Source organism: Glycomyces sp. L485 (assembly GCF_022548875.1).
Classification (GTDB): Bacteria; Actinomycetota; Actinomycetes; order Mycobacteriales; family Micromonosporaceae; genus Glycomyces.
In genome coordinates, this window is sequence record NZ_JAKZEW010000010.1 from 57,672 (window position 1) to 106,807 (window position 49,136).

The 49,136-nt window shown below is 68.1% G+C and carries 40 protein-coding genes, 1 tRNA gene and 1 pseudogene (1 of these 42 only partly in view); 29 read left to right on the forward strand and 13 right to left on the reverse strand.

Features of this window, described 5'->3' with window-relative positions; genetic code table 11:
* The 3 genes from L0U85_RS07835 to L0U85_RS07845 form a co-directional block, all read left to right on the forward strand.
* On the forward strand, window positions 1–1,529 hold the 3' portion of the coding sequence (locus tag L0U85_RS07835; protein WP_241377199.1) for an NAD+ synthase. Its footprint begins 250 nt before the window's first position; the window shows 1,529 of its 1,779 coding nt (coding positions 251–1,779); the start codon falls outside the window, past its left edge; it ends in the stop codon at window positions 1,527–1,529.
* 86 nt (window positions 1,530–1,615) lie between these two features.
* Window positions 1,616–2,467, forward strand: a complete 852-nt coding sequence (panB, locus tag L0U85_RS07840; RefSeq protein ID WP_241377200.1) for a 3-methyl-2-oxobutanoate hydroxymethyltransferase — start codon at window positions 1,616–1,618, stop codon at window positions 2,465–2,467.
* A gap of 63 nt (window positions 2,468–2,530) precedes the next feature.
* Entirely contained in the window at window positions 2,531–3,220 is a 690-nt protein-coding gene (locus L0U85_RS07845; RefSeq protein WP_241377201.1) for a haloacid dehalogenase-like hydrolase, read from the forward strand.
* A 126-nt stretch (window positions 3,221–3,346) separates the two neighbouring features.
* On the opposite strand, the gene L0U85_RS07850 is transcribed toward L0U85_RS07845, so the two are convergent.
* A complete protein-coding gene (locus L0U85_RS07850) occupies window positions 3,347–4,051 on the reverse strand; it encodes an MOSC domain-containing protein (protein ID WP_241377202.1) in 705 nt (234 codons plus the stop codon).
* A 102-nt stretch (window positions 4,052–4,153) separates the two neighbouring features.
* Between L0U85_RS07850 and L0U85_RS07855 the strand changes: the two genes are divergently transcribed.
* The 4 genes from L0U85_RS07855 (at window position 4,154) to L0U85_RS07870 (ending at window position 9,819) form a co-directional block, all read left to right on the forward strand.
* A complete protein-coding gene (locus tag L0U85_RS07855; RefSeq protein WP_241377203.1) occupies window positions 4,154–5,494 on the forward strand; it encodes a glutamine synthetase family protein in 1,341 nt (446 codons plus the stop codon).
* A gap of 17 nt (window positions 5,495–5,511) precedes the next feature.
* Window positions 5,512–6,195, forward strand: coding sequence for a hypothetical protein (locus L0U85_RS07860; protein WP_241377204.1), 684 nt, complete (start codon window positions 5,512–5,514; stop codon window positions 6,193–6,195).
* Entirely contained in the window at window positions 6,188–8,788 is a 2,601-nt protein-coding gene (locus L0U85_RS07865; protein ID WP_241377205.1) for a bifunctional [glutamine synthetase] adenylyltransferase/[glutamine synthetase]-adenylyl-L-tyrosine phosphorylase, read from the forward strand. Before L0U85_RS07860 ends, L0U85_RS07865 begins: the two co-directional genes overlap by 8 nt.
* A 62-nt stretch (window positions 8,789–8,850) precedes the next feature.
* Window positions 8,851–9,819: a magnesium and cobalt transport protein CorA gene (locus L0U85_RS07870; protein ID WP_241377206.1), complete on the forward strand. Its 969-nt coding sequence runs from the start codon at window positions 8,851–8,853 to the stop codon at window positions 9,817–9,819.
* A gap of 257 nt (window positions 9,820–10,076) precedes the next feature.
* On the opposite strand, the gene L0U85_RS07875 is transcribed toward L0U85_RS07870, so the two are convergent.
* Window positions 10,077–10,496, reverse strand: a complete 420-nt coding sequence (locus tag L0U85_RS07875) for a PRC-barrel domain-containing protein (protein WP_241377207.1) — start codon at window positions 10,494–10,496, stop codon at window positions 10,077–10,079.
* Window positions 10,497–10,877: 381 nt separating this feature from the next.
* On the opposite strand from L0U85_RS07875, the gene L0U85_RS07880 reads away from it, so the two are divergent.
* Window positions 10,878–11,282 (forward strand): hypothetical protein, encoded by a 405-nt coding sequence (locus L0U85_RS07880; RefSeq protein ID WP_241377208.1) that lies wholly within the window; start codon window positions 10,878–10,880, stop codon window positions 11,280–11,282.
* Between the two features lie 140 nt (window positions 11,283–11,422).
* Here L0U85_RS07880 and L0U85_RS07885 read toward each other — a convergent pair whose 3' ends face one another.
* Entirely contained in the window at window positions 11,423–11,833 is a 411-nt protein-coding gene (locus L0U85_RS07885) for a hypothetical protein (RefSeq protein ID WP_241377209.1), read from the reverse strand.
* 46 nt (window positions 11,834–11,879) lie between these two features.
* Between L0U85_RS07885 and L0U85_RS07890 the strand changes: the two genes are divergently transcribed.
* The 16 genes and pseudogenes from L0U85_RS07890 to L0U85_RS21215 all read left to right on the forward strand — a co-directional run bounded on the left by L0U85_RS07890 (window position 11,880) and on the right by L0U85_RS21215 (window position 30,660).
* On the forward strand, window positions 11,880–13,037 hold the full coding sequence (locus L0U85_RS07890; RefSeq protein ID WP_241377210.1) for a right-handed parallel beta-helix repeat-containing protein: 1,158 nt from the start codon (window positions 11,880–11,882) through the stop codon (window positions 13,035–13,037).
* Window positions 13,038–13,228: 191 nt separating this feature from the next.
* Complete coding sequence (locus L0U85_RS07895) at window positions 13,229–13,777, forward strand: SigE family RNA polymerase sigma factor (protein ID WP_241377211.1); 549 nt, start codon at window positions 13,229–13,231, stop codon at window positions 13,775–13,777.
* Window positions 13,767–14,522 (forward strand): hypothetical protein, encoded by a 756-nt coding sequence (locus tag L0U85_RS07900; RefSeq protein WP_241377212.1) that lies wholly within the window; start codon window positions 13,767–13,769, stop codon window positions 14,520–14,522. The genes L0U85_RS07895 and L0U85_RS07900 overlap by 11 nt, the downstream gene beginning before the upstream one ends.
* Before the next feature lie 208 nt (window positions 14,523–14,730).
* Window positions 14,731–14,942: pseudogene (locus tag L0U85_RS20585) on the forward strand (ABC transporter ATP-binding protein); the annotation flags it as partial.
* A 328-nt stretch (window positions 14,943–15,270) separates the two neighbouring features.
* Window positions 15,271–16,233: a 2,3-diaminopropionate biosynthesis protein SbnA gene (gene sbnA / locus L0U85_RS07910; protein WP_241377238.1), complete on the forward strand. Its 963-nt coding sequence runs from the start codon at window positions 15,271–15,273 to the stop codon at window positions 16,231–16,233.
* Between the two features lie 31 nt (window positions 16,234–16,264).
* On the forward strand, window positions 16,265–17,299 hold the full coding sequence (gene sbnB, locus L0U85_RS07915) for a 2,3-diaminopropionate biosynthesis protein SbnB (protein WP_241377213.1): 1,035 nt from the start codon (window positions 16,265–16,267) through the stop codon (window positions 17,297–17,299).
* A gap of 12 nt (window positions 17,300–17,311) precedes the next feature.
* On the forward strand, window positions 17,312–19,105 hold the full coding sequence (locus L0U85_RS07920) for an IucA/IucC family protein (protein ID WP_241377214.1): 1,794 nt from the start codon (window positions 17,312–17,314) through the stop codon (window positions 19,103–19,105).
* The gene (locus tag L0U85_RS07925; protein ID WP_241377215.1) at window positions 19,105–20,364 is read left to right on the forward strand and encodes an MFS transporter; all 1,260 of its coding nucleotides are present in this window, start codon (window positions 19,105–19,107) and stop codon (window positions 20,362–20,364) included. Before L0U85_RS07920 ends, L0U85_RS07925 begins: the two co-directional genes overlap by 1 nt.
* Before the next feature lie 9 nt (window positions 20,365–20,373).
* The gene (locus tag L0U85_RS07930) at window positions 20,374–22,080 is read left to right on the forward strand and encodes an IucA/IucC family protein (protein ID WP_241377216.1); all 1,707 of its coding nucleotides are present in this window, start codon (window positions 20,374–20,376) and stop codon (window positions 22,078–22,080) included.
* Window positions 22,077–23,903 (forward strand): IucA/IucC family protein, encoded by a 1,827-nt coding sequence (locus L0U85_RS07935; protein WP_241377217.1) that lies wholly within the window; start codon window positions 22,077–22,079, stop codon window positions 23,901–23,903. The genes L0U85_RS07930 and L0U85_RS07935 overlap by 4 nt, the downstream gene beginning before the upstream one ends.
* On the forward strand, window positions 23,903–24,685 hold the full coding sequence (locus L0U85_RS07940) for an aldolase/citrate lyase family protein (RefSeq protein ID WP_241377218.1): 783 nt from the start codon (window positions 23,903–23,905) through the stop codon (window positions 24,683–24,685). Before L0U85_RS07935 ends, L0U85_RS07940 begins: the two co-directional genes overlap by 1 nt.
* Entirely contained in the window at window positions 24,682–25,914 is a 1,233-nt protein-coding gene (locus tag L0U85_RS07945) for a type III PLP-dependent enzyme (RefSeq protein WP_241377219.1), read from the forward strand. The genes L0U85_RS07940 and L0U85_RS07945 overlap by 4 nt, the downstream gene beginning before the upstream one ends.
* 1,207 nt (window positions 25,915–27,121) lie before the next feature.
* A complete protein-coding gene (locus L0U85_RS07950; RefSeq protein WP_241377220.1) occupies window positions 27,122–27,844 on the forward strand; it encodes a hypothetical protein in 723 nt (240 codons plus the stop codon).
* Between the two features lie 141 nt (window positions 27,845–27,985).
* Window positions 27,986–28,519, forward strand: a complete 534-nt coding sequence (locus L0U85_RS07955; protein WP_241377221.1) for a hypothetical protein — start codon at window positions 27,986–27,988, stop codon at window positions 28,517–28,519.
* Window positions 28,520–28,739: 220 nt separating this feature from the next.
* A complete protein-coding gene (locus L0U85_RS07960) occupies window positions 28,740–28,991 on the forward strand; it encodes a hypothetical protein (protein ID WP_241377222.1) in 252 nt (83 codons plus the stop codon).
* 658 nt (window positions 28,992–29,649) lie between these two features.
* Window positions 29,650–30,660: a hypothetical protein gene (locus L0U85_RS21215; protein ID WP_241377223.1), complete on the forward strand. Its 1,011-nt coding sequence runs from the start codon at window positions 29,650–29,652 to the stop codon at window positions 30,658–30,660.
* Here the strand turns inward: L0U85_RS21215 and L0U85_RS07970 are convergent.
* From L0U85_RS07970 to L0U85_RS08005, 8 genes are read right to left on the reverse strand one after another with little or no spacing between them, the layout of a single operon-like run.
* Window positions 30,657–31,391 carry a nucleoside phosphorylase gene (locus L0U85_RS07970; protein ID WP_241377224.1) on the reverse strand — a complete coding sequence of 245 codons (735 nt, stop codon included), beginning with the start codon at window positions 31,389–31,391 and terminating at the stop codon, window positions 30,657–30,659. The genes L0U85_RS21215 and L0U85_RS07970 overlap by 4 nt on opposite strands.
* A 10-nt stretch (window positions 31,392–31,401) precedes the next feature.
* A complete protein-coding gene (locus L0U85_RS07975) occupies window positions 31,402–32,202 on the reverse strand; it encodes a hypothetical protein (RefSeq protein WP_241377225.1) in 801 nt (266 codons plus the stop codon).
* Window positions 32,199–35,003 (reverse strand): glycoside hydrolase family 3 protein, encoded by a 2,805-nt coding sequence (locus tag L0U85_RS07980; protein ID WP_241377226.1) that lies wholly within the window; start codon window positions 35,001–35,003, stop codon window positions 32,199–32,201. Before L0U85_RS07980 ends, L0U85_RS07975 begins: the two co-directional genes overlap by 4 nt.
* Complete coding sequence (locus tag L0U85_RS07985) at window positions 35,000–35,956, reverse strand: 2OG-Fe(II) oxygenase family protein (protein ID WP_241377227.1); 957 nt, start codon at window positions 35,954–35,956, stop codon at window positions 35,000–35,002. Before L0U85_RS07985 ends, L0U85_RS07980 begins: the two co-directional genes overlap by 4 nt.
* Before the next feature lie 11 nt (window positions 35,957–35,967).
* Window positions 35,968–36,357 carry a hypothetical protein gene (locus L0U85_RS07990; RefSeq protein ID WP_241377228.1) on the reverse strand — a complete coding sequence of 130 codons (390 nt, stop codon included), beginning with the start codon at window positions 36,355–36,357 and terminating at the stop codon, window positions 35,968–35,970.
* A gap of 32 nt (window positions 36,358–36,389) precedes the next feature.
* Window positions 36,390–37,964: a HEAT repeat domain-containing protein gene (locus L0U85_RS07995; protein ID WP_241377229.1), complete on the reverse strand. Its 1,575-nt coding sequence runs from the start codon at window positions 37,962–37,964 to the stop codon at window positions 36,390–36,392.
* Window positions 37,965–38,021: 57 nt separating this feature from the next.
* The gene (locus L0U85_RS08000) at window positions 38,022–39,827 is read right to left on the reverse strand and encodes an ABC transporter ATP-binding protein (RefSeq protein ID WP_241377230.1); all 1,806 of its coding nucleotides are present in this window, start codon (window positions 39,825–39,827) and stop codon (window positions 38,022–38,024) included.
* A complete protein-coding gene (locus tag L0U85_RS08005; RefSeq protein WP_241377231.1) occupies window positions 39,824–41,650 on the reverse strand; it encodes an ABC transporter ATP-binding protein in 1,827 nt (608 codons plus the stop codon). The genes L0U85_RS08000 and L0U85_RS08005 overlap by 4 nt, the downstream gene beginning before the upstream one ends.
* Before the next feature lie 291 nt (window positions 41,651–41,941).
* On the opposite strand from L0U85_RS08005, the gene L0U85_RS08010 reads away from it, so the two are divergent.
* The 5 genes from L0U85_RS08010 (at window position 41,942) to L0U85_RS08030 (ending at window position 47,140) form a co-directional block, all read left to right on the forward strand.
* Window positions 41,942–42,778 (forward strand): hypothetical protein, encoded by an 837-nt coding sequence (locus L0U85_RS08010; RefSeq protein WP_241377232.1) that lies wholly within the window; start codon window positions 41,942–41,944, stop codon window positions 42,776–42,778.
* Between the two features lie 88 nt (window positions 42,779–42,866).
* Window positions 42,867–44,156 (forward strand): glycosyltransferase, encoded by a 1,290-nt coding sequence (locus L0U85_RS08015; RefSeq protein ID WP_241377233.1) that lies wholly within the window; start codon window positions 42,867–42,869, stop codon window positions 44,154–44,156.
* A 12-nt stretch (window positions 44,157–44,168) separates the two neighbouring features.
* A complete protein-coding gene (locus tag L0U85_RS08020; protein WP_241377234.1) occupies window positions 44,169–44,426 on the forward strand; it encodes a phosphopantetheine-binding protein in 258 nt (85 codons plus the stop codon).
* Window positions 44,423–45,526: a hypothetical protein gene (locus L0U85_RS08025; protein ID WP_241377235.1), complete on the forward strand. Its 1,104-nt coding sequence runs from the start codon at window positions 44,423–44,425 to the stop codon at window positions 45,524–45,526. Before L0U85_RS08020 ends, L0U85_RS08025 begins: the two co-directional genes overlap by 4 nt.
* A gap of 3 nt (window positions 45,527–45,529) precedes the next feature.
* Window positions 45,530–47,140: a condensation domain-containing protein gene (locus tag L0U85_RS08030; RefSeq protein WP_241377236.1), complete on the forward strand. Its 1,611-nt coding sequence runs from the start codon at window positions 45,530–45,532 to the stop codon at window positions 47,138–47,140.
* Window positions 47,141–47,279: 139 nt separating this feature from the next.
* On the opposite strand, the gene L0U85_RS08035 is transcribed toward L0U85_RS08030, so the two are convergent.
* Both L0U85_RS08035 and L0U85_RS08040 read right to left on the reverse strand, forming a co-directional pair.
* A tRNA-Pro gene (locus L0U85_RS08035) sits at window positions 47,280–47,353 on the reverse strand.
* A gap of 187 nt (window positions 47,354–47,540) precedes the next feature.
* Complete coding sequence (locus tag L0U85_RS08040) at window positions 47,541–48,773, reverse strand: alpha-hydroxy acid oxidase (RefSeq protein ID WP_241377237.1); 1,233 nt, start codon at window positions 48,771–48,773, stop codon at window positions 47,541–47,543.
* Window positions 48,774–49,136: the final 363 nt, after the last annotated feature.

The following is a 49,136-nucleotide window of genomic DNA, read 5'->3' on the forward strand; positions in this document are numbered from 1 at the left end:
TCCCGGTCGCCGTCGGCTACCTCGACGCCGACGGGCCGCTCGGCAATCCCCATGGACACGGCATCCGCAATGCGCTGGCGCTCCTTCAGGACGGCAAGGTCCTGTTCCGCTACTACAAGCACCATCTTCCGAACTACGGTGTCTTCGACGAGGACCGGTACTTTGTTTCGGGTCACGAACTGCACCTCGCCCGCATCCAAGGCGTCGATGTGGCCTTCACCATCTGCGAGGACCTCTGGCAGGAGGGCGTGCCGTTCACCGCCGCGGAAGAGGCCGAGGCCGGCCTGGTCGTCAACATCAACGCCTCCCCGTACGAGCAGGGCAAACAGGATCAGCGCCGCGAGCTGTTGTTCCGCCGCGCCTCAGAGATCCGCACGCCGATCGCCTACGTCAACATCGTCGGCGGACAGGACGACCTGGTCTTCGACGGCGGTTCGATGGTCGTCGACTCGAACTTCGAGGTGATCGCCAGCGCACGCCGCTTCGAAAGCGAGCTGCTCCTCGCCGACCTCCACCTGCCGCCCGCCGGTGGGCTCGTCGACGTCGCCAACCAGTCGTCGACGACGATGAGCATCGCCCGCCACGTCATCTCGGAAGCGGCCCCGGAGCCGAAGGACCGAATCGAGCCGACCTTCGCCCCCGACCTCGGCCACCACGAGGAGGTCTGGGAGGCCCTGCGGCTCGGCCTGGCCGACTACGTCCGCAAGAACGGCTTCAAGTCGGTCCTGCTGGGCCTGTCCGGCGGCATCGACTCGGCCGTCACCGCCGTCCTCGCCCGCGACGCGATCGGACCCGAGAACGTCTGGACCGTCGCCAACCCCAGCCAGTTCTCTTCGCGGCACTCCGTCGACGACGCCGCCGATCTGGCCGAACGCTGCGGCATCCACCACCTGGTCGAGCCGATCCAGCCAATCGTCGACGCCTACCTGACCCAGATGTCCCTCTCGGGGCTCGCCCTGGAGAACCTCCAGGCGCGCGTGCGGGGCGTCATCTGGATGTCGCTGTCGAACCAGCACGGCCACCTCGTGCTCGCCGCGGGCAACAAGAGCGAGTACGCCGTGGGCTACTCGACGCTCTACGGCGACTCCTGCGGCGGCTTCGCGCCGATCAAGGACGTCCCCAAGACCCTCGTCTACGAGCTGGCGACCTGGCGCAACGAACATGCTCGGCACAACCGCGAGATCGAGCCGATCCCCGAAAACATCATCCTCAAGCCGCCGAGCGCCGAACTGCGCCCCGACCAGCGAGACTCCGACTCGCTGCCGGAGTACGCCCTGCTCGACCCGATGCTGCTCGCATACGTCGACGGGGACGCCGGCCGCGAGGAGCTCATCGCCCAGGGCTACCCGGCCGACCTGGTCGGGCGCATCGCGGGCCTCGTGGACGGCGCGGAGTACAAGCGCCGCCAGTCCGCGCCGGGCACCAAGATCTCCAGGAAGTCCTTCGGCCGCGACCGGCGTCTGCCGATCACCAACCACTTCCGGGGGAGGGGCACGGGGAGTTTGTCACACGACTCGCTCGCCGAGTGACACGGACATCGATGAGCGTTAGTCTCGTCTGGTAATGACCCGGGGACCGGCGAAGGTCGGCCACGAGGAGATCCAGGAGCACGATGATGCCTCAATCGAAGTCCTCAGACGAGATCCCGAGCCTTTACGGGCCGGGCAGGACCGTCAAGCGAGTCAGGGCGCGCCACCTCGTCGAAGCCAAGGAGCACGGCGAGAAGTGGGCGATGCTCACCTCCTACGACACCTACACCGCGTCGTTGTTCGACGAGGCCGGGATCCCCGCCCTCCTCGTCGGCGACTCGGCCGCGAACAACGTGTACGGCTACGAGACGACCATTCCCGTCACCGTGGACGAGCTCGTCCCCCTGGTCGCGGCGGTCGCCCGTTCCACCCACCGGTGCCTGGTCGTCGCCGACATGCCATTCGGGTCATATGAGGCCGGACCGGCCCAGGCTCTGGAGACCGCCGTCCGGTTCATGAAGGCCGGCGCGCACGCCGTCAAACTCGAGGGCGGGCGCCGCATGGCCGCCCAGATCCGGGCACTGGTCGACGCCGGCATCCCGGTGATGGGCCACGTCGGCTTCACCCCGCAGAGCGAGCACGCCGTGGGAGGCTACCGCGTGCAGGGCCGCGACGCCCAGGCCGCCGAGGTCGAGGCCGACGCGCACGCCGTCGCCGAGGCAGGGGCATTCGCCGTGGTCCTGGAGATGGTGACCGCACCGGTCGCCGCCGAGATCACCAAGCAGCTGGCGATCCCGACCGTGGGCATCGGGGCCGGACCCGGCACGGACGCTCAGGTCCTGGTGTGGCAGGACATGGCCGGGATGCGCCGGGGCCGCGCGCCCCGCTTCGTCAAGCGCTACGCCGAGGTCGCCGACGTCCTCCAGGACGCGGCCAAGGCCTTCGCCGACGACGTGCGGGCGGGGTCGTTCCCGGCCCGCGAGCACAGTTTCGAATAGATTCACGTGAGTGTCGTCGCCTCCCCTTCGTGGGAGGCGGCGATGCGCGTAGGGTGTGCGCACGTGACTTCTGACGCGATCCTGCTCTTCGACTTCGACGGCACCGTCTGCCTCGGCGACGAGCCGGCCTACGACTACGCCCGCCGTGTCGCCGCCGTTCTCCACATCGAGGACGAGCGCGATCTCCTCGCCGCCCACGCCGCGTTCTGCAAGGGCAAGCCCACCACGGCGTCCACCTTCGACGCCCTCGACCCGTACAACGCCGTCCGCCGCCTCGCCGCGGACTACGGGATCGAGGAGGAGATCCGCGCCGAGGCCTACTCGGCCGCGCGTGCGGGGATGGCCGCCGGGAAGTTCCTGCTGCGCTCCCCTGAGGGTCTGCGCGAACTCATCTGGAGCCTGCCCCGCGGCGTCGAGACCGTCCTGGTCTCGAACGCGCCGCTGGACGGCCTGGACTCGATCCTCGCGCAGATCAAGCTGGAGGGCCTGTTCGACGAAGTCATCGGCGACGCGGACAAGCCCGACGGCCTCGGCCCGGTCCTCGACCGCCTGCTGGACGGTCGCGACCCGTCCTCGCTGCTGAGCATCGGCGACATCCCGCGCAACGACCTGGCTCCCGCCGTCGAACGCGGTTGCGCGACCGCTTATATCGACCGTTTCGGGCGTCCCTGGCCCGAGGCCGACGCCTCGGGTGCGTCCATCGACGAGCTCTACCCGTTCATCCACCGCTGGACCGCCGAGCGCGTCGCCTGAGAGTCCGTGCGCCGCTAGGGAAAACGAAATCTCTCGGATCGTGGGCCGAATTTGTCGCCGGGGCGACTTAAGCTGAATGGGCGCCCTGAGCCGACCGATCCCCGGCTCAGGGCGTTCCCGGGCGCCTCAGCCGCTGATCGGGTCGCCGGCCTTGATCGTCGCAGTCTGGGAGGTCCGCAGGTAGATCCCGAAGTGATTGCCCAGGGTCTTGATGATGTGCCGGTGCAGTTCCATGTCGCGTTCGGCCCTGCCGACGGGGTCCCAGCTGGGCAGCACGCAGCGCTCGCACGGCTTCTGGACGGTGAAGTCACCCTCGCCCAAGCGGATCGCCGTGCCGGGCTCGAGTTCGACTTCGGCGAACGGCTCGAGGTCGGCGCTGACGATCACGTTCGGGCGGAACCGGGCCGCTTCGATCTCGCGGCCCAGTTGCTCGCTCAGCCGCTTCAGGCTGGACTCGAAGACCACGAGGATCCGCCCGTAGACGCGCTCGACTCGGCGCACCTCCACTTCAGCGCCGAGGTCGTCGGCCAGTGCGGCCGGGAGACCGGCGTCGTCGGCGGACCAGGCCGCGCCGCTCGGCTCGTAGACCACCGGGGCGTCGCCCGTCCCGTCCGCGCAGCCGCACTGGGCCGGCCAGGCCGCCTCCCACGCCATCATGCGCGGGTGGCTGCCACCCCACAGCTTGTCGCCGGTACCGGGTTTGAACAGCCCCAGGTTCCGGTCCCCTGCCATGCCGTGAAACCCGATCTCGGCCGACCGCACCGCCTCGCCCCGGAGCCCCTTGACCGGGTACCGCCACATCTGGTCGATCGTTCCTGCGAACACGCTCACGAATGTACCTCTCTCGCGTTCAAGTGTGACCTTGCCCGGGTTAACGTCGAGGACACAATCAAGTGAGACACTGGCGGCCCCAGGATCGAGAGGAAACGCACCATGGAACGGCAGAAGGAGTTCGTGCTTCGCACACTCGAAGAGCGCGACATCCGGTTCGTCCGGTTGTGGTTCACCGACGTGCTCGGCACGCTGAAATCCGTGAGCGTGGCGCCCGCCGAACTCGAGTCGGCCTTCGAAGAGGGTATCGGGTTCGACGGCTCTGCGATCGAGGGCTTCGCCCGCGTCTACGAGTCCGACATGGTCGCCATGCCCGACCCGACCACGTTCCAGGTCTTCCCGTTCGAAGGCCGGGGCATCGGCGAGTCGGCGCGCATGTTCTGCGACATCCTGACACCAGAGGGCGCTCCGTCGTGGGCCGACCCGCGCCACGTGCTGCGCAGGTCCCTGTCCAAGGCCGCCGACCGGGGCTTCACGTTCTACGTCCACCCCGAGATCGAGTTCTTTCTGCTCAAGGACGGCAGCGAGCACCCAGAGCCGGTGGACGAGGGCGGCTACTTCGACCACACCACGCACTCGGTCGCCCGCGACTTCCGCCGCCAGGCGATCCTCGCGCTCGAACGCGTCGGCATCTCCGTCGAGTTCAGCCACCACGAGGTCGCGCCCGGCCAGCAGGAGATCGACCTGCGCTACGCCGACGCCCTCACCACCGCCGACAACATCATGACGTTCCGGCACATCGTCAAGGAGGTCGCTCTGACCTCCGGCGTCCACGCCTCCTTCATGCCCAAGCCGTTCTCGGACCAGCCCGGCTCGGGCATGCACAGCCACATGTCGCTGTTTGAGGGCGAGGACAACGCGTTCCACGACCCGGGCGACGAGCAGCGCCTGTCCAAGACCGCCAAGGCGTTCATCGCCGGGCTCCTGCGCCACGCGCCCGAGTTCACCGCGATCACCTGCCAGTGGGTCAACTCCTACAAGCGCCTGTACTCCAGCCCGCAGCCCGGCCAGATCTCCGAGGCGCCCTCCTACGTCGCGTGGGGCAAGGCCAACCGGTCCGCGCTGGTGCGCGTCCCGGCCTACGGCAAGCCGAACTCGGCGCGCGTCGAGATCCGCTCGCTGGACTCGGCCGTGAACCCGTACCTGGCTTACGCGGTCATGCTCGGCGCCGGCCTCAAGGGCATCGAAGAAGGCTACGAGCTGTCCCCGGGCACCGAGGACGACGTCTCGGCGCTCACCAACGCCGAGCGCGTGGCGGCCGGCTACCAGCCGCTGCCGTCGTCGCTGGCCGAGGCCCTCGACGCGATGGAGTCCTCCGAGCTGGTCCCCGAGGTGCTCGGCGAGCACGTCTTCGACTACTTCTTGAAGAACAAGCGCAGCGAGTGGGAGGACTACCGCACGCAGGTCACCCCGTTCGAGCGCCGCAGGTACATCAACCTGTGACCGTTTAACATGTAACGGTGACCACTGCACTCGTCATCGAGAACGACCCGGCCGAAGTACTCGGACGCGCCGGAGACTGGCTCGCCGAGGCGGGCATGGAATTCGACGTCGTCCGCGCCCACGCGGGCGACGTCGTTCCGAGGACCCCGGGAGGCCACGAGGCCCTCATCGCCCTCGGCGGCAGCCGAGACGCGGGCTGGGCCGAAGACCTCGCCGGGCTGCTCGAATGCGCCGTAGCCGATTCCACTCCGACGCTCGCGCTGTGCTCGTCGGCGGTACTCCTCGCGGGCGCGTTCGGGGGTGTCGTCGAGCCGTCGGACGAGCCGAACGGGCCTCGGATGCTCGCCAAGCGCGACGCCGCCGGACGGGACCCGCTCTTCGGTCCCGCGCCGATGACGCTCGACGTGATCCGTTGGCGCACCCGGGAACTGGTGCGCCTCCCCGATGTGGCGACGCTGCTGGCCGGCTCCCCGTACGGCTCGCTCGACGCCTTCAGGATCGGCGAGTCCGCCTGGGGCGTCCAGTCCCACTTCGAGTTCACCGTCGACCAGCTCGCCGGTTTCGGCGCCTTCGAGGAGGCAGCGCTCGCCAAGGCCGCCGGGGTGGACGAACACATCGTCGAGACGTGGCGGCCGATCCTGCAGCGATTCGCGCGCGTCGCCGCCGGCGAGCGCCGCGAGCTGCCGGTGCTCGATGCCTGACCCCGACGGCGCGCGCCTGGCGGTGATCGAGGCCAGCAACGCCCTGGGCGATTTCCTGCGCGCACACCCCGACGCCGAGGCCGCCCTGACCGAGGACGAGGAGGCCGGCCTCGCCCGCGTGCGTGGGGCCGACGCCTCCGGGCTCAACTTCTCGTGGAGGGCGAACCTGCTGCGCATCAGCGCCGCCGACCTCACCGGCGAGACCGAAATGCCCGCCACCTCCGCCGCGCTCAGCCGCCTCGCCGACACCATCTTGGCCCGCGGCCTGGACCTGGCCCGCGCCGAGCTCCCCGGCGAGACCCGCCTCGCGGTGATTGCCATGGGCAAGAGCGGCGCCGAGGAATTGAACTACGTCTCCGACGTCGACGTCGTCTTCGTCGCCGAGGGCAACCTCGACCTCGCCACCCGCCAGGCCGCCCGCATGATCCAGATCGTCGGCCCCGCGACCTGGCCGGTCGATGCCGGGCTGCGGCCCGAGGGCCGCCACGGCGCGCTCGTGCGCACCGTGGACGCCTACCTGTCCTACCTGCGCGACTGGGCCCGCACCTGGGAGTTCCAGGCGCTGCTCAAGGCCAGGCCCGCAGCGGGGGACCTCCAACTCGGCCTTGACTGGCTCGCGGCCGTCCAGCCGCTCATCTGGGGTGCCGCGAACCGGCCCGGCGTCGTCGCCGACATCCGCGACATGCGCCGCAAGGTCGCCGACTCGGTGCCGGCCGCCGAACGCAAGTACGAGATCAAGCTCGGGCCGGGGGGCCTGAGGGACATCGAGTTCGCCGTCCAGCTGCTCCAGCTCGTCCACGGCCGAGGCGACCCCGCGCTCCGCGTCCGCTCCACGCTCGAAGCCCTCGAAGTACTCGTCGCGGGCGGCTACCTGGCCCGCCGCGACGGCGAGGACCTCACCGACACGTACGTCTTCCTGCGCACCGTCGAGCACCGGCTCCAGCTCCAGCGGCTGCTGCGCACGCATCGCGTCCCCGACGGCGGCGAACCCCTCCACCAGCTCGCCCGCGGCCTCGGCTACGCCACCGACGAGGACTTCATGACCGCCTGGAGGGGCCACGCCACCACCGCGCGGCGCCTCCACGAGAAGCTCCTCTACCGCCCGCTCCTCGACGCCGTCACCCGCGTACCCACGCACGAATTGCGCATGACCGAGTCCGAGGCCGCGTCCCGCCTGGCCGTCCTCGGCTTCGCCGACCCCGACAGCGCCCTGACCCACATCCGCAACCTCACCACCGGGATCGGCCGCACCGCCACCGTCCAGCGCGCGCTGCTGCCCGTCGTCCTCCACGAACTGGCCGACTCACCCGAGCCCGACCGCGGACTCCTGGCCTACCGGCAGGTCTCCGACAAGCTCGGATCCACGCCTTGGTACCTGCGGCTGCTGCGCGACGGCGGCCCCGCGGCGGTGCGCCTCGCCCGCCTGCTCGGCACCTCCCGCTACTTCACGAGCCTGCTGCTCCACGTGCCGCAGTCGCTGCGGTTCCTCTCTGACAACGCCGACCTGCGCCCCGTGAGCCGCGAGGACCTCGCCGTCGGCATGCGCCAGGCTTCCGCCCGCCACACCGACGCGACCGCCGCCGTAGGCGCGATCCGCGCGATCCGACGCCGCGAGCTCATCCGGATCGCCGCGGCCGACCTCCTCGGACTCCTCGACGACCAGCAGGTCGGCATCGCGCTGTCCGACCTCACCGACGCCGTCCTCGACGCCACCCTCGCCGTCGCCTCCCGCGACGTGAGCGACGCACCGCCGATCGCGATCATCGGCATGGGACGCCTGGGCGGCAAGGAGACCGGCTTCGGCTCCGACGCCGACGTCGTGTTCATCCACAATGGTGAGACTGATGCCGAGCGCAAGGCCGCCGGGCGCATCGCCGAATCCACCCGCTCGCTCCTGGCCGCCCCGACCGCAGACCCGCCCGTCGACATCGACCTCGATCTGCGCCCCGAGGGCAAGGGCGGTCCGATCGTGCCGAGCCTCGCCGCGTACCGCCGCTACTACACCGACCGGGCGCGGCTGTGGGAGCGCCAGGCGCTATTGCGCGCCCGTCCCGTCGCCGGCGACGGCCACCTGCTCGACCAGTGGCGCGAGGTCGCCGACACCGTGCGCTACCGGCCCGGAGGCCTGAGCGAGACCGAGCGGTTCGAGTTCCGGCGCGTCAAGGCCCGCGTCGACTCCGAACGACTCCCCAGGGGCGCCGACCCGAACGCGCACACCAAACTCGGGCGTGGCGGCCTGGTCGACATCGAGTGGGCCGCGCAGCTCCTCCAGCTTGAACACGGCGAGGACACCGCCCTCCACACCACGCGCACCGTTCCGGCCCTGGAGGCCGCCGCCGCGGCCGGGCACCTCGATGAGGTATCCCTTGAGGATCTGCGCTCGGCGTGGGAGTTCGTCTCGCGGGTGCGCAACGACATGACCCTTGCGCGCGGCGTGCCCCGCGACGAGCTGCCGCGCGAGGGCCCCGAACTCGCCGCGCTGGCGCAGACCCTCGGGTTCGATTCGGACACTCAGGAGTTCCTCAACCACTACCGGCGCCTGACCAGGCGGGCCCATGAGGCGGCGCACCGGATCGTGTACGGTCCGGCCTGAGCGGATCGGCCCCGCGGCCCAGCTGGTGCTCATAGACTCTGGTGAGGGCCCGGGAGGTGAACATGGTCGGCTACTGGGTCGTCGCCCCCGGCGACGTCACCCGTCACGACGGCGACCTGGACTCGCTCGGCTTCGCTTCCGAGGAGCTGGACGCCGGCGAATACCTGTGGGTCGAGCTGGAGTCGCCCGGCAAGGCCGAGCTCGAGGACACGCTGGACTCGCTCGGCCTGGACCGCTTCGGCGTCGTGGGTGACCAGGCCCGGCGTCACCCGAAAGTGGACCAGGTCGGCGGGACCTACCTGGTGGTGGCCAAGACTCTGTGGTACGTCCAACGGACGCGCCAGGTCGAGACCGGCGACCTCGTCCTCTACACCGATGGGCGGTCGCTGGTGACGGTCCGGCACGGTGAGGTCGACCCGATCGCGGCCGCGCTCCGAAGGGTCGCCTCCGACCCCGAGCTGCGGGAGGAAGGCGCACCCGGAGCCGTCTACGCCCTGTTCGAGTGTGTCGTCGAGGCCTATGCCACCGCGATCGAGGCGCTCACCGACGACGTCGACGCCGTAGAGCGCGAGGTCTTCTCCGACGCCAGGCGGGAGCTCATCTCGCAGATCTACTCGCTCATCCGCGAGACACTCGAGTTCCAGAACGCCGTCAAACCGCTGATCCCCTTCGCGCACATGGTCAGGCAGCGCCACACCTCGATGCCGGTCTTCTCCAGGCCCCATTTCCGGGGTGTCGCCGAGCATCTGCTGCGGATCGAGAACTCAGTGGACACCTGCATGAACCTGCTGACAACGGTGCTCACCGCCCACCAGGGGCGGATAGCGACGTGGCAGAACGAGGACATGCGCAAGATCTCGGCGTGGGCGGCGATCGCCATCGTGCCCACGGTGATCGCCGGGATCCACGGCATGAACTTCCAGTACATGCCGGAACTCCACTGGGTCTTCGGATATCCCTTGGTGCTCACCGCGACGGCTGCGATCTGCTTCTCGCTGTACCGTGGATTCAAACGCAACGGGTGGCTCTGAATCCGACTGAATACTTTGGCGCGCAATCGAAGCGAGATGAGGGGCGGACCGGTACACCGGTCCGCCCCTCTGGCCCTGCCTGCCTTCACGAACACAATAGCGGTGCTGTGCAATCCTTCCGACGCGACCACCAGGTGATCGACCGCGTATGCGAGCCGAACGCGTTGTCGCGCTCCGATATCGGCTGATCGTGTCATCGGCGCGTACGCCGTGAACCGCGAAATGAAGGCCCCGGCGCTTGCGCCGGGGCCTTCTCGCTACCTGAACGGATATCCGGGATATATGTACCCCGATCCCCAGTGGGGCATGAGCCCGTAGTGCCCGTAGACGTCCTCCAGATACGGACGCTCGGGCTCGGGGGTGAGTTCGGGGTCGTAGACCGGACCGGACGCGACGTGCGCGCGGTCCTTGTCCACGTACACGTGCTCCTCATCGACGCGGGTGACGGTGTCCACGGGAATCAGCACCTGCTTCTTCCCCATGCCGAGGAAACCGCCGGAGCTCACCTCCAGGAACCGGACCTTGCGCTCGGCCTGGTCGATGACAAGGCCGTCGACCTCGCCGGTCTCGTCGCCGTTGCGATCGATCACGGTGCGGCCGCGGACGTCGTCGACCTCGTTGGCGAGTGTCAGATCGGTGTCGCCGAGCCGGACGAGCGTCGCTGTCTCATCAGCCATGTTCTTTCCCCCTTGCGGTTGACACGTAGGGAATACCCGCCCAGAAGCCCACAAAACAGCCAGTGCGACGGGCGCGGCCCCTGGTCGGTCGACGATCTCGCGAAGCGCCAGGTCGGCAAGGACACCGCCATGCTGTGTCTGCTCGAGCACGACGTCTGATCCGACGGCGTAGCAGGTCTTCGACGTCGTACGACGTCGAGCGGGCTCGCGGATTTCCCGGAGTCCGGGACGCGAGGCCTGCTCGGCGGTTAGCGTCGGGTCGATTCCGAAATTCCATCAGGCGCCGCACCGGCCGGCCCCCGCATCGCCCGGTCCGCCCTCGCGAGGCGGGGCACCCGGCACGTTCGGGACCGGCGCCGCCCGAAACGAACGGAGACGGCAATGACGCTGGTAGAAGACATGCTCGACACCTACCCGGCAGGCCTCGGCAACGTCGACCGGAAGAAGCTCGCGGACTGCATCCGCGAATGCTATGCGTGCGCGCAGGCGTGTACCGCCTGCGCCGACGCGTGCCTCAGCGAGCCTGACGTGGCCTCGCTGACGAAGTGCATCCGCACCAACCTCGACTGCGCCGACGTGTGCTTCGCGACCGGCCAGGTCCTCTCTCGCCACACTGGCTACGACGCGAATCTCACCCGCGCGATGCTCGAAGCCTGCGCGATGGCGTGCAAGTCCTGCGGGGACATGTGCGAGGAGCACTCGGCGATGCTGCACTGCTCGAAGTGCGCGATGGAGTGCCGCAACTGCGAGCGGGCCTGCCGCGAACTGCTCAAGTCGCTGGGCTGACGTCTCGTCCCGGTCGGGTCCGGCGCATCGCCGGCCCCGACCGGCGGATCTCATCCGGGCCCGCGCCGAAGACGACGAGCGCATCCCCTCACCGACGTCGCCGACGAGGTGAAGCCGTTGCTCAAGAACGGCCGCGCCGCCTACGCCCTGCTGCCCGAGCTCCTCCCCGAGTTCGTGGAGACCTTCGCCATCACCATGGTCGAGAGCTGCTCGCCGGCGGCGACCCGGCCATTACCACCCGCATTGCCGGCTGCCCCGAGGCCGTGGGGGACAGCGCGATCGAACTGGCGCACTCTGATCCGCCGACCTTGGCCGCCGTCGAACGCGCTCGCGCCCGCGCGATGCGCTTCGAGCGCGGCGCGGTCTTCGACAACCTCTTCGCCGGGATCCTCGACGACCAGTCCGGACTCCTGGTCGAACCGCACGTCCCCCTCAGTCGAGGACCACCGCTTTCCGGTCTGCGCGAACACCGTCGCAGAAAAATTCCAAGAAATCTTCGGATTCGCGGCAACCTTCTCGGCGTCCGCGGCAACCACATGACGGTGCGGCAACCCGGCTCCGTCGCACCCACCATCGATTCATATTGGAAAGGGCGTCATGTCCTCACCGCAATTCAAGCGTCGCGGCAGAACCCGTGCGGTCATCGGGGCAGCGGCCCTGGCCGTCGCGGGGGCGACGGGAATCGGCCTCCACTACGGTCTCGGCGCGAACGAAGCCGCCGCCGCCACCCACGTCGTGGTCGACACCAGCGCTGAGCTCCACGAGGCGATCTCCGACGCCGCCGCCGGCGACGTCATCCGCGTCAAGGCCGGCACGTACTATCCGTCGGCCACCCTCAAGTCCAAGGCCTCCGGCACCGCGTCGAACCGGATCACATTGGAACCGTACGGGAACGGCGCCGTCATCGTGGACGGCTCGAACCTGCCCGACGGCAACTGGCTCGCCGCCATCCACGGCTCCTACTGGCACGTACATGACATGACCTTCCAGAACTCCCCGGCACACGGCTTCGTCGTCACCTCCTCCACCGGCGGCGTCTTCGACGACCTCGTCACCCGCTACAACGGCGACACCGGTTTCAACCTGCGCGGTGAGAACACCGTGAACAACCTGGTCGAAGGCCTCGATTCGTACGGCAACTACGACGCGAGCAACAACGGCGAGAACGCCGACGGCATCGCCGTCAAGTTCGGCTCGGGGTCGGGCAACGTCATCCGCGGCGCGCGCCTCTACGAGAACGCCGACGACGGCCTCGACTTCTGGTCCTTCTCCTCGCCTGTGCGCGTCGAGTCCAACTGGGCCTGGGGCAACGGCTACAACCGCTGGAACGACCGGAACTGGCAGGGCGACGGCAACGGCTTCAAGCTCGGCGGCGGCGGCGACACGGCCGCTCACGTGATCGTGAACAACGCCGCCTGGTCCAACGCCGCCAACGGGTTCACCGAGAACTCGAACCCCGCCCAGATCCAGGTCTACAAGAACACCGCCTGGAAGAACGAGGGCTCCGGCTTCTGGTTCCAGACCGGTCACGCCCGCCTCGCCCGCAATCTCTCGGTGGACGGCGGCGTGGCGGACAAGATCGGCTCCCGAACCGTCTCGGCCGCCAACAGCTGGGACTCGGGAGTGAGCGTCCCGTCGTTCAGATCGACCGACGCGCGGCAGGCGGTCAGGGCGCGAGACGCCGACGGCTCGCTCCCGGCAGTCAACTTCCTGAGCACCGGGTCGACCGCTATCGGCTCGACCATGACCGACTAGCAGACGACCCCATCGTCGACAGGGTCGTCACGGAAGGCGTTCCCGCCTTGGGCGACGCCGATTGAAGGACGGAGGGGCGCGGGGCCACGATGGGTTCCGCGCCCTTCCGCCCCTTGGAAAGTGAGGGTGCAATGATTCGATTGCTAGACTCTCCGTCCCCCCGAATTCGACCCGCTGCCGGAGGCCCTCCGTTGGACGTCCCCGCCAACTTGGATCAGGACGCGTTCCGCGCCTTCTTCGAGCGGCATCACGCAGAGCTGGCGCGCTTCGCGTGGCTGCTCATCGGCGACAGCGCGGCGGCGGAGGACATTGCGGCGGACGCGATGCTCGCGGTATGGCAGCAGTGGGACCAGGCCCGCCGGGCCCGGTCCCAGATCGCATACGCGCGCGGCATCGTCGCGAATCTCGCCAAGTCCCGCATCCGCGCGGCCGTGCGCGAACGCCGCCGGAACACGCTGTTCTGGCAGCGGCCCGGCGACGCGGCCGACGGTCCCGACGCCGCCGCGGTGGTGGACGTGCGCGAGGCCCTGGCCCGGCTGCCGATGCGACGCCGCGCGTGCGTGATCCTGCGGCACTCGCTGGAACTGTCCGAACGCGAGACCGCCGAGGCGCTCGGCGTCTCGGTCGGCACGGTCAAGAGCCAGACTTCGAAGGGCCTGGCCGACCTGCGCCGCATCCTCGGTCCCCAGGATGGATCAGCTTGGACGTCGATACAGAAGGGGCACAGCGGTGAGCGATGAACTGCAAGTCCGGCTCCGGGTGACCGCGGAGGAGTACGAGCCCGACCGCGACCGCATATGGTCGCGCGTCTCCGAAGGGATGCGCGAAGCGCGGGCGCGGTCCGAACCGGCGCGCACCGGCTGGCGGATCCCGCAGCTGGCGCTCGCCACGGCCTCGGCCGCGGTCCTCGTCGGCGCGGTCGTCCTCTTCGGCCAGACCATGGGGCCCGGCCTCGTGGGCGGCCTGACTCCCGAGCCTCCCGCGGCCGGTCCCGGCACCCGGACCGCCGAGGTTTCGGAACCCACCGAGGACACTCCCTCCGAAGACGCCGAGGAGACGACGGGCGAGACCGAGCCCACTGACGAGGCGGATGTGGTCGAGGACCCCGACTGGATGTGGACGGACGGCTCGATCGACCAGGGCAGCAACGACTTCTGGACGCAGTCGAACCTGACGATGAAGAACTGGGAGCCGCTCGTCGGGCTGGCCGTGGAACTGCGGGTGGCCGAGGGCGAGGGTCTTGAGCCCACGGGCGCGTGGGTCACCGACGACAGGCTCTTCGGCGATGCCGAGGTGACGCGCGAGGACGGCTTCGTGGTGTACCGGTGGACCCTGGAGGACGGCGTGGTGCTCCCGGCCGGGGAGTACATGCTCGCGGGCCAGTTCAGCCACGAGTCCGCGCACAGCGCCTACGACGACTTCTACACGTTCACGGCCGAGACCGAATCAGGCGAGCGCGGCGAGATCACGGGCGACTTCGAATAGCAGAGGCTCGGGAAGCAGCGTCGCTCGCCGGACCCTGCCCTCCAGTATGGCGTCGGCTTCCGCAGCGTAAACCGGTTGGTCCGCGCGGCTCGGGGCACGGGCGTGATCCGAACGCACCCCTTCCTGCATCCGATCTGGTGCTGGACTTCCCCCACACCGCCGGCCGCCTCGCCGGACCGACCCGCGCCACCGCCTTCACCGCTGCGGTCTTCGGCCGCTGAGCGCCGAAGACCGCGAGGCCGTCGATGAGGCGCTGAAGGTCACCGGCGCCGACGAACTCTCCGGCGGCCAGCGCCGACGCGCCTGGACCGCCATGGCCCTCGCCCGGCAGGCCCCGCTCCTCCTGCTCGACGAGCCCACCGCCTCGAAGCGCTGCGCACTCTCAACGCCGATCGGGACACCACCGTCGTCGTGGTCCTGACGGGCCGAAGCCGCCGTCGAGTGAGGATCGCGCAGCCGCGTCATCGTCGACTGGAGCCAGTCAGCATTCGATGGCGATGCGGCGCACGGTGAAGGACTCGGCGGTCAAACGTCGAGCAGCGCGGGGAGATCCGTATCGGATCAGCGGTTCGGGCATGGCCTGGTCGGTGGAAATTTAGGCTAGGATAGCCTAACCTTACGAAGGATTCGCGGACATCGAGCCGTCCGCGCTCCGGGCCGGATCTTGAGTCGAAGGAGCACTGTGACCGTCAAAGCCGCCGCCAATCTCGCCCCTCAACCCGTGTCCGGAGAATCAGTCCGCGAGTCCGTGTTCGACTGCGTCGGGAACACCCCGGTCGTCGCCCTGCGACGGCTCTTCTCCGAGCCAGGCATCGAAGTGCTCGCGAAGCTGGAGTTGATGAACCCCGGCGGGAGCATGAAGGACCGGTCGGCTCGCTACATCGTCGAAGCAGGCCTCGCCGATGGGTCCATCCGCCCGGGGAGCACTGTGGTGGAAAGCAGTTCCGGCAACTTCGGCATCGCGCTGGCGATCGCCGCCCTCATCCACGGACTGCGGCTCGTCTGCGTCATCGATCCCAAGACGACCAGCGCCAACGTGGCTCTGCTGCGCCGTCTGGGCGCGACTGTCGAGACCGTGAGCGAGCCGGATGAAGCGGGCGGCTACCTCCACACCAGGATCCGCCGCGTCAAGGAACTGGTGGACGAGGTGCCCGGCTCGGTCTGGATCAACCAGTATGCCAACGAACGGAACTGGCAGGCCTTCTACCACGGCATCGGAGCCGAACTGACTCAGCAGCTGATTCGGCCGCCGTCGTACCTCTTCGCGCCGGTGAGCACCACGGGCAGCATCCTCGGCTGTTCCCGCCGTCTCCGGGAGCGCTTCCCCGACATCCGTGTCATCGCTGTCGATGCGGTCGGGTCCGTCATTTTCGGCAACGCTCCCGGGCCGCGCGAGATACCGGGCATCGGCTCGAGCCGGGTGCCGGAGTTGTTGCGCTCCGAGGAGATCGACGATGTCGTCCACATCGATGACGTGGAATCCGCCGAGGCCTGCCGCGACCTGCTGTCCACGGAGGGAATCTTCGCCGGCGGATCGAGCGGCGCGGTGGTCGCGGCGATCCGGCGCCACCTTCCCACGCTGGCCCCTGGCAGCCGCGTACTGGCGATCTTCCCCGACCGAGGGGACCGCTACCTCGGCCTCGTCTACGACGACGCATGGCTGGAGCGGATGCGCTCGGTCCGCACCTCCGCAGAAACAGCAGCCCGCTGAAATCCCGCACCACATCAACGAAGGAGAACCCGTGACCGTCCCGACGCCGGAAGCCGAAGGCAAGCCCCGCATCCTCTACCTGAGCCGCAGCGACATCTCCTCGGTCGGCGGTGATCGTTCCGACCTCTACGTCCAGGCCCTGGCCGACGCCCTGGTGCTGCACGCCGAGGGCAAGACGGTCCAGCCGCTCAAGCCGTACCTGCGGGTGCACGGCAAGGAGGGGCACATCGCCGACCGCATCATCGCGATGCCCGCTCACGTGGGCGAACCGGGCATCTCCGGTCTGAAGTGGATCGGCAGCAAGCACGACAACCCGGCGCGTGCGGGCCTGGAGCGTGCCAGTGCCGTGATCGTGCTGAACGACCCCGCCACGAACTATCCGATCGCCATACTCGAAGGCAGCCTGGTCAGCGCATGGCGGACCGCCGCGGTGACCGCACTGGCCGCCCGTCACCTGGCTCGCAAGGACTTCACCGACGTCGCGCTGATCGGCTGCGGCGTGATCGGCACCGCCCAGGTCAACGCCCTGCTGCAGCAGTTCGGCCATATCGCCACGGTTCACCTGTACGACCAGCGGCCCGAAGCCTCCGAGGCGTTCGCGTCCCGCATCGCCGCGGAGCACCCGCAGGTCACCGTGGAGGTGGCCGACAGCGCCGAGCAGGCGGTGCGCGCAGGCGACGTCATCGTCCCCTGCACCGTGACCGACCGGCCCTACATCGAGGCCGGATGGCTGAGGCCCGGGTCCTTCCTGTCCAACGTATCCATCATGGATGTCCACAAGGACGTCTTCATCGAGGCCGACAAGGTCGTCGTCGACGACTGGGAACAGAGCAACCGCGAGAAGAAGATCATCAACCAGCTGGTGCTCGAAGGCGAGTTCTCACGTGAGCAGTTGCACGCCGAGCTCGGTGAGATCCTGGCGGGATCACGCCCGGGGCGCGAGACCGACGACGAGGTCATCGTGCTCAACCCCATGGGAATGGCCGTCGAGGACATCGCCTGCGCCGCCGAGGTTTACCGGCGCGCACTCGACGAAGGCGTCGGCACCTGGCTGGACCTGTACTGAGCGATGCAGCCGATGACAAACCCCGATCCCACCGAACTGGTACTGCGCGATCTCGTCGACACGCTGCTGCAGGAGAACGTGGCTGGGGTCGCGGACGCGCTGACGGTCGTGGACCAGGCCCCGGTGGCGGAAGTGGAACTCGACGACGGCGAACTCTGGTGCGGATTGGGAACCCTGGTATTCCGCGGGCGAGTCGCCAGTGCGCTGCAACGCCATCGATTCTCCCGTGGACCGGTCTGGCAGATCGACGCCGAGAGGCGGCCACGGCCGCTCGCACCGAGCGACGTCCTGGCTGTCTTCCACGCGGAGTTCGGTGCGAGCGGCGCGAGGACAGCCGAGGTCGCCGCGGATCTCCAGACCGCGGTCGACCATGCGGCGGTAACGCTCGACGGTCATGCTGCGATCGTCGATCGCACCCCCTGCCAGGGTGGAATGCTGGCGGGGGAGCGGATCGCGGCGACCCGGAACCGGCCGTTCCATCCGACGGCGCGGGCGGCGGTGGGCTGGACGGCCGACGAACTCGAGCGGTATGGCCCCATGCGCCAGGCATCGCTCGGCGTGGATTGGGTCGCGGTACGCCGTGATCGCCTCCGGCTCGGCAGCGGTGAAGCATCGGGCGAACTGGCTGAACTGTTGCTGGACGACAGGGAGCTCGCTGTCCTGGAAGAGGCCGCGCACCGTGCGGGCGCAGGCGGCGAAGACTTCCAGCCCGTGCCGGTCCACCCGTGGCAGGCTGAACATGTACTGCCGAAAGAGTTCGCGCAGGAGCTGGCGGACCGCGAGGTCATACCGCTGACCCGGGGAACGGGCCGTTTCCATCCGACGTCCTCTCTGCGCACGCTCACCGCGTCCCCGGAGTCGAGCCTGCACCTCAAGCTGCCTCTCGGTGTCGCCACACTGGGCGCCGGCCGGCTACTGCCACCGCGCTACCTCGACAACGGAGAGCGCGCGCAGGAGTGCATGACCCGCCTGCTGCGAACCGATACCGAACTCAACGCGCTGGTACGGGTCTGTGACGAGCGGACTTGGTGCGGATGGCGAAGGCCGGGCGACGACGATGAGTTCGCCGACAGGCCCGGCCACCTCGCCGCCCAGATCCGCCGCTATCCCAAGGACCTGTTCGACGCCCCGGGTGCGCTCGTGCTCCCGATGGGGGCCCTGGCGGCGCACGAATGGGGCGTCCTCGCCCCGGCGCTCGCGGAGTCCGGCTTCAGCGGCGACGATCCGGCCGGCCTCTTCCGCATAGTCGCCGAGGCGTTCTGCGCGATGGGCCTCGGATTCCTGCGGCACGGGGTGCTGCCGGAGCTGCACGGGCAGAACGTCGTCATCGTCCTGGCCGACGGCGCGGTGCGGGAGTTCGTCCTCAGGGATCACGACACGCTCCGGCTGTGTCCGGAATGGATGAAGATCGCGGGGACCGAGGAACCCCGGTACCGCATCAAATCCGGCGCTCCCCAGTCGCTGACGCTTTCCGATCCCAGCGCGCTGCTGGGGTATCTGCAGACACTCGGGTTCCAGGTCAACTTGTACGGCATCGCCGACGCCCTCGCCCGGCACTACGGAATCGACGAGCGGATCCTGTGGTCCGAACTTCGCGCGAGCCTGCATACCTGCTTGAACAGGCTCCAGTTGCCCGAACACGTCGCCACGCTCGTCGACGAGCGGGTACTGCGCGCAGCGGAGTGGCCCAGCAGGCAGGTCCTCGGCCCCCTGCTCCGCCAAGGCCGCTCTTCGGGCGTCAGCATGCCGGCCGGCATCGGGCACGTGCCGAACCCGTTGGCCGGAACCACCGCCGAGGTGATGTAATGCCGCGCACGACAGTGGCGCCGCGGGCCACCGACCGGCTGGCGTTCCCGATCCTGTGGTTCGGTCAGTTCGCCGCCGTCGCAGGGCTCACCGTCGTGGTTCCACTGCTGCCGTTCTACCTCGCCGGCTTGGGCCTGCCGGATTACGAGGTTGCCTGGTGGACAGCGGTATCGCTCGCCGCGCCCGCAATCGCCCAGCTGGTGACCGCACCGCTGTGGGGCATGGTCGGCGACCGATACGGCCACAAGGCCATGGTGGTCAGGGCTCACGCGGGCCTCGCCGTGGCAGTCGGCCTGATGGCGTTGGCCGACACGCCGGGCGAGTTCCTCGCCTGCCGACTCGTGCAGGGCGCTTGCGGCGGGGTCGTAGGGGCCACCGCGACCTATGCGAGCACCCTGGCCGCGCCGAATCGACGAGGGCGCGCCCTGGGGAGCCTCTTCGGGGCGACCAGCGCCGGATCACTGCTCGGTCCCCTGGCCGGCAGCCTGCTGGTCGGCCGGTTCGGATTCGGCGCTCTGTTCGGCAGCGTGGCCGCATTGCTGCTCGTGGCCGCTCTCCTGGCCCTGTCCACGCTGCCCCGCCGCACAAGCAGGCGAACAAGACCATTCGAAGCCTACGGACAACTCAGGCTTCGCAAGGTGATCGGCCAGATCGTGTCCGATCCCCGCAGCCGCGCCCTGGTCCTGGCCGGAATGCTGGGGCAAGCGTCCGTCTTCTCCCTGGTCGTCGTCTTCGCGCCGCAAGTGGAAGGCATCACGACGTCGATGTCCTCGGCGATCGTCTGGGTCGGTGCGCTCCAAGCGATCACCTGGGCCGCCGCCCTGGTCGGCGGCCCGTGGTGGGGCAGGCGCAACGACCGCAGGGCGGCGTGGACGAGCTTTGCGATCGCGGCCGCAGCCTGCGCGCTGGCGGTCGCCCTGCAAGGGCTGCCGACTTCGCCGGAATTCCTGGTGCCGCTTCGGATCGTGCAGGGATTCAGCTTCGCCGCGCTCGCGCAGTCGGTGATGCATGTCGTCTGCCACGTCGCTCCTGAACAGGCCTGCGGAGCAGCTCTCGGCACCACCAATGGCCTGCTCGATGTAGGCCAGGTCTGGGGCCCGCTGTTGGGAGCCCTCGCAGTCGGACTGCTGCCGCCTTCCCTGACCTTCGCCGCCATCGGCGTACTGCTGCTCACGGCCGCGGGCCTCGCCGCGCTCGGCACATCCCGGCGGCAGACCCATTCGTCCCCGGGCGGATTCAGCCGTCCGAGTCTTGTCTGAGGTGAAACCATGACGACGATCGAGACCGCGACCAGCACCGTCGCGGCGCGCTCCCGCGCGGAGAAAGCCGCGCACCAGCGGCTGCTCAATTCCTATCTCCGCGAATCCGGCACACCACTGACCGGTGACGACTTCGGCCGCATCGCATTGCCGTCCGCGGACGCTTCGCTCGTCATCGACGTCGTGCACCGCTCCGGGTCCGGCCACCATTCCTACGGTGATCGCCGGTGGCTGGAGCGATCCGATGGAGAACGCCTTCCCATCGAACACGAGCAGTTGATGCGATTGGTGCTCGATGAGGTCGAAGCCCTGGCCGGGAACGAGTTCGCTGAACGCGCCGACGCGGCGGACCGCAAACTCGAGCTCGCCGAACAAGTTGAGAGCAGCATCGCGGCCACCGCGCGGTACCTGCGGCACCGGCCGGAACCGGTTCCCGCCCACCCGCACGAATCGACCCGACAGGCAGAGCAGTCCCTGGTCTTCGGCCACCCCTTCCATCCGACGCCCAAGAGCACCCAGGGGTTCGGCGACGATCTGGAGCTCTACGCCCCCGAACTCGGAGCGTCCTTCGTCCCGCACTGGTTCGCCGTGGACCGGCGGATCCTCTTGGAACGCAGGGTGGGCCCGGGAAAATGGACCCCCGACCCGATCGCCGCGGCAGCGAAAGAGCGGCTCGGGGAGCACCGGGACCACACACTGCTCCCGGCGCACCCGTGGCAGGCGCGCTATCTGCTGGGAAAGCCTCAGGTGGCCGAACTCGTCGCGGAAGGAAAGCTCGTGGACCTCGGTCCCATGGGCGCGGAGGTCTATCCGACTTCCTCCGTGCGCACGGTCTGCGATCCCTCCTTCCCCACTTCCTGGAAGCTCCCCCTGCACGTGCGGATCACCAACTTCGTCCGCAACAACCCGGTCTCCCATCTCGTCCGTGCGACCGACGCGAGCGCCCTGGTCGCCGAGCTCGCCCCGCGTTGGGAGCACGCCGGATTCACCGCGCTGGCGGAGACCGGATTCCGCACCGTGGACCCCGCTGTGGTCGGTGACGACCTCGCCGCCGACTTCTCGGTTCTCTACCGGGACAACCCTTTCGCCGACGGCTCGGCCGCGCCTCGGGTGCTCGCCGGCCTGCTCGAGGACCGGGCAGGGGACGTCCCGCATCTGATCCACGAGGTGCGCAGTTGCGCCCCGAGACCCGACAGGGCCCCAGACGCCGCACACGTGGCGGAGTGGCTGCGGCGCTACCTCGCCATCTCGCTGCTCCCTCTCTTGGAGATCTTCGATCGCGACGGCGTGGGCTTCGAAGCCCACGCACAGAACTCGCTGCTGCACACTGATGGCGGATGGCCCACCCGGTTCTGGGTCCGGGACATGGAAGGCACCAGCGTGAGCAGGAAGCGGCTCTGCCGGGGCGCCGTGGCCTCGAACAGCCCGCTGCTCTACGACGACGACGAAGCGTGGCTGCGTCTGCGGTATTACGCCGTGACCAACCACCTCAGCCACCTGATCGCAGTGCTCGGACAGTACACCGGCGCCGACGAGTCCTTCCTCTGGCACGGAGTGCGAGAGGTTCTCACGTCCGCCCGCAGTGAGACGGCATCCGACCTGCTCGCTCGGCCGATGTTGCCCGCCAAGGCCAATCTGCTCAGCCATTTCGCCGGTCGCGGCGAGACCCCCCTGTACGTAGAGGTCCCCAACCCGCTCTTCGAGGTGAACCGATGAACTCTCCCAACGACCTGGTGGTCGCCGCCCTGCGCGCACCCGCCTACGAGGACGTCCGGCGCAGGCTGCTGCGTCAACTGCTGGAGTCGCTGATCTACGAGGACGCGATCCGCACGAGGACCACGGAGGACGGCTCCTCGGTCGTGGACGGCAGCGACGATCAGGGACGTCCGGTCCGATACGAGTTCACCGGCCGCCGCCGCTGCGGCTTCGACCGGGTCTCCCTCGGGCCGGAACCGGTCCGGCGGCTGGTCGACGGCCATAGCGCGGAAGCCGAGTCGGTGACCGGGTTCCTCGGTGAGGTACGCCGGTCCCTGACCGCCGACCCGGAGTGCCTCGCCCGGTTCTGCGGGGAGCTGGAGGCCACTCTGGTCAAGGACTCACTCGCCCAATACATCCGCACCGAGCGGGGCGACGTGCTTTCCCAGCACGACTACGACACTCTCGAGGGAACGGTCACGGACGGGCATCGCTACCATCCCACGTACAAATCGCGCATCGGCTTCGACCTAGAGGACAATCTCGCCTATGGGCCGGAGTTCCTCCAACCCATCCATCCTCTATGGATCGCCGCGCACCGCGACATCACCCGGGTGGCGGCCGCGGAGGGACTTTCCGAGGAAGCCTTCTTGGTCGCCCAGCTCGGGGAGCCGACGGTCGAGGAGTTCCGCGGTCGGATCGCCGAGGCCGGTCGCGACCCTCAGGACTACACGCTGCTGCCCGTCCACCCTTGGCAGTGGCGCGAGCAGACAGCGCTCGCGTGGGCGGACCGGCTGCGCCGCAAGGAGATCGTCTTCCTGGGCGAGGACCGGCACACTTTCTCGGCTCAACAGTCAATTCGCACGCTGAGCTGCCGCGACGTGCCCGAGCGTCCGTATCTCAAGCTGTCATTGTCCATTGTCAATACTTCCACCAGCCGCATCCTCGCCCCGCACACCGTGGGCAACGCCCCCGTCGTTTCGGACTGGTTGGGCGGCATGGTGGCGCGTGACGCGTTCCTGCGGGACGAATGCCGGGTCATCGTGCTGCGGGAGGTCATGGGCACGGCCGTCGCACCCCCTCCCGCCTCGGACCTCGTGCGCTCCGACACCTACGGCACTCTGGCGTGCATCTGGCGTGAGAGCCTGCACCCGTTCCTGCAGCCGGGGGAGCGGGCGGTGCCCTTCACCGGGCTGACGGCCCGCGAACTGGACGGCACCCCGATGATCGAATCGTGGGTGCGCCAGCAGGGCGTGCGGTCCTGGCTGCGCCACCTCGTGCGCGTGAGCGTTCTTCCGTTGCTGCACTTGCTCTTCCGACACGGCATCGCGCTCGAGTCGCACGCCCAGAACATGGTGCTGGTGCACGAGAACGGCCTGCCGCGCCGGATCGCGTTGAAGGACTTCCACGACGGGGTTCGCTTCTCCCGGGCCCACCTCGCAGAGCCGGACGCCTGCCCGAAGCTGGCGGCGCCCCCGTCCCACCACGTCAACGCCAACTCGTTCCTGGAGACCGATGACCTGGACCAGGTGGTGGACTTCCTGCTGGACGCGTTCTTCTTCATCAACATCGGGGAACTCGGCCTGTTCCTCGCCGACGCGTACGAGCTCGACGAGCAGGACTTCTGGACGGTCGTACGGGACGAGATCCGCGCCTACCAGAAGCGCTTTCCCGAACTCGCCGAGCGATTCGGGCGGTTCGACGTCTTCAAGCCGAAGATCGAGGTGGAGAAGCTGACCACTCGAAGACTACTGCCGGACACCGAGCCGCGGGTGCACGCCGTGTCGAATCCGCTGGCAGAGCCGGACACGCGGCAGCAGTCGAATCTGTTGGGGGAGCGCTGATGTTGAAGCCGAATGCCGTCAAGGCAAAGCTGCGCGACGGGCAGGAGGTCTACGGACTGTTCTGCTCGATACCCGCACCGGCCCTGGTGGAGATCATCGGCTGCGCAGGCTACGACTTCGTCATCCTCGACAGCGAGCACACCCTCGTCGACCCCGAAGGGTTGGAGAACCTGATCCGGGCCGCCGAGGCGGTCGGGATGACGCCGTTCGTCAGGGTCCCCGAATCCGACGCCGGTGCCATCCTCCGAGCGCTGGACGCGGGCGCGATGGGCGTGGTCGTCCCGCACATCCGCTCGCGCGCCGATGTGAACGCGGCGATCCGGGCCGCCCGATATGCGCCGGAAGGGATGCGCAGCCTAAACGGCGGGCGCGTCCCCGGCTTCGGCCTGATCGACCTCACCGAGTACGTCCGGCTGGCAAATGAAGAGGTCATGGTCGTCACCATGATCGAGGACGCGGAAGGCGTCGACGCGCTGCCGGAGATCCTGGCCGGCGGAGGCATCGACCTGGTGCTCGAAGGCGCCGCCGACCTCTCCCAGTCCTACGGAGTCACCTGGCGGACCCGTCACCCCAAGGTGACCGACGCCCTGCATCGGATGCAAACGGTGTGCGCCGAGCACCGCGTCCCGTACTGCGCCATTCCCCGCGCCTCGGAAGACCACGCCGCATGGCGCAAGCGCGGCGTCACCGCCTTCGTCCTCGGCGAAGAACGGGGACTGGTCGCCCGCGCGCTGCGCGGGCACCTGGACGAGCGCCGCACGAAGGACGGGGACACGGCATGACGGACGCACTGACCAAGGCCATCTCCGAGCGGGCGGGCCGCGACGAGCCGGTGTGCCTGTACGGCTACGACCTCGACGCCCTGTCGGTCTACGTGGAGCAGGTGGTCGCCGCACTGCCCGAACGGTGCCGGATGTTCTACGCGATGAAGGCCAACAGCGCCGCCCCCATCCTGACGACGCTCGCGCCCGTGGTGGCCGGATTCGAGGTGGCCTCCGGCGGTGAGGTGGCCAAGGCCCGAGCGGTGGGCACCGACATCCCGGTGATCTTCGGCGGACCAGCGAAGACCTCCCAGGAGATCGCGGACGCGCTGCGGCAGCGGATCACCCGGTTCCATGCTGAGAGCAGCCTCGAACTCCATCGGATCTCACAGGCCGCGGTCGAGGCCGGTGTCACGGCCGACGTCTTGCTGCGAGTGAACCTCGCGGGGCCGTTCCCCTCCGCGACACTGGCTATGGCCGGGCGACCCACGCAATTCGGCATCGACGAGAGCGTCCTCGCCGACGCGGTGCGGGCCGCGACTACCCTGCCGGGCCTGCGGCTGGCCGGCTTCCACCTGCACTCGCTCTCCAACAACCTCTCCTCCGAAGCACATCTGGACATGCTCCGCCTGTACAGGGACAAGGTGCTGGAGTGGGAGGATGAATTCGACATCCGGTGCGAGGTGCTCAACGTCGGCGGCGGTATCGGCGTCGACTACGCCGACCTGGAAGCCCAATTCGACTGGCGGGCTTTCACTCGCGGGCTCGCCTCACTGGTAGCGACCTTCCCGCCGCGCTGGCGGGAGATCGACTTCGAATGCGGCCGTTTCCTGACCGCCGCGTGCGGCGTCTACGCCGTCGAAGTCCTCGACATCAAGCGGAATCACGGAGTGCCCTACGTTCTGGTGCGCGGAGGGACTCACCATTTCCGGTTGCCGTCGTCATGGCAGCACAACCATCCGTTCACCGTGCTGGCGGTCGAAGAATGGAATTCGACGGCGCCCCGGCCTGAACTGCTTGACGAGTCGATAACCGTGGTAGGCGAACTCTGCACCCCGAAGGATGTTCTCGCCTGCGAAGTCCTTGTGTCCAGGGTCCGAGTCGGGGACGTTCTGGTCTTCAGCCACGCCGGCGCCTACGGCTGGGAGATCTCGCACCATGACTTCCTCTCGCATCCCCATCCGGAACAGCTGTTCCTCTCGGACGGTGGGCAAGGTCGCAAGGAGCTCCGTGCAGCCGACAAGGCATGACGATGTTCGTGGTCGGACGAGAGCACCGCCCGCGCGACGTGGTCGCAGGTCTCGGGCGTTCGCCTCCGGAGTCAAGCAGCGCGACCTTGCACTCCAGTACGGCATCAGCGTCCGCAGTGTCAAACGCCTTGTACGTGCGGCCAAACTCGAGGACCGACAGGTGCCGCGATGACCCTGCGCATCAATGCGACCGATCATCCGCGTTGGCTCCACTCCTGCCCGGACAGCGCGGTCGGGTCGGGGACGGTCCGATCCTCCACACGCGCATCGAGGGGCGCCAGCAGCCGTCGCAGCTCGCGAGCTGATCGTTTCGGCAGGCGGTGCAGTGCGACCTCCAGTGTTTCTCTCGGACGCGGACAACAGCACTCGAAGACGCAGCCCGCTACACCAGCGCGAAGGGAGCGGCTGGGAGCATGGGCGATGCGCCGCCATTCGCGGAACGCAGTCCCGAACCGGCCGGGCCAGGAACCGGCGTCACGGTCTTCAAGTCGACGCAGTGCCGCGTTGAGCGACCCGGAAGCCCCCGGGACCTGCGGCGCATGCCATCTGCGCCAGGAACGCTCGCGGGGCCGCTGGCTCGCGCGGACTCGCGCAGGAGACCTACGCGGCATTGCCCTTTCGGTCGATCGTCATGGATCCAGTATGCCCAACGAGCCCCAGGGAATCTGAGGCAACCTGCCGCACCGCGACCTGTCCTGGCCGTCCCCGTCGGCTCCGGGTACCGGGTTGCGGTGGTACTCCCGAGGACATCGTTCGGCTGGGCCGTGGGCGTTCTCCAAGGAACGCACCGAGTTCCGCCAACTGGATCGATAGATTCGCCCAGAGCAGACACATGGTTCTACACCGAACACGGCGAGTATCTCTCGGGAAGATGGCTCAAGGACGGTAGCGACCAGGGCTTGGTCCAGATATTTTCCGAAAGTCCTGGAACGATTCCACTGTCGACCTGTTGTTGTTCCGCTGCATATGGCGGATGCGAGCTTCGGTTTCGCGGAGGACCCTGACGGAGGTCTCCGAATGCTCGACAGGGCCGAGGCGGAGCGGCTTGGGGTTCTCGACGGAAGTTATCGTCAGTCTCACGTGAGCCGCGACGTCGCGCGATTCCTCGGCGAGAGACCACGCGGGTAGCGCCGACACTGCCGACCAGGAGGCGCATGATGGATGTGCCGTCGAATGACTTGCACCTCTTCCACGGAAACGAGCGCACATGCCAACAGCCACGCTGATCGACGGCCGCTCGCTCGGAGCGCTCCTCAGCCGGCACGACGTCGAGTCGGAGCGCTTGCCGCCCGCATTGTGGCTCCCTGCTGATCATCCCGACGACGAGCGGACATTGCTGGCCACCCTTGGCTCCTCGTGGGAAATCTACCAATGGTTCGGGATGGGGACGTGGTTCGCACTGGGCACCGAATCACAGCCACCGCTGGGTATGGCCGACCGCTATGCCGACCTACAGCGCGACCTCATCGCCGAAGGGTCATTGACGACACCCCGAGGACTCCGGGTGCGTTCGCAGTGGTGCACGCTGGACCCGCGCTCCGACGCCGTCCACGAGTTCCTCACGGCGACCCGGCAGTCCCGAGGCAGCGGATCGTGCCTGTCACTCGCCCCCCAAGGCAGCTCGCCGCGAGCCTGGTACGCCGCGTCCGCAGCCCTGCAGCACCGATCCCTGCTCACTTTCGGAGGTCTGGGCGACCGGGATCGCCGGGAGGCGGACGGGTCGGCAACTCTCACCTACCTGGCTTCAGGGCCCGCCGCCGGATACGCGAGCCTGATCCCGCTGGATCTCCATCCCTGGGGAGGTTGCGTCGTCGCCGGAGACGAGGAGTTCCTTTCCGTCCTCATGGAGTTGTTGCCCGACCCTTTGCCGGGCTTGGCGGCGGTCTCTTGGGAGCAAATCGTGGGCCGCGCGGGTGGCCTGGCACTTTGACCATCGCTCCGGCTCGAACCGCACCTGAGTGCTGGAATGCCGTCGACCAGACCGAACAATAGAATCAGAACCGATCCTCCTGATCCACAAAGGATCTGAAACGTTCAACCTATGTAGCCAATACTTGGAGGTGTAATTATGGTGCGCGAGGCCGAAACAGCTGCAGGTTCGAAGTTCTACGAGATCTCAGGGCTTCCAGACCTCGAGTCAACGAACGACGAGGATTTGCCGCAGCTCTATCGGGAGACCGTCGCAGCAGGTTGGGTTGAGGCAGACGGGTCTTGGCTCCTCAAGAAGTTCCGGGACGAGTACCACGGGTCCAAATCACACTTTACCGACCGCACGGGGTATGAAGCGGCAGTGAACGGTCGGTCAATTCCTGTTGCGGGGTTCCCGCCACCCGATGAGAACGCGCAGCGACTGGCCACCAGAGGGCTCACCTTCGCCAGGCGCGCTCTCGAGACCCTGCCTCGTGAGGCGCCACCGGTGACCGCTTATATCTCCGTGAGCAGGGCTGTTTACGATGATTCCGTCATGGAAGGCAACGTCACCTTCTGCGCAGATCACGAGAACGAGCCGCCGTACACGACGGATCTGGACTCCTTCCAGGCCGGCGTCGCGGCAATCCGCTCTGCACCGCGCGCGATAGGGCCTGATGGGGGGCCGACAGCGTAGCTGCAGGCGACAACCGCATTGCTGTCCATCTCCAAGCCCGGATCGGTATTCAAAGGGCCTCGCGGAACAAGTCCGAACGATTCGCCATCCGCTTGGCACGCCGCCTCAGCACATACCAAGACTTCATCGAGCTCGCTGCCGCCCTCTCCTGTTGGAAACGCCTGCAAGAAACCTCATGGTGAGCTGTCCCGGACACATGGCTGACCATAGACTCGACGCAGTGAGTGAACCCCAGTACGACGGCGAGCAACGACCCGCCGACCACGGGTTCTGGGCCCGACTCAAGTGGTCCGTCGCTATTGGTCAGGCTGCGATCCTGGAAGAGCGCTTCGTCCGCAACGCCTCGCGCTGGCACCGTCTCACCAAAGGCAACGTGGTCGCCCTCGCCGTCGGGCGCTGGCGTGTTCGCGAGAGTTTACGGGATGCTGGTGATCCTCACCGACAGCGATCGGCGCCGACGTGGTGGAGCTGATCGCAGAACTGCGCGAGAAGCCCCGAAGCTCCCGGGACCTGCGGCGCATGCCATCTGCGCCAGGAACGCTCGCGCGGCCGCTGGCTCGCGCGGACACGCGCAGGAGACCTACGCGGCATCGCCCTTTCGGTTGATCGTCATGGGTCCAGTATGCCCAACGAGCCCAAGTGAATCTGAGGCAACCTGCCGCACCGCGACCTCAACCATTCAGGCGCCGGACCCCGGCGGAGTGTCCGAACGCGACCGGCTGTCGAATCTCACGAGGCCAACACGTTGAGCTGATCGCGCACTTCGACAGCCGCCCACATCGCCTCACCGAGAACGGTGGAAGCCGGGCACAATCGCGAGATCGTACCCGGCCACAGCCGTTCACATCTATTCACAACCGGTCACACGCGTTCACACGCGGTCAAAAGTCGAGCTAATACTCGCTACTTTGAACACACCACGGCAGGTAGACAGCCGGCTCCGGTGCCTGTCGGGCCCGTAGTCCCCCGATGCGGGAGGTTGATTCAGCATTCTCGGCTTTCAACGCGACCACACGATCCCCGAAGCCGCTTCCGCCGCGCTCCACCCATACCTAAAGCGATGAACCACAACGCCACAGGTCACGCCCACCTTTGAATGGCTACACTCCGAGCCTGGTACCATTGCTACCGTGCGTTACTATATTCAATTTACGGCCGGGACCGGCAAATTGGTTGCCGAGGCAATACGGTCATATGTCGACGACCCGGAGATCATCTATGTCGATGACAGCTCGATGATATTCGAATCGAGTACGCCTCGTTCCAGCGTGGAATCGATCCCTTTTGTAAAGAATTCATTCAGTGTCATCGCCGATACGGCTCGACGCAACGTCGACAAAGACGTCATCGAACTTGCCGACATCCTCCGTCTCGATGATCTCGACAGTTATGCCGATACCTTTCGCGTGATGTTTCACATCGACGGCGAACTCGTCTCCGTCAGCCCGCGCGCGAAGCGCGCGCTCGAATCAGAGATCGCCGCTGCGTCGGGCCAACGCTTGCTTGGGCGCGGTATGGGCGAGGAGTACTGGATCGTGGGGAGGACCGATTTCGACTATCTCATGCTGTGTCGGCGCCATTTTCGTCCCAAACGCGCATCGAAGTCGGCAGGTGCCATTTCCCACGAATTGTCGATCCTGCTCGTCGCGGCTTCGCGGCCGCAACCCGACGACGTGTTTCTCGACCCATTCGCAGGGTCGGGCTCATTCCCGCTCGCCCGTTTGATGTTCCCCGGGAAGCGCGTCATCTATTCCGATATCGATTTGGCACGACTCAGCGTCGATTTCCCCAAGTCGGTTCGGGATCAGCGTGATATAGAATTCCTTGCCGACGACGCATTGACGCTCTACTCGATCAAAGACCATGAGGTCACGACCATCGTCACCGACCCGCCATGGGGCGAATACGACGAGCTGCCCATGCCGCTCCCCGAATTCCTCAGTGCGACGGTCCGGTCTTTCGACCGAGTACTCGACCCCCGAGTCGGTCGGTTCGTACTCCTAGTCGCCAGGAGAGCCGCAGACGAGGCGGAGAAGGCGCTGCGCGACCGGCGCTTCGAAATCGACGCCGTCCACAAGGTGCTCGTCAACGGGCACCCCGCAACCGTGCTCATCGGCGGCCGCCCGACCGCGAACGCTTAGTCGATCCGCGTGGCAGCGCCGATCGAGCAGGCGGCGTCGACCGCGATGCGGGCGGCCTCGCCGACTGCGTCCAAGGTCTGCTGGTCCGTCAACGTCTCGTCGACCGCCACGAAAAGGCCGGCGGACCGCTTGCCACGAATCATTCCCATCGCGAACAGTGCCGCCGCCTCCATCTCCGTCGCCAGCACCCCGCAGTTGCGCAGGCCCTCCCAGCGGCGGCTCCAGTGCTCCGCCAGCGGGAAACCCTCAGGAGCTTCTGCGTAGTAGGCGTCCTTGCAGTGGGTCACGCCCACGTGCGTGAGCGGCCAGCGATCACGGGCGAGAGCCGCAATGGCGCTCAGCAGGTCGAAGTCGGGCACCGTCGGGTATTCGGGCGGTAGGAACTGGCCGCTCGTGCCCTCGTCGCGGACGCAGCCGGTCGAGACCACCAGGTGACCGGCGTTGATGTGCTTCTGGATCGAGCCGCACGTGCCAACCCGCACGAACGACTCGACGCCCATTTGGATGAGCTCCTCGACCACGATCGCCGTGCTCGGTCCGCCGATCCCGGTGGAGCACACCAGAACCGGCTCTCCGTCCGCTCTCAGGCTTCGAGCGAGCGTGAATCCCCGCCGGCTCCATTCACCGTCGGGCGTGCCCACGGTCTCGGCCATGAACGGCACACGGGTCGGATTGCCGGTGAGGATGGCGACCTTCGCGTCATTCTCCATGGGCGGCAGGTGGGTCAGCATGGTTGGTCCCTCACTTGGAATCGTCGGAACTGATGAGCGAACGCACGAAGCGCCGTGCGGGATGGTCGGGGTCGCGGCGCACGGGATGGACGAAGGGGACACCCTCGGCCGCGGCCCGCCACACTGACCGCTCCGCGTGGTAGGGCCGGTACCGGTTGTACGCTGCGAACTCGTCCGGGTATCCGGTGAACGGCAGCCCCAGCGCCTCTGCCAGCGTCGGCATCAAGACCTCCACCAGGCTGAACGAATGCTCCGGTGCCTGGTTCCGCTCCACGAAGCGGCGGAGCCGATCGTAGAAGGGGGCGTTCAGGACCGATTCGACGAACCGCATCGAGAAGACCTGACCGGGGTTGAAAGCGCGGTGGGTGTGGCCGATCCCGAGAATGTCGAGGAGCTCGGGCAGCTCGCCTCGAAGGCTCCTATATGGACGCCATTTTGAGGTGTTCGGCGTCTTCAGCTCCAGGCGCGGCGCCAGGTAGTCGCAGGTCGGCATGGTGGAGGCGACGAACGACTCGAAGTCGCTGTTGACGAACGCCATGTCCGTCTCGACGTTGACGAGGTAGTCGTAGCCTCGGCCGGCCGCCCATTCGAACGCGTCGAAGAAGAACGGCGTCTCCTTGGCGTACACGAGCGGACGGCTCGCCGCCAGCCTCGGAATGTCCGCGGTGTACTCGGTGGCGCCGACCTCACCGGCGTCGAACCAGACGATGTCGGCGGCCGGGCAGAACACGCGGATGGTCGTCACCAGGTCCCTGAAGTACTCATCGCCCTTGTGGTCCAAGAGAAGGAAGCAGAGGCGCGGGCCGCTCATCGCCCGGCTCCGCCGAACGCGAGCGAGGAGAGTCGCACGCCCTCGGCCTCGAAGACCACGTACAGATCCTCGACGCGTCCCAGGCGGGCGAGTTCGGCGGTGACTTCGGTGTACTCGTAGACCCCGCCGGTGCCCGGCGTGTCGACGATCGCGAGCACCTCACCGTCGACCGGGTCGACCGCGCGGAGGACGAGCCGCGAGGCCCGACCCGCCACGCGGGCGGTCACCGTGGCGTACCCCGGCCTGAAGTCGCAGCCGCCGAACTTGATCCAGCCTCCGGCCGTCTCGGCGGCGAGCACGTCGCCCGAAGCGCGGCTCTCGTCACGCCACAGGACCCCCGAGTAGGCGTCGTTCGCGTTCGCGGCCAAGGACCGCGAAAGGTCGCGTGCGGCTATGACCTCGCCGTCGATCTCGACCGATGCCGAGAGGAGGAGGTCCGTGGCGGAGCGGCCGACCATGAGCCGATGGGCGCTCCGCTCCACGACCATGCGCCCGGTGACGTTGTCCCAGTGGGCAAGGTCGTCCACCGCGACGGTCAGGGAGACCGTTCGGGACTCGCCCGCCGCCAGCCGCAGCTTCTCGAAGCCGCGCAATTGGCGCAGCGGCTGCTTGACTCGGGATTCGTGCTGGTGGGAGTAGAGCTGCACGACCTCGACACCGTCGCGATCCGAGCGGTTCGCGACCTCGACGGTGACGGTGACCTGGTCCCCCGGGCGGGCCCGTTCGCGGTCCACTCGCAAGTCGGCGTAGGCGAAATCGGCGTAGGAGCCGCCGTGCCCGAACGGGTAGAGCGGCCGCTCCCGGTGGTAGAGGTACGTGGTCTCACCCGCGATGATGTCGCAGTCGTGGATGGCGGGCAGCTCGGTCGTGCCGCTGTACCAGGTCTGGGGCAGCCGGCCCTCCGGATCGCGCTCGCCGTAGAGAACCGCCGCGAGTGCGTGGCCCCACTCCTGGCCGCCGTGCCCCGACCACACGATCGCGGGCACGTGCTCGGCGGCCCAGTCGATCGCGAACGGGTACGAGGAGGCCAGCACCAGCACGGTGGCCGGGTTGGCCTCGGTGACCGCGCGCAGCAGCCGCTCCTGCGCCTCCGGCAGGGCGAGATCGGCGCGGTCCTGGGTCTCCCGGGCGTTGGCCGCGGGGTGGTTGCCGAGCACCACGATCGCCGCGTCGGCCCCTCTGGCCAGTTCGGCGGCGGTCTGGCCGCCGCTGGCGACGACCTCGATCTCGAACCCGATGGCCGCGTTCGCGTCGGCGGTCAGCATCAACCGGTCGCCGTCCAGAGTGACCCACTTGCCGCCCGTGGTCCAGTCGTTGGGATGGAACTGGTGCAGCGCGATCGTGCCGTCGGGAAGCTCAACGAAGCGGAGCAGGTCGATGGGCGCGTACATGCGCTCCGAGGGCTGCGCGACGAACTCGCAGTCGTCGTTGCCGCTGAGCGTGTTCCCGGTGGCGAGGTTCCGGACGAAGTGGAACCGGCCGCCCCAGTCGTAGAGGTCGAACTGCGCTTCGGGTCCGGTGGCATCGGTGAGTGCGGTTCCGTTGCGGACGGTCAAGTATCGACCCTTGTGGCGCAGGCGTACCCGGTCCAGGCCTTCGGTATGGACGACTGCTGCGCGCTTTCCCAGGGCCTGGCGGGCGGTGACCGTGTAGGGCGGTGTGCCGGAGTACCAGTCGATCATCTGGGTGTCGCCGAGCGGGCCGATCACCGCGATGCGCTCGGGCGCCTTGAGCGGGAGCAGGCCGTCGTTCTTGAGCAGGGTGATCGACTGGACGGCGGCCTCGCGGGCCAGCGCCTGATGCACGGGGGCGTGCAGTGCTTCGGCCCCGAGGCCCGCGAAGGGGTCTACCGCGTCGAACTCGCCGAGTCCGAAGCGCACGTGGAGGTTCCTGCCCGCCGCGGTGTCGATCTCCGCTTCGGTCAGGAGGCCGCGGTCGAGGGCTTCGCGCAGCACGGCGATGACCTTGTCGGAGCGCTCGTCGTCTTGAGTGAAGGAGTCCAGCCCGGCTTTGACCGCCGCGGTGTACGCGCCGAGCAGGTCCTCGTAGTACCCCTGGTCCGCGGTCATCATGCTGGGCCCGTAGGCGTCGGAGACGACCAGCACTTCGTCGTCGGTCCAGGTGCGCAGTGCGGCGTTGACGAGCGGGTTCGCGTGCGCCGGTCGGCCGTTGACGAGGTTGTAGGAGAGCATCGCGCCGACCGCGTCGCCCCCGGCGATCGCGGCGCGCTGCGCGACGAACTCGTACTCGTGCAGGACGCGCGGCGGGATGCTGGAGGAGACCGTGCCGCGGTCGATCTCGTGCCCGTAGGCCAGGAAGTGCTTGACGGTGGGCGCAGTCTTCCATGCCGAGCCGTTGTCGCTCTTCAGGCCTCGCGCGTAGGCGGAACTCAGGAGACCGGTCGCCCAAGCGTCCTCGGAGTAGCCCTCCTCGTTGCGGCCCCAGCGGGGGTCGCGCAGCGGGTTCACAGTGGGGGCCCAGACGTTGCGGCCGACGTTCACCGGGTCGGTTCGGTGCTTTGCCAGCAGTTCGTCGGCCACCGCTCGGCCGATCCGCTCGACCAGTCCGGGGTTCCAGGCGGCGCCGAGGGCGACGACCTGTGGGAACACGGTCGCCTCGCCGAGCCAGGCCACACCGTGCAGCACTTCGGTGCCAGTCCGGAACGGCCCGATCCCCAGTCGCTCGATGGGGGCCTGGTACTGGTGCAGCAGACCGAGCTTCTCGTCCAAGGTGAGGCGGGACAGCAGGTCAGCGACGCGCTTCGGGCGGGCGAGCGCGGCATCCTGGAACGGCATGGTCATTTGTGTTCTCCACTGTAGACGATCTTGGCGAGGTGCCGGTAGTAGCCGCCGGAGGTCTCCGGGTCGGCGGGACCTTCACCGCAACCGGGGATCAGGGTGAGCGGGACTTCCAAGTCCGGCTGGCAGAAGTAGGCCACGGAGAACCGGTCGTGGGCGCGGTCCTCCAGCGGCGGCGCAGCCACCCGGTGCAGGGCGGCGTTCCATCGGCCCCCGGTCCACCGCTCCATGAGCATGCCGATGTTGACGATGAACGAACCGGGCACGATGGACACGTCGACCCAGTTCCCGGCGACATCGCGCACTTGGAGCCCGCCGTGCTGCTCGTCCTGGTGCAGGATGGTCATCGCGCCCCAGTCGCGGTGGGCGGGATGGCGCAGCTCCTCCGCTTCGCCGGTGGGCACGTACGGCGGGTAGTGGTTCGCGACCAGGGGTGTCACGCCTTGGGCGAACCGGGTCACCAGCCAGTCCCGTGGCAGGCCGAGTGCGGTGGCCATGAGCCGCATGAGGGTGTGGGCAAGCGCTTCCACCACCTCGTAGTAGTCGATGAAAGCTTCCCGGAACTGCGGGACCGCAGGCCACCGGTTGGGCCGGAAGAAGTCCGCGTACTCCGTCGGCACGCCGTCGATCGGGTGGCGTTCAGTGAGCATGCTCATGAAGAACTGCGTATGACCGTCGCGCACGATGAGGCCGCGGGTGAGGGGATCGGCGGCGAGATCGGCGAGGAGCTCGTCCTTGTCCGCCCGGTCGAGCCGGAACAGGGCCCTGGACCTGTCGACGATGCGATCGACGGTCTCCCGCGGCACGGTGTGCCCGGTGACGCGGAGGAAGCCGCCGGCCGAAAAGGCCGCGTCGACCAGGGCCGCGGCCTTCGCGAATTCGTCGTCGGCGTCCAGGCCGATGGCAGCGAGGTCGAGGTGCGGCAGGTCGCCTGTGTTTTCGGAAGCAAGAGACATGGCTGGTCCTCTCATGGAAGGGACGCGAACGACGGCTGCGGGGCCGCGGCCGTCACTCCAGTTTTCGGACGGTACTCGCGGAGGCGCTTCTTATTGCCGGCGGACACCTGGTCCTGGCCGAGCAGGGCATCGGCCAGGTGCCGCACCTGCGCCCGGGCGACGGCGCGACTCGGGTCGTTGATCCGCCCGGCCGAGAACTCGGCATCCAATCGCGACAGTTCGGCGTCGGAGGCTTCAAGGATGTCGGCCACATCCTCGTTGCCGATCTCCTGCTTCTCGAAGCGCATGAGCCAGGCGCGGTAGCGTTCGAGGAAGGCCGGGTCGAGCACGGTCAGGCGCGAGCGGATCGCGTCGACCCGGTCCTGTCCCACAACGGTGTCGGGGATTTCGTGAGCGTTCATGGTCTTACCTGGATCCTTTGTTCGCGTAAGTTCTAGTGCGTCCGCGAGGTGGACAAGGCGGTCTCGCGCTCGAATGCGACGCCGAAATCCGGGTCCGACGCGTGCGGTTCGAGGACTTCGGCGGCGCGGCCGTTCCCGGCTTCGGCCGCGAAACGGAGCGTCTGCGCGGCGGCCTGGCGCACGCGGCCGGACTCATCGCGGCGCAGCACGGCGGCGCAGACCGCGATCGGGTCGTGCGCCCCGCTGAAGCCAGCGGTTCTGCCAAGGGCCACTACCGCTTCGGAGCGGACGACCGCATCCGCGTGCCCTTCGGCCAGACCCGCGACGGTCTCCAGACCGGCCGGGGCGGCGCCGAAGCGTTCGGCCAGCACACCCCAGCACCAGGCGGCGGCGCGTGCGGTGGCGTAGTCCTCGGATTCGAGCCGTTCGGCGACCGATGCGCAGAGGTCGTCCGGGGCCGCGGCGGGGAACTCGCCGAGGAAGTAGACCGCGGTACGCTGCGCCGACGCGTCCCCTGCAGCGAGCACCGAGCTGACGACGTCAAAGCCGGCTTGGACGCCGTCGGGATCGCCGGTGAGCCCGAGTGCCAGGGCCAGGAACGGCAGGTGCTCGGATGCGATGCGGCCCTTGGCGTCGAGCAGTTCGGGGACCGCGGCGGCGCCGAACCGGCCGAGGGCCCAGGCGCATTCGTCGCGCGGATAGAACGACGGGTCCTCCAGCCCTCGGACGAGGTGGGGAACGGCGGCGGGGTCGCCGATCCGGGCGAGCGCGCCGGCCATGCGCCAGCGGACGTCGAAGTCGGGATGCTCGATGAGCAGACGGCTGAGGACGGGTACGGCGCTGCGCGCGTGGGGCAGGTTCGCCAGCGCCGCGAGGTCCATGCCGGCACGCATGACGGCGGGCCAGGGCTGGTCTGGGGCTTCGAGCACGGCCCGTGCGCGGTCGATCCGCTCGTTCTCGGTGAGCGGCGACGGCTCCAGGAAGCCGCGGTCGTTGCGCGCCTCGTGTCCGTAGTGGTAGACGGTGGCGGTCGGCTCGAAGCGCACTGCCAGAGGCGGATCGGGCAGCAGTTGCTTGGTCCAGTGGTGGTCTTCGAGCTCGATCACCGTCTCATCGAACGGGAGCCGTTCCCAGGCCGAGCGTTTGAAGGCGGAGTTGGCGTTCCAGAAGTCCGTGTCTCGGGTTTCAATGCGGGGCCGGATGTCGGAGAAGATGTCGAGGTCGCACTTGTCGAGGAACTTCGCGTTGAGCGGGTAGACCTGGGCGCCGTAGACCGCGAGCACCGCGGGATCGTCCACCGCGGCAGTGAGGTTGTCGAGCCAGTGCTCGTTCTCGGGGATCGCGTGGGCGCTGACGATGACGATCGTCTCACCGCGGGCGGCCCCGATCGCCCGGTTGAGCGCGATGCCGGGGCGGTAGTCGTCGACCTCGATGAGCTGGTCGGCGTACCGCTCGGCGATCTCCCGCGAGCCGTCCTTGGAGACGTTGTCGACGGCGACGATCTCGACGCGGTGCGTCGTGCGCTGCGCGCGGATCGCCTGGAGCACGGCCTCGATATGGGTGATCTCGTTGTGGAATCGGACGATGACGCTGAGCGATGGTGTCATTTGCGGCTCCAGAGGTGCGTGGATGGCGGGGTTCGCCGGCTGCGGGTGCGACCGCCCTCAGACGAGCGGATTGTCGACGTAGGAATCGGCGTGGATCCGGTAGAGCTCCGCGTACAGCCCACCCGCGTCCAGAAGCTCGCCATGACTTCCCGACTCGACCAGGCGGCCCTGCTTCATGACGAGGATGAGGTCGGCTCCTGCCACGGTGGAGAAGCGGTGGGAGACGATCACGGTCACCGCGCCGGTCGCGGCGGCGATGCTCTTGGCTCGCGCGGTGTAGGACTCGAAGACGGCGTTCTCGCTGGGGGCGTCGAGCGAGGCGGTGGGTTCGTCGAGGACGAAGAGCAGCGGCTCGGGGCGCATGCACGAACGTGCGAGCGCGACCTTCTGCCATTGGCCTTCGGAGAGGTCGACGCCGCCGAACTCACTGCCGAGCTGCGTCGACTCGCCGTCGGGCAGCCGGGAGAGCAATACCTCGGCGTCGGCGGCGCTGACCGCCGCGCGCCGCGCGTCCGCGGTGCCGTGCTCGAGGTCGCCGATGCCGACGGCTTCGGCGAAGGTGGTCTGGTATCGGCCGAAGTCCTGGAAGGCGGCGCTCATCGCCGTGCGCCACGACTCCGTGTCGATGTCCTGCAGGTCGGTCCCGTCGATGAGGACCCGTCCGGACCTCGGGCGGTGCAGCTTGGCGAGCATCTTGACCAGGGTGCTCTTGCCCGAGCCGTATTCGCCGACCACGGCGACGACCGACCCGGCGGGCAGGTGCACGGACACGTCCTCGATGGCGGCGCCGCAGGTGCCCTGGTAAGAGAACGTCAAGGCGTCCAAGGTGATCCCATCGTTCAGGCGGCGCGGCGCCGGGGTCTCGGCCGTATCGGCGCCGCGGCCCTCCACGTACTCCTTGAGCCAGAGGTAGGGCTCCAGGACGCGCACCGATCCGGTGGCGTCGGCGGTGGTCCACACCGCCTTCTCGACCACTTCGCGCAGCAGCGCGCCGATGGTGGCGGCCATCATCACGTCGCCGGCGGTCGCCTGGCCGTCGCGGACCCGCACGGCCACCAGGCCGATGACGGCGGTGTAGCCGAGCGCGAAGACCATCCATCCGGCCACGCTCCAACTCGCGCTCACGAGCTGCCCGCGGGCGCGGATCGTCCGCACCCGTTCGGATGCGGCGGTGAGGCGGTCGATGAGGTTCGGCCCCACCTCGGCGGTGCGGATCTCCTTGCCGGCCTTGCCGCTCACGCCCAACTGGAAGAGGTGTCGCTGCGTCCGGTCGTGCCGGGCCAGGTCGAGCTCAGCGCGCTTCTGTCCACTCTGGCCGCGGCGATCGAGCCAGATCTGAACGGCGATGCACAGCAGCATCACGAGCAGCCAGGCGCTCACGTTGCCGAGGATGACCAGTGTCAGCGCGAGTCGGACTACAGTGGATCCCGCCTCCACGACGCTCCAGACGGTGCCCACCACGGCCCAGGACTTGCCGCGGACGGCGGTGATCCGGTCCAGGTACTCCTGGTGCTCGAGGTGGTCGATCTCGGGGAGCTTCGCCGAGGCGCGCATGATGGCCGGCTCGATCTCGAAGTGGCCGACCTTTTCCGTGATGTGGGCGCGGATCGGGTATGCCACGGCGTTGATCGACTGGTCCAGCGCGTACGCGCCCGCCGTCGTGCACGCCCAGATCACGGCCGAGCCCGCGTCGCCCGCCACGATGGCGTCCACGGTGGACTTCAACGCCAGGCCGATCCCGGCGAACACGACCGCGTTGAGCGTCAGCAGGCCGATGAGCAGCCAGCTGCTGAGCGGCTCGCGGCGCAGGCACATGGCGAACAGGTGCGCCCACAGCCTGGTGTAGGTCATCGTGCTGCTCAAATCAGCTCGCCTTCCTCGATGCGGTCGTCGAACCCGGACTCGAGGCGCTTCGCCTGGATGCGGTACATCCGGGCGTACTCGCCGTCCCTCTCCATGAGTTCGTCATGGGTCCCTTGCTCTTTCACGGTGCCTTCCTCGATGAGCACGATGCGGTCCGCGCGGCGCACTGTCGACAGGCGGTGCGAGACGAGGACGGTGGTGACGCCCTCGGTGAGGCCGTCGAGCCGATCGAACAGCTGCTTCTCACTGCGCACGTCCAGGTGCGCGGTGGGCTCGTCGAGGATCAGGATCTTCGCGCCGCGCTTGAGCGCGTACAGTGCCCGGGCGAGGGCGAGCTGCTGCCATTGGCCGCCGGAAAGGTCCGCGCCGTCCTCGAGCGAGCGGTCGAGCGAGGTGTCGAGCCCCTGCGGCAGGGTCGCGAGCAGCCCGCCGAGGCCGGCCTCGGCGGCCGCCTCCGCAACGGTGTCGCGTTCCCCGGTGCCCAGGCGCCCGAGCATGATGTTCTCGGCGATGGTGAGCCGGTACCGCACGAAGTCCTGGAACACCACCGCGAGCCGTGAACGCCAGTCGCCCGACGCATCGATGTCCTGCCCGTCGCAGGTGATCCGGCCGCCGGTCGGCCGGTAGGCGCCGGCCAGGAGCTTGATGAGCGTCGATTTCCCGGCGCCGTTGAAGCCCACGATCGCCAAGTGCTCACCCGGGCGGATCTCCAGGTCCAGTCCCTGCAGCACCTCCCGGTGGCGGCCGTATCCGAACCGGACGCCTTCCAGGCGCACCAGCGGAGGCTCGGCGGTGCCCGCGTCGAGCCGCTCGGGCTGCTCGGGCCGGTTGGGCCGGTCGTCGGCGAGGAGGCGGCGGAGCTCGGCGAGCGCGTCGATCCCCGGCCGCGAGCCCTCCATCTCGATCATCGGCCCCACACCGGAGGCCGCGTTGAAGACGCCCCAACTCGCCGCCAGGGCCGCGCTCGCCAGGCCGATGGATCCGTTCTGGTCCACGGTGACGGAGGCGATCGCGGCGAAGACGGCGATGAGCGGGAGCAGAGTGATGAGGAACGGCTTCCATTGCGCGCGAACGATGGCGCCGTCATCGGCCCACACCGGTTCGAGGTGGGCGCGCATCTCGCGCTGGCGCCGGTCGATGATCCAGTCGGCCAGGCCGAAGATCCGCAGCTCCTTCGCCTCCGCGCGGCTGGCGGTGAGCGCGCCCCAATACTGGTGGCGCCGGTGGTGCTCGATGCCTTCGACCCAGATCAGGTAGTGCCGCTTCCACAGGCCGATCGTCAAGTGCCGCACCAGGAGCGCGGGCAGGATCAGCCCCGGGAGCAGCCACGGCGACCAGGCGGCCACGACCGCGGCCGTCGCGAGGAGCCCGACGTAGCCGAGCAGCACGTTGAGCGCGCCGATCGCGCCTTCGCCGGGGGTCTTCTCCACCCATTCCGTGGGGTCGGCGGCGGCGGTCTTCAGCAGGTCTTGGACCTCATCACGCTCAACAAGATCAACCGTGGCGACCTCGGTGGCGAGGCGGGCGACCTCGGCGCGGTGGACGAGGTTGATGCGGCTGACCGCGAGGAACTCGGCCCAGCGGGAACCGATGTCGATCGCTTGCCCTACCAGGAGAATCGCTCCCAAGAAGAGCAGGGGCCGGGTGAAGTCACCGTCGAGCGACGACAGCAGCCAGCCCGTGACGGCCGCCCCCGCGGCCGGCAGCAGCACGCGTGCCAGGCCCAGGGCGATGACCGCCGCCACCGTCCCGGCATCGCAGGACCGCAAGTGTGCCAGGAACTTCAGCCGGTGCCGGAGGACCGCTCGGACGCGATGCAACACGGGCCCCTTTCGGTGGCGGTTAACCAAGTCACGGGTTGGCTTAGTTTGGTCGGCCGAGCATACATGCGACAAACTACCCGTTCTCGTGACTTCGCTGGCGAAGGAAGACGGCCCTGTCCTGCTGGTATATGCGCAAATGTCCATGAATCCAGGCCCGCCGATGGGCAGATCGGCTTCCGCAGAAGTGACGCAGTTCATGAGAGCGCCTCGCGGTTTCGACGTTACCAACGCGAATTCGGCTAGGGTGGCACCGCCGACCGCACCTCACCGCGAGAGTTAAGAGCGCCAGCAATGAGTTCGAAGTCCCCGCAGCTCGTGTTCCGATGGGCACTTTGGAACCCGACTCCAGCATTCGTGACCATGCTCGGCCACAGCATCGGTACGTTCAAGCACTTCTTCGGAGCCGAAGCCGAGTACGTGGTCTGCACCGACCGGCCAGATGTCCTCGCACGTGACTTGGCGACCGATACGACCATCATCGACTTCGAGATTCCCGGCGCCGAGTACCTGGACCCGCGTGCGACCTGGATGAAGTGGGCCCCGAAGGTCCGCTGCGCCCCGGACGCCACGGAGTTCTTTGTGGACGCAGATATCTTCCTGCTCGACGATCCCGTAGAACTCCGCGAGTTCATCGCTGGCGACGGCCACGACTTCATCATCTCCCAGGAGCAGGTCAACGAGACTTGGCCGTACGGGGCCTTCGGACTCCGCATCGAGGACGAACTCGCGCCCGACGCGACCCTCGAGATCCAGGAGACCAAGCCGTACCTTCACGCGGGCAACGGCTTCGCGCCGATCAACTCCGGACTCCTCGGGCAGCGCGCCGGGTGCGACCTCACCGAGGCCTTCCGTACCGAGTACCGCTGGTGGGACGAGCATGTGCGCGTGCACGAGGTGGAGTACTACGACGAGCAGGGTGCGGTGATGTGGCTCCTGCGCCCGTTCGTACGCGAAGGCCGCGTCAGGCTGCTGGACCCGCTGCGGTACCGGATCGTGTGCCCCAACGACGAAGTGCCCGTCGAGACCACGGACGGCATCATCGCGATGCACTCCACGTACCCCGAACGGCCCGCCTACCACAAATTCCTCGCAGAGATCAGCGCCATCAGCGGCATTCCGGTCGCCTGAACCGACACTTGCGACGGTCATGCCGAATACGCAGCGCCCCAAGTGATTTGAGCGCTCGATCACATTTAGGACGAACAGGAGCCGTGCAATGAGCAGCCCCTACCTCTCTGTCGTGGTGCCGGTCCGCGACAACGCGCAGGGTCTCGAACTCACCCTGCGATCGCTTGCGGCACAAGACCTCCCAGCCGACGAGTGGGAGGTGATCGTGGTCGACGACGGGTCCGCGGTCCCCGCGGCGGGCACCGCCCCGCTCGGCCCGGGCAACCTGCGCGTCGAGCGCCTGTACCCGGGCGGCAGTCGAGCCAAGGCGCGCAACCTCGGCATCGCGGTGGCGCGCGGCGAAGTGGTGCTGCTGCTCGATGGCGACTCGTACGCCGTGCCCGACCTGGTCCGTCGGCACGCCGCGTTCCATCGCGGCAGCGAGACGGCCCAAGTGCTGCTCGGCAATCGCTTCGAGCCTTCCTGGGACACGGTGCGCCGGTTGCACGTCGGCGACACCAAGGCGCCGACGGCAGGCGTCGAGCAGGACATACGGCAGAGCTGGTTCGGCATGGAGGCATCGGCACTCGCGACCAGCCGCGTCCCGTGGGCCTTCATGTTCACCCACAACACGTCGGTCCGAACGCGCGATCTGGAGGCGGTGGGCGGGTTCGATGAGGACTTCGCCGGCTGGGGCCACGAGGACGTCGACCTCGGGTACCGGTTGTTCGCGGCCGCAGGGCGTCCGGACGGGCAGTTCGTGCTCGACCCCGACGCGTACTGCTTCCATGTGCCGCACTTCCGGGACTTCGGACGCCAAGGCGTGGAGGAGGAACGGAACACCGCGCTCCTGCGTCGGAAGCACCCGCGCTTCGACATCGAGCTCTTCGGCGGATCGCGCACGCATCTGGCGGCGAAGGTCGCGTACTACGAAACAGTCCTGGAGACGTTCCGGTCTTCGCGAGTCGACGTCGCCAAGACCCTGGAGGCCGTCGTCGAGCCTGCAGCGGACATGCTCGTGATCGGCGGTGTCGCCGCCCCGGAACGGGCGGGCCGCACCGTCACCTGGAACCACCGCGCCCCCGCCTCCGAGGACAATCCGCACCTCCTCGGCGTGCGGACGCCGTTCAAGGACGGCGAGCTCGACGATGTGGTCCACGTCGACCTGTGGCAGCACCTCCTCCCCGACGATGTGTCGGCACTGGTCGCCGAGTCGCTGCGGATCGCTCGGCGGCTGCGGCTCGTCTCGACCGCGCCGAACCCGAACGAGTCCGCGTGCGATCCGGATTACCTGGTCCGCATGCTCGCCGACCGGTTCCGCGTGGACCAGTCCGCACTGCCGGACGCCCGAGTGAGCACGATCGAACGGCGAGCCCCCGAATCCCCTGTACGAGTCTGAGGAGCGACTTATATGCAACGCAGCGAACTGCGGTCGGCCGTAGTCGAGGTCCTAGTCCGACTGCTCAAGGTCGCCCCCGACATCGACCCTGCGGCCGACCTGGCCGACCACGGACTCACCTCACTCGAATCGGTGAGTCTCGTCCTCATGCTCGAGGACCGCTTCGACATCGACCTTCCCGACCATGCGCTCATGCTGGACAACTTCACCTCCGTCGACAAGATCGTCGATCTTCTCAACTCCCATCTGGAAGCCGAGGCACAGGCATGAACGTCACTTTCCCGCTCCCCGCACAGCTGACCCCCGCACAGGCGAGCTCCATCGCCGACAAGCTCATCTACGGCGTCGAAGGCATCGACGGCATCACGGTGACCCCGGACGGCGACGCCGTCGAACTGTCGTTCATCGCCGACTACGACCACGACGTCGTGTCCAAACTGGTCTCGGACCTGGCCGAAGAGGTCATGACCGCCCGAGTGCGGAAGACCGCCGTGATCCGGCGGCACGACGTCCACGTCCCCGACGCCCCGGCTGCGCCGCAGTCCCCCCGCCGCGCCGCCCGCGGCATGCTGCACCGCGCCTACGAGCAGATGTTCCTCGAGGTGGCCTGGGACCTGGAAGCCGAGGAGCGACGCTACCCCGCGCTCATCGAACGGTCGCTCATGGACCGCAGCCACTACATCGACTGGTTCCCGCAGAACGGCTTCCTCGTCGACGAACTCCCCCACGACCGGGAAGCGCTCGCCGCGGTCCGCCGCGGCGACGTTTCGGTGGACGAAGTGCGCCGGTCCAGCCCGTACATGCTCAACCCTGCCGTCTGCTTCCAGTTCTACCGGGAGTTCCACGGACAGGAGATCGGCGACCAGACCATCGTCGTGACCGCCTCGGGCGACTGCTTCCGGCACGAGGCCCCCTGGCGGGTCAGCAACTACCGGCTCCCCGCGTTCTCCATGCGGGAGATCGCATGGCTCGCGCCGGCCGAGACCTCCGAGGAACTCCGGACCAAGACGATGGAGCGGGTCTGGGCCCTGTTCCAGGAACTCGGGTTCAGCGGACGGATCGAGATCGCCACCGACCCGATCTACCACCCCGAGGACTCCAGGATCAAGCAGCACCAGCTGCTGGCGCAGTCGAAGTACGAGCTGGTCGCAAAACTCCCCGGCGGCGGCAGCTCGTCCATCGGCTCGTTCAACAACATGCGCGAAGCCCAATGCCGGAAGTTCGACATCAGTTCGCACCCCGGCAGTGCGGCGCACTCGGGCTGCGCCGCTTTCGGTCTGGAACGCTGGATCGAACTGACCTTGGACACCCACGGACTCGACGCCTTCGGATGGCCGGACCGGCTTCGCGAACTCGTCCGGAAGGCGTAGCCCGTGCAGACGGCAGTGCGGGAAGGCCCGCTGCAATGGGGTATGGCCTGGGAGGCCTGGCTGACGTTCCAGCACGAGCGCAGAGCGCAGTACCCCGGTCTGAACTTCGAGTACGAGGTGCCCGCCGGCACTGAGATCCCAGTCGTGGAGCAGGCGGTCGCCGCACTGGTCGAACGCCATGAGGTCCTCAGGACCACGTTCCATGCGGACGAGGAAGGTCTGCCGCTGCAACGGGTCTGGGCAGCCGCGCCAGTGGAAGTCCATGCGTTCGACCGGGTCACCGACCCCGAGGCCGTGGAAGCCTTCAAATCGCGCGACTTCGCGATCGACACCGAATGGCCGTGCCGCTTCGCCCTGGTGGCGAACGGCGGTGGAAGGCACTCAGTCCTGGCCTGCTTCCCGCACATCGTCATCGATGACCAGGGCCGCGAGATCCTGATGCGCGACTTCGGCGTCATCGCGGATGCGGCTGTCCGGGGCAAGGCCCCGGATCTCCCTCCCGTCGCATGCCACCCGGTGGACTATGCCCGCCACGAGCGGTCCGAATCCTCCCGCCGACTGCGCGAGCGCTCGAAGCGGTACTGGCAGGCCAAGCTCGATGAGATCCCGGCAGGGGTCTTCGACCTGGCCTCGGAGCCGGCGTTCACCCGATTCGTCTCCTGCCGACAGCGATCCGTTGCCGCGGCCGACCGGCTGACGCGCATCGCGGCCGGGATCGGCGTGCCCAGAAGCGCGGTCTTCTCCGCCGTGTTCAGCCTGGCACTGGCCGAAACCACTGCGAAAGACCTACTCCCACTGCAGATCTCGACGCATGGCCGCATCACTGCCGACGCATTGCAGCTCGTCGCTCCCCTCGCCCGCGACCTGGTCATAGCGGTATCGGTGCGATCCGAGCAACCCTTCGACGAGTTCGCCCGTGAACTCCAGCGACTCGCCTTCGAAGCGGTGCGGTACAGCATGGTCGACACCCTGGAGTTCGGCGAGTGGAAGGCGATCGCGGGGGCCCGGCGCGGCGGCGAGATCGGATCGCGCATCTCACTGAACTTCATGGAGAAGACCGGCGTCGGCCGCATTGACGAGGCATCCGCCGATTCGTTTGACCAATGGGACTGCACCACAAGCGATCCCGTCGAGTACCTCGCTTCGACGCCCCATCTCTTCGTTGACGCCGGTGTCAGCCCGCAGGGCATGGAGGTGCTCGTTTTCGGCGCTGCATCCGTGGTCGGCGAGGAACGCATCGAATCGCTCGCTCGCAGCATCACCGACCTGCTCGTCATGGTGGACAAGGCCGCCGATCAGAGCGTGGGCAAGCTGCGACGAGAGATCTCGAAAATGTTCACCTCGCCATCCTCCGAAGCTACGTCGGCCCTGGTGCGGTGCGCGCAGGTCGTGAACGGACTGCCGTCGATGGACCCGGGGCTCAGCTACGCCGAGACAGGCGGCAGGTTCTACCGGATTCCGGCGGTCCTCCGCGAGCTGAAGCGCATTGGGTACGCGGGCCTCGACTGGCACGACCTGCAACAACCGTGCAGTCTCGCGACGCTCGCAACGAAGATCAATCGAGTCGCGGACACCCACACGGGCCGCGTCGGCGGCGACGAACACGCATCTTAATCGCTTACCCCTGGTTGACACCGCGCAGAGCAATTCGGCGGTGGCCGGGCAGAATCTTCCAATTCTGCCCGGCCACCGCCGTTCACATCTATTCACAACCGGTCGCACGCGTTCACACGCGTTCACACGCGGTCACAAGTCGGGACGACAGGATTTGAACCTGCGACCCCCCCGTCCCAAACGGGGTGCGCTACCAAGCTGCGCCACGTCCCGAAGGCCGCCCCACAGGACGGCCGTAGCAAGGGTACAACAGCCGCACCATCCCCTTGCTACGAGTCGATTCGGGCGACCGGCGGCCCTCGGACGCCGCCTGCTCCGAATGAGCACCCCCGTCCGATTTCTCAGGCGAGCCTGAGAGGTCGCGGGACCTCATAGGCGTGCCCTGAGGAGCAACACGAGATCAGCGGGTGGTCAGGCGCTGTAGCTGGGTTACGTGGCCGGGTTCGAGCTCCTGCAACGAGGCAGCGCCGAGCAGTCGCATGGTGCGTTCTACCTGGTCTCGGAGGATTTCTATCGCTCGATCGACACCCTCCCGGCCGCCCGCCATGAGCCCGTACAGGTAGGCACGGCCGACCATGGTGAACCTGGCGCCGAGCGCGATCGCGGCGACAACGTCGGCACCGGACATGATGCCGGTGTCGAGGTGGACTTCGGTGTCGCGCCCGACCTCCCGGACGACCTCCGGGAGCAGGTGGAACGGCACGGGTGCGCGGTCCAGCTGCCGCCCGCCGTGGTTGGACAGGGTGATCGCGTCCACGCCCATGTCGGCGAGGCGCTTGGCGTCCGCGACGGACTGGACGCCCTTGACGACGAGCTTCCCCGGCCATTGCTCCTTGATCCAGGCCAGGTCGCCGTAGTCCACGGTGGGGTCGAACATGACCGCGAGCAGTTCGGCCACCGTGCCCGGCCAGCGGTTGAGCGAGGCGAACGCGAGCGGCGCGGTCGTGAGCAGGTCGAACCACCAGCGCGGGTGCCGCAGCATGTCGAGCACGGTCGAGGCGGTGAGCTGGGGCGGAATGGAGAATCCATTGCGTTGGTCGCGGAGCCGGGCCCCGGCCACCGGCACGTCGACGGTCACCAGCAGGGTGTCGAATCCGGCGTTCGCGGCCCGCTCGACCAGCGCCATCGACTGGTCGCGGTCCTTCCACACGTACAGCTGGAACCAGTTGCGGCCGCGTGATCCGGCTGCCGCGGCGACGTCCTCGATCGTGGTGGTGCCCATCGTGGACAGCGCGAACGGGATGCCCGCGGACGCGGCGGCTGCCGCTCCGGCGCGTTCGCCCTCGGTATGCATCATCCTGGTGAAGCCGGTAGGGGCGATGCCGAACGGCAGCGCGGTGCGTCGGCCGAGCACATCCCATCCGGTATTCAGTGCAGAGGTGTCGCGCAGGATGGCCGGATGGAACTCGACGTCCTCGAAGGCCTGACGGGCACGGGCGAGTGAAAGCTCGGACTCCGCGGCCCCGTCGGTGTAGTCGAACGCGGCGCGAGGGGTGCGCCGCTGGGCGATGTCGCGAAGATCTGCGATGGTCAGGGCCGCCGCGAGGCGCCTGCGCCTGGCATTCAGTACGGGCTTCTTGAACCGGATCAGCGGCAGGACGTCTTTGGGTCGGGGGACCTGGCGTTCGGGCATAGGGGAACTTAACAGGACCGGAAGCCCGCCCGATGGCAGGAGGTCGTGATGCGCGCGCCGGAGGCGGCGGGCCGCTTCTGGTTGGCGCCGCTTAGATCTGATGGCCCACGAACCAGCTTGCTGGTGGGTGGTGCGCCTGGGGAGCCCGGAAATGGCCGAGGGGGCGCTGGCGGGGTCGATCGTGTGCGTGGTTGTTGTGCGCCAAGGGCGGCGGCGACGGGGAGGTGGAGGGCTGTTCGGGGTGCGCTGCGGGGGTCGGGTGGGGCGGCTTTGGTGGGTGAGTTTCGCTCGTGTTGTGTTGCGCGGCAGGCGGTCCGGGGCGCGAACATGAGGGGTTTCCCACCGATCGGGTGATGATTTCCG

Bases quoted from the DNA above. Each gene is read 5' to 3' on its own strand.
- L0U85_RS07865 (WP_241377205.1), top strand. From the start codon at position 6,188: ATGCCTGACCCCGACGGCGCGCGCCTGGCGGTGATCGAGGCCAGCAAC.
- L0U85_RS07980 (WP_241377226.1), bottom strand. From the start codon at position 35,003: ATGACCATGCCGTTCCAGGATGCCGCGCTCGCCCGCCCGAAGCGCGTC.
- L0U85_RS07970 (WP_241377224.1), bottom strand. From the start codon at position 31,391: ATGCTGACCCACCTGCCGCCCATGGAGAATGACGCGAAGGTCGCCATC.
- L0U85_RS07925 (WP_241377215.1), top strand. From the start codon at position 19,105: ATGCCGCGCACGACAGTGGCGCCGCGGGCCACCGACCGGCTGGCGTTC.
- L0U85_RS07950 (WP_241377220.1), top strand. From the start codon at position 27,122: ATGCCAACAGCCACGCTGATCGACGGCCGCTCGCTCGGAGCGCTCCTC.
- L0U85_RS07990 (WP_241377228.1), bottom strand. From the start codon at position 36,357: ATGAACGCTCACGAAATCCCCGACACCGTTGTGGGACAGGACCGGGTC.
- panB (WP_241377200.1), top strand. From the start codon at position 1,616: ATGCCTCAATCGAAGTCCTCAGACGAGATCCCGAGCCTTTACGGGCCG.
- L0U85_RS07875 (WP_241377207.1), bottom strand. From the start codon at position 10,496: ATGGCTGATGAGACAGCGACGCTCGTCCGGCTCGGCGACACCGATCTG.
- L0U85_RS07935 (WP_241377217.1), top strand. From the start codon at position 22,077: ATGAACTCTCCCAACGACCTGGTGGTCGCCGCCCTGCGCGCACCCGCC.
- L0U85_RS07870 (WP_241377206.1), top strand. From the start codon at position 8,851: ATGGTCGGCTACTGGGTCGTCGCCCCCGGCGACGTCACCCGTCACGAC.
- L0U85_RS08040 (WP_241377237.1), bottom strand. From the start codon at position 48,773: ATGCCCGAACGCCAGGTCCCCCGACCCAAAGACGTCCTGCCGCTGATC.
- L0U85_RS08020 (WP_241377234.1), top strand. From the start codon at position 44,169: ATGCAACGCAGCGAACTGCGGTCGGCCGTAGTCGAGGTCCTAGTCCGA.
- L0U85_RS07890 (WP_241377210.1), top strand. From the start codon at position 11,880: ATGTCCTCACCGCAATTCAAGCGTCGCGGCAGAACCCGTGCGGTCATC.
- L0U85_RS08010 (WP_241377232.1), top strand. From the start codon at position 41,942: ATGAGTTCGAAGTCCCCGCAGCTCGTGTTCCGATGGGCACTTTGGAAC.
- L0U85_RS08015 (WP_241377233.1), top strand. From the start codon at position 42,867: ATGAGCAGCCCCTACCTCTCTGTCGTGGTGCCGGTCCGCGACAACGCG.
- L0U85_RS07975 (WP_241377225.1), bottom strand. From the start codon at position 32,202: ATGAGCGGCCCGCGCCTCTGCTTCCTTCTCTTGGACCACAAGGGCGAT.
- L0U85_RS07995 (WP_241377229.1), bottom strand. From the start codon at position 37,964: ATGACACCATCGCTCAGCGTCATCGTCCGATTCCACAACGAGATCACC.
- L0U85_RS08025 (WP_241377235.1), top strand. From the start codon at position 44,423: ATGAACGTCACTTTCCCGCTCCCCGCACAGCTGACCCCCGCACAGGCG.
- L0U85_RS07855 (WP_241377203.1), top strand. From the start codon at position 4,154: ATGGAACGGCAGAAGGAGTTCGTGCTTCGCACACTCGAAGAGCGCGAC.
- L0U85_RS07985 (WP_241377227.1), bottom strand. From the start codon at position 35,956: ATGTCTCTTGCTTCCGAAAACACAGGCGACCTGCCGCACCTCGACCTC.
- L0U85_RS07945 (WP_241377219.1), top strand. From the start codon at position 24,682: ATGACGGACGCACTGACCAAGGCCATCTCCGAGCGGGCGGGCCGCGAC.
- L0U85_RS07880 (WP_241377208.1), top strand. From the start codon at position 10,878: ATGACGCTGGTAGAAGACATGCTCGACACCTACCCGGCAGGCCTCGGC.
- L0U85_RS07940 (WP_241377218.1), top strand. From the start codon at position 23,903: ATGTTGAAGCCGAATGCCGTCAAGGCAAAGCTGCGCGACGGGCAGGAG.
- L0U85_RS07930 (WP_241377216.1), top strand. From the start codon at position 20,374: ATGACGACGATCGAGACCGCGACCAGCACCGTCGCGGCGCGCTCCCGC.
- L0U85_RS07920 (WP_241377214.1), top strand. From the start codon at position 17,312: ATGACAAACCCCGATCCCACCGAACTGGTACTGCGCGATCTCGTCGAC.